This is a genomic window from Leucobacter weissii (genome assembly GCF_017565745.1).
Lineage (GTDB): Bacteria > Actinomycetota > Actinomycetes > Actinomycetales > Microbacteriaceae > Leucobacter > Leucobacter weissii.
Genome location: NZ_JAGDYM010000005.1, coordinates 112,405 through 168,497, shown reverse-complemented (window position 1 = coordinate 168,497; position 56,093 = coordinate 112,405). Strand labels below are relative to the sequence as shown.

Annotated in this window: 52 protein-coding genes (2 of these 52 only partly in view); 19 read left to right on the top strand and 33 right to left on the bottom strand. The window is 69.2% G+C overall.

Features of this window, described 5'->3' with window-relative positions; all coding sequences use genetic code 11:
- A protein-coding gene (gene panC / locus J4H92_RS05300; protein ID WP_208096877.1) for a pantoate--beta-alanine ligase crosses the window boundary here: on the bottom strand, positions 1–768 show its 5' portion. 90 nt of this gene lie to the left of the window's left edge; 768 of the gene's 858 nt are visible here — the first part of the coding sequence; it begins with the start codon at positions 766–768; the stop codon falls past the left edge of the window.
- Positions 765–1,589 carry a DUF2520 domain-containing protein gene (locus tag J4H92_RS05295; protein ID WP_208096875.1) on the bottom strand — a complete coding sequence of 275 codons (825 nt, stop codon included), beginning with the start codon at positions 1,587–1,589 and terminating at the stop codon, positions 765–767. Before J4H92_RS05295 ends, panC begins: the two co-directional genes overlap by 4 nt.
- Positions 1,590–1,851: 262 nt before the next feature.
- On the opposite strand from J4H92_RS05295, the gene J4H92_RS05290 reads away from it, so the two are divergent.
- Entirely contained in the window at positions 1,852–2,766 is a 915-nt protein-coding gene (locus J4H92_RS05290) for an endo alpha-1,4 polygalactosaminidase (RefSeq protein ID WP_341783004.1), read from the top strand.
- A gap of 18 nt (positions 2,767–2,784) precedes the next feature.
- Here J4H92_RS05290 and J4H92_RS05285 read toward each other — a convergent pair whose 3' ends face one another.
- From J4H92_RS05285 to J4H92_RS05260, 6 genes are all read right to left on the bottom strand, one after another.
- The gene (locus J4H92_RS05285; RefSeq protein ID WP_208096873.1) at positions 2,785–3,408 is read right to left on the bottom strand and encodes a CGNR zinc finger domain-containing protein; all 624 of its coding nucleotides are present in this window, start codon (positions 3,406–3,408) and stop codon (positions 2,785–2,787) included.
- Between the two features lie 120 nt (positions 3,409–3,528).
- A complete protein-coding gene (locus tag J4H92_RS05280; protein WP_208096871.1) occupies positions 3,529–4,392 on the bottom strand; it encodes an alpha/beta hydrolase in 864 nt (287 codons plus the stop codon).
- Between the two features lie 3 nt (positions 4,393–4,395).
- Positions 4,396–5,631, bottom strand: coding sequence for an LLM class flavin-dependent oxidoreductase (locus J4H92_RS05275; protein WP_208096870.1), 1,236 nt, complete (start codon positions 5,629–5,631; stop codon positions 4,396–4,398).
- A gap of 49 nt (positions 5,632–5,680) precedes the next feature.
- Positions 5,681–6,439 carry an ABC transporter ATP-binding protein gene (locus J4H92_RS05270; RefSeq protein WP_208096868.1) on the bottom strand — a complete coding sequence of 253 codons (759 nt, stop codon included), beginning with the start codon at positions 6,437–6,439 and terminating at the stop codon, positions 5,681–5,683.
- Positions 6,439–7,209 carry an ABC transporter permease gene (locus J4H92_RS05265; RefSeq protein ID WP_243752051.1) on the bottom strand — a complete coding sequence of 257 codons (771 nt, stop codon included), beginning with the start codon at positions 7,207–7,209 and terminating at the stop codon, positions 6,439–6,441. Before J4H92_RS05265 ends, J4H92_RS05270 begins: the two co-directional genes overlap by 1 nt.
- Positions 7,209–8,261 carry an ABC transporter substrate-binding protein gene (locus J4H92_RS05260; RefSeq protein ID WP_208096864.1) on the bottom strand — a complete coding sequence of 351 codons (1,053 nt, stop codon included), beginning with the start codon at positions 8,259–8,261 and terminating at the stop codon, positions 7,209–7,211. Before J4H92_RS05260 ends, J4H92_RS05265 begins: the two co-directional genes overlap by 1 nt.
- Positions 8,262–8,628: 367 nt before the next feature.
- On the opposite strand from J4H92_RS05260, the gene J4H92_RS05255 reads away from it, so the two are divergent.
- The 4 genes from J4H92_RS05255 (at position 8,629) to J4H92_RS05240 (ending at position 11,594) form a co-directional block, all read left to right on the top strand.
- A complete protein-coding gene (locus tag J4H92_RS05255) occupies positions 8,629–9,093 on the top strand; it encodes a hypothetical protein (protein WP_243752018.1) in 465 nt (154 codons plus the stop codon).
- 108 nt (positions 9,094–9,201) lie between these two features.
- A complete protein-coding gene (locus tag J4H92_RS05250) occupies positions 9,202–10,179 on the top strand; it encodes a VOC family protein (protein ID WP_208096862.1) in 978 nt (325 codons plus the stop codon).
- Between the two features lie 47 nt (positions 10,180–10,226).
- A complete protein-coding gene (locus J4H92_RS05245; RefSeq protein ID WP_208096860.1) occupies positions 10,227–10,748 on the top strand; it encodes a hypothetical protein in 522 nt (173 codons plus the stop codon).
- Between the two features lie 93 nt (positions 10,749–10,841).
- Positions 10,842–11,594 carry an alpha/beta fold hydrolase gene (locus tag J4H92_RS05240; RefSeq protein ID WP_208096858.1) on the top strand — a complete coding sequence of 251 codons (753 nt, stop codon included), beginning with the start codon at positions 10,842–10,844 and terminating at the stop codon, positions 11,592–11,594.
- A gap of 122 nt (positions 11,595–11,716) precedes the next feature.
- On the opposite strand, the gene J4H92_RS05235 is transcribed toward J4H92_RS05240, so the two are convergent.
- From J4H92_RS05235 to J4H92_RS05225, 3 genes are read right to left on the bottom strand one after another with little or no spacing between them, the layout of a single operon-like run.
- Entirely contained in the window at positions 11,717–13,678 is a 1,962-nt protein-coding gene (locus J4H92_RS05235; RefSeq protein ID WP_208096856.1) for a hypothetical protein, read from the bottom strand.
- A 47-nt stretch (positions 13,679–13,725) separates the two neighbouring features.
- Positions 13,726–14,796: a hypothetical protein gene (locus tag J4H92_RS05230; protein ID WP_208096854.1), complete on the bottom strand. Its 1,071-nt coding sequence runs from the start codon at positions 14,794–14,796 to the stop codon at positions 13,726–13,728.
- A gap of 10 nt (positions 14,797–14,806) precedes the next feature.
- Positions 14,807–16,387, bottom strand: coding sequence for a dicarboxylate/amino acid:cation symporter (locus J4H92_RS05225; protein ID WP_208096852.1), 1,581 nt, complete (start codon positions 16,385–16,387; stop codon positions 14,807–14,809).
- 326 nt (positions 16,388–16,713) lie between these two features.
- Here J4H92_RS05225 and J4H92_RS05220 point away from each other — a divergent pair, with 326 nt between their 5' ends.
- Positions 16,714–20,166: a M1 family aminopeptidase gene (locus J4H92_RS05220; RefSeq protein WP_208096850.1), complete on the top strand. Its 3,453-nt coding sequence runs from the start codon at positions 16,714–16,716 to the stop codon at positions 20,164–20,166.
- A gap of 144 nt (positions 20,167–20,310) precedes the next feature.
- Here J4H92_RS05220 and J4H92_RS05215 read toward each other — a convergent pair whose 3' ends face one another.
- From J4H92_RS05215 to J4H92_RS05155, 13 genes are all read right to left on the bottom strand, one after another.
- The gene (locus J4H92_RS05215; RefSeq protein ID WP_208096848.1) at positions 20,311–20,805 is read right to left on the bottom strand and encodes an NADPH-dependent FMN reductase; all 495 of its coding nucleotides are present in this window, start codon (positions 20,803–20,805) and stop codon (positions 20,311–20,313) included.
- Between the two features lie 164 nt (positions 20,806–20,969).
- The gene (locus J4H92_RS05210; RefSeq protein ID WP_208096846.1) at positions 20,970–21,749 is read right to left on the bottom strand and encodes an FCD domain-containing protein; all 780 of its coding nucleotides are present in this window, start codon (positions 21,747–21,749) and stop codon (positions 20,970–20,972) included.
- 4 nt (positions 21,750–21,753) lie between these two features.
- Complete coding sequence (locus J4H92_RS05205; protein ID WP_208096844.1) at positions 21,754–23,223, bottom strand: APC family permease; 1,470 nt, start codon at positions 23,221–23,223, stop codon at positions 21,754–21,756.
- 42 nt (positions 23,224–23,265) lie between these two features.
- Positions 23,266–24,084, bottom strand: a complete 819-nt coding sequence (locus tag J4H92_RS05200) for a carbon-nitrogen hydrolase family protein (protein ID WP_243752016.1) — start codon at positions 24,082–24,084, stop codon at positions 23,266–23,268.
- A gap of 96 nt (positions 24,085–24,180) precedes the next feature.
- Entirely contained in the window at positions 24,181–25,428 is a 1,248-nt protein-coding gene (locus J4H92_RS05195) for a CaiB/BaiF CoA transferase family protein (protein ID WP_208096840.1), read from the bottom strand.
- A complete protein-coding gene (locus J4H92_RS05190) occupies positions 25,425–26,573 on the bottom strand; it encodes a thiolase family protein (RefSeq protein ID WP_208096838.1) in 1,149 nt (382 codons plus the stop codon). Before J4H92_RS05190 ends, J4H92_RS05195 begins: the two co-directional genes overlap by 4 nt.
- Before the next feature lie 20 nt (positions 26,574–26,593).
- Positions 26,594–26,989: a Zn-ribbon domain-containing OB-fold protein gene (locus J4H92_RS05185; RefSeq protein ID WP_208096836.1), complete on the bottom strand. Its 396-nt coding sequence runs from the start codon at positions 26,987–26,989 to the stop codon at positions 26,594–26,596.
- Positions 26,990–27,080: 91 nt separating this feature from the next.
- Positions 27,081–28,064, bottom strand: coding sequence for a cyclase family protein (locus tag J4H92_RS05180; protein ID WP_208096834.1), 984 nt, complete (start codon positions 28,062–28,064; stop codon positions 27,081–27,083).
- Between the two features lie 47 nt (positions 28,065–28,111).
- Positions 28,112–29,041: an oligopeptide/dipeptide ABC transporter ATP-binding protein gene (locus J4H92_RS05175; protein ID WP_208096832.1), complete on the bottom strand. Its 930-nt coding sequence runs from the start codon at positions 29,039–29,041 to the stop codon at positions 28,112–28,114.
- Positions 29,042–29,081: 40 nt separating this feature from the next.
- Complete coding sequence (locus J4H92_RS05170; protein WP_208096830.1) at positions 29,082–30,080, bottom strand: ABC transporter ATP-binding protein; 999 nt, start codon at positions 30,078–30,080, stop codon at positions 29,082–29,084.
- Positions 30,081–30,165: 85 nt separating this feature from the next.
- Positions 30,166–31,731: an ABC transporter substrate-binding protein gene (locus J4H92_RS05165; RefSeq protein ID WP_208096828.1), complete on the bottom strand. Its 1,566-nt coding sequence runs from the start codon at positions 31,729–31,731 to the stop codon at positions 30,166–30,168.
- A 96-nt stretch (positions 31,732–31,827) separates the two neighbouring features.
- Positions 31,828–32,739: an ABC transporter permease gene (locus tag J4H92_RS05160; RefSeq protein ID WP_208096826.1), complete on the bottom strand. Its 912-nt coding sequence runs from the start codon at positions 32,737–32,739 to the stop codon at positions 31,828–31,830.
- Complete coding sequence (locus J4H92_RS05155) at positions 32,736–33,755, bottom strand: ABC transporter permease subunit (protein ID WP_208096824.1); 1,020 nt, start codon at positions 33,753–33,755, stop codon at positions 32,736–32,738. Before J4H92_RS05155 ends, J4H92_RS05160 begins: the two co-directional genes overlap by 4 nt.
- A gap of 457 nt (positions 33,756–34,212) precedes the next feature.
- Between J4H92_RS05155 and J4H92_RS05150 the strand changes: the two genes are divergently transcribed.
- The 4 genes from J4H92_RS05150 to J4H92_RS05135 are packed head-to-tail and all read left to right on the top strand — an operon-like array spanning position 34,213 to position 38,126.
- Positions 34,213–35,061, top strand: coding sequence for an SDR family oxidoreductase (locus tag J4H92_RS05150; protein WP_208096821.1), 849 nt, complete (start codon positions 34,213–34,215; stop codon positions 35,059–35,061).
- A 43-nt stretch (positions 35,062–35,104) separates the two neighbouring features.
- Positions 35,105–36,604, top strand: a complete 1,500-nt coding sequence (locus J4H92_RS05145; protein WP_208096819.1) for an aldehyde dehydrogenase — start codon at positions 35,105–35,107, stop codon at positions 36,602–36,604.
- 29 nt (positions 36,605–36,633) lie between these two features.
- Positions 36,634–37,926, top strand: a complete 1,293-nt coding sequence (locus J4H92_RS05140) for a cytochrome P450 (protein WP_208096817.1) — start codon at positions 36,634–36,636, stop codon at positions 37,924–37,926.
- Positions 37,926–38,126, top strand: a complete 201-nt coding sequence (locus tag J4H92_RS05135; protein WP_208096815.1) for a ferredoxin — start codon at positions 37,926–37,928, stop codon at positions 38,124–38,126. The genes J4H92_RS05140 and J4H92_RS05135 overlap by 1 nt, the downstream gene beginning before the upstream one ends.
- A gap of 177 nt (positions 38,127–38,303) precedes the next feature.
- Here the strand turns inward: J4H92_RS05135 and J4H92_RS05130 are convergent, their stop codons facing one another.
- Complete coding sequence (locus J4H92_RS05130) at positions 38,304–39,473, bottom strand: cytochrome P450 (protein WP_208096813.1); 1,170 nt, start codon at positions 39,471–39,473, stop codon at positions 38,304–38,306.
- 375 nt (positions 39,474–39,848) lie between these two features.
- Positions 39,849–40,661 (bottom strand): IclR family transcriptional regulator domain-containing protein, encoded by an 813-nt coding sequence (locus J4H92_RS05125; RefSeq protein WP_208096812.1) that lies wholly within the window; start codon positions 40,659–40,661, stop codon positions 39,849–39,851.
- A 286-nt stretch (positions 40,662–40,947) separates the two neighbouring features.
- On the opposite strand from J4H92_RS05125, the gene J4H92_RS05120 reads away from it, so the two are divergent.
- Positions 40,948–41,556, top strand: a complete 609-nt coding sequence (locus J4H92_RS05120; RefSeq protein ID WP_208096810.1) for a carboxymuconolactone decarboxylase family protein — start codon at positions 40,948–40,950, stop codon at positions 41,554–41,556.
- A gap of 6 nt (positions 41,557–41,562) precedes the next feature.
- Positions 41,563–42,399, top strand: a complete 837-nt coding sequence (locus J4H92_RS05115; protein WP_208096808.1) for an aldo/keto reductase — start codon at positions 41,563–41,565, stop codon at positions 42,397–42,399.
- A gap of 71 nt (positions 42,400–42,470) precedes the next feature.
- Here the strand turns inward: J4H92_RS05115 and J4H92_RS05110 are convergent, their stop codons facing one another.
- A complete protein-coding gene (locus tag J4H92_RS05110) occupies positions 42,471–43,415 on the bottom strand; it encodes an SDR family NAD(P)-dependent oxidoreductase (protein WP_208096806.1) in 945 nt (314 codons plus the stop codon).
- A 176-nt stretch (positions 43,416–43,591) separates the two neighbouring features.
- On the opposite strand from J4H92_RS05110, the gene J4H92_RS05105 reads away from it, so the two are divergent.
- The 3 genes from J4H92_RS05105 (at position 43,592) to J4H92_RS05095 (ending at position 45,851) form a co-directional block, all read left to right on the top strand.
- Positions 43,592–45,235 (top strand): flavin-containing monooxygenase, encoded by a 1,644-nt coding sequence (locus J4H92_RS05105; protein ID WP_208096805.1) that lies wholly within the window; start codon positions 43,592–43,594, stop codon positions 45,233–45,235.
- On the top strand, positions 45,232–45,570 hold the full coding sequence (locus J4H92_RS05100) for a DUF4286 family protein (RefSeq protein ID WP_208096803.1): 339 nt from the start codon (positions 45,232–45,234) through the stop codon (positions 45,568–45,570). Before J4H92_RS05105 ends, J4H92_RS05100 begins: the two co-directional genes overlap by 4 nt.
- 83 nt (positions 45,571–45,653) lie before the next feature.
- Entirely contained in the window at positions 45,654–45,851 is a 198-nt protein-coding gene (locus J4H92_RS05095; RefSeq protein WP_208096802.1) for a ferredoxin, read from the top strand.
- Here the strand turns inward: J4H92_RS05095 and J4H92_RS05090 are convergent.
- From J4H92_RS05090 to J4H92_RS05080, 3 genes are read right to left on the bottom strand one after another with little or no spacing between them, the layout of a single operon-like run.
- Positions 45,848–46,582 (bottom strand): TetR/AcrR family transcriptional regulator, encoded by a 735-nt coding sequence (locus J4H92_RS05090; protein WP_208096800.1) that lies wholly within the window; start codon positions 46,580–46,582, stop codon positions 45,848–45,850. The two genes, J4H92_RS05095 and J4H92_RS05090, sit on opposite strands and share 4 nt — an antisense overlap.
- Before the next feature lie 5 nt (positions 46,583–46,587).
- Positions 46,588–47,073: an HtaA domain-containing protein gene (locus tag J4H92_RS05085; RefSeq protein WP_208096798.1), complete on the bottom strand. Its 486-nt coding sequence runs from the start codon at positions 47,071–47,073 to the stop codon at positions 46,588–46,590.
- A gap of 19 nt (positions 47,074–47,092) precedes the next feature.
- The gene (locus J4H92_RS05080) at positions 47,093–47,848 is read right to left on the bottom strand and encodes an SDR family NAD(P)-dependent oxidoreductase (protein ID WP_208096796.1); all 756 of its coding nucleotides are present in this window, start codon (positions 47,846–47,848) and stop codon (positions 47,093–47,095) included.
- 271 nt (positions 47,849–48,119) lie between these two features.
- Between J4H92_RS05080 and J4H92_RS05075 the strand changes: the two genes are divergently transcribed.
- The 3 genes from J4H92_RS05075 (at position 48,120) to J4H92_RS05065 (ending at position 51,962) form a co-directional block, all read left to right on the top strand.
- Positions 48,120–48,953, top strand: a complete 834-nt coding sequence (locus tag J4H92_RS05075; protein WP_208096794.1) for an IclR family transcriptional regulator — start codon at positions 48,120–48,122, stop codon at positions 48,951–48,953.
- Positions 48,954–49,163: 210 nt separating this feature from the next.
- Positions 49,164–50,411 carry an NAD(P)/FAD-dependent oxidoreductase gene (locus J4H92_RS05070; RefSeq protein ID WP_208096793.1) on the top strand — a complete coding sequence of 416 codons (1,248 nt, stop codon included), beginning with the start codon at positions 49,164–49,166 and terminating at the stop codon, positions 50,409–50,411.
- A 36-nt stretch (positions 50,412–50,447) separates the two neighbouring features.
- On the top strand, positions 50,448–51,962 hold the full coding sequence (locus tag J4H92_RS05065) for an MFS transporter (RefSeq protein ID WP_208096790.1): 1,515 nt from the start codon (positions 50,448–50,450) through the stop codon (positions 51,960–51,962).
- A 55-nt stretch (positions 51,963–52,017) separates the two neighbouring features.
- Here the strand turns inward: J4H92_RS05065 and J4H92_RS05060 are convergent, their stop codons facing one another.
- Both J4H92_RS05060 and J4H92_RS05055 read right to left on the bottom strand, forming a co-directional pair.
- Positions 52,018–53,736, bottom strand: coding sequence for a diflavin oxidoreductase (locus J4H92_RS05060; RefSeq protein ID WP_208096788.1), 1,719 nt, complete (start codon positions 53,734–53,736; stop codon positions 52,018–52,020).
- A 162-nt stretch (positions 53,737–53,898) separates the two neighbouring features.
- On the bottom strand, positions 53,899–54,507 hold the full coding sequence (locus tag J4H92_RS05055; protein ID WP_208096786.1) for a TetR family transcriptional regulator: 609 nt from the start codon (positions 54,505–54,507) through the stop codon (positions 53,899–53,901).
- Between the two features lie 104 nt (positions 54,508–54,611).
- Between J4H92_RS05055 and J4H92_RS05050 the strand changes: the two genes are divergently transcribed.
- Entirely contained in the window at positions 54,612–56,030 is a 1,419-nt protein-coding gene (locus J4H92_RS05050; protein ID WP_208096784.1) for an MFS transporter, read from the top strand.
- A gap of 25 nt (positions 56,031–56,055) precedes the next feature.
- On the opposite strand, the gene J4H92_RS05045 is transcribed toward J4H92_RS05050, so the two are convergent.
- On the bottom strand, positions 56,056–56,093 hold the 3' portion of the coding sequence (locus J4H92_RS05045) for a zinc-dependent alcohol dehydrogenase (protein WP_208096782.1). It continues 970 nt past the right edge of the window; 38 of the gene's 1,008 nt are visible here — the last part of the coding sequence; its start codon lies beyond the right edge, outside the window; it ends in the stop codon at positions 56,056–56,058.

Sequence of the window (56,093 nt, the reverse complement as noted above, 5' to 3'; positions counted from 1 at the left end):
CGTCACGACGGCGACCGGCTCCAGCGTCTCGGGGTGCACGAGGGCGAGGTACTCCACCCCGAGACCGGGGCGATCGAGCGCGCGTCCGGCGCGGATCCGGATCTCCTCGGCGTCCGCGACGCCCTGGCGGACCGCCGCGACGGCGGCCGACAGCGCGGCCGGAACCGCCGCTGCGAGACGACGCTCCTCCGGGCCGAGACCGACGTTGCGGCTCGAACGCGCGAGCCCGTCCGGCTCCCGCACGGTCGGGCAGCCCACGATGCGGGTGGGGAGGCCGAGATCGGCGACGAGACGGCGGACGAGGAGCAGCTGCTGGAAGTCCTTCCGACCGAAGTAGGCCGCATCGGGGCGCACCAGGATCAGCAGCTTGCTCACCACCGTGGCGACGCCGTCGAAATGGGCGCGACCGCGCGCGGCGCCCTCCAGCGATTCGGCGACGGCGCCTCCGACGCTCACGGTGGTGCGGAAGCCGGGCGGGTAGATCTCCCCCGCTTCCGGAGCGAAGAGGAGATCGACGCCCGAGGCCTCCGCGAGTTCGATGTCCCGCGCTTCGTCGCGCGGGTAGGCGGCGAGATCCTCGCCGCGATCGAACTGAGCGGGGTTCACGAAGATCGACAGGACGACCGTGCCGTGAGCGGCGCGCGCGGCGCGCAGCAGCGAGAGATGCCCCTCGTGCAACGCGCCCATCGTGGGGACGAAGCCGATGCCGCCCGAGCGCAGGGGCTCGAGTCGCGCGCGGAGCTCGGCCGCGGTGCGGATGATCCTCATCGGACGCGATCCTGCTCCGCCGAGACGGCCCGGCTCTCGTCCGCGAGATCCCGCGTGGCCGCCAGCAGGGCGTCGAAGAGCGCGAGCCGCTCCGGCGAGCGCGACGCGACGGCCTCCCGCTGCCTCGCCACGGTCTCCTCGTCTCCGCGGGCCACGGGCCCGGTCAGCGCGATCGGCGCGCCGAGCTCCGCCCAGTTGCGCAGGGCGGACTCCACCAGCGGCACGAGCGCGCGCCTCGGCACACCGGCGGTCGCGGCGAGCCGCTCCGCGAAGCCCTCGACGGCGATCAGGAAGTTGGCGGCGATCGAAGCGGCCGCGTGGTAGGCCGCGCGGTCGCGGTCGGCGACCGTGAACGGCGTCATCCCGAGATCCCGAGCGAGCCGCTCCGCCGTCGCGAGCGCCCGCTCGCTGCTGCCGACGACCGCGGCGTGGCTGCCGCGGAGGGCCGAGCCCGCGGCGGTGCGGGCGCCCTCCCCCGACTCGCGCGATTCGCCCGCGAGCGGCTCCCCCGCTGCCGCCACCGAGGTGAGCGGGTGCAGGCCGAAGGCCTCGTGCGGCCGCAGCGCTTCGAGCGTGGTCGCGCCGGAGAGGTGCCCGACGAGCCGGCCCGGCTCGATCAGCGCGGCCGCCTGGGGGATGGCGGCATCGGGCACGGCGAGCAGCACGATGCCGGCGCCCGCCCCGGTCGCCCCGCGGGGGGCGGGCTCGGGGGTGTCGTAGCCCGCGCCGCGGAGCGCCGCGACGAGCGCAGCGGCCATCCGGCCGGCACCGGAGGATCCGGCGCCGACGACCTGAACGCGCGGTAGGGCCTGCCGCGGCATCAGCGACTCCCGCCCGGCTCGGGGACCACGAGCGCCCGCCGCGCACCGGCGGCGTCTCCCGCTCTCCGTCGAATACGCACAGGATCAGTGTATTCGTCGCACGGCCCCCCGCTCGAATGGACCCGAACTGCCCGTGAGCACCCGCCGCAGGGACGGGAAGAGCCCGTTCGAGGCCGGCGAGGCGAGGGAGGCGGGAGGGCTCCGGCCCGCACCGGGTCGGCGCTCCCCGCCGATTCCGCGCCGTAGGCGCTACTCTGACGTGGTGACCTCTCCTCGGCCGGCGCCGCATCACGATGACGGCGCGTCTCCGATCCTGGGGCGTCGGAGTCGCGCGCCCCGCGCCCTGATCGCCGCGGCGCTCGCGATCCTCCTGCCGGGCTGCGTCTCCGCCTCGCCGAACGCCGCACCGCCCACGGCGCCTTCGCCGCCCGTCTCGTCGCCGACCATCGTCTTGCCGCCGGTCGGCGCGATCCCCGACTACCAGCTCGGGGGCGCCTACGAGCCGGCCGACGAGGTCGGCGCGGTGGGTCGCGACCGGCTCGCCGCTCCCGTCGAGGGCGCGTACTCGATCTGCTACGTCAACGGCTTCCAGACGCAGCCCGGTGAGCTCGAGACCTGGCCGGACGAGCTCCTGCTGCACGACGAGGGAGTCCCCGTCATGGATCCCGATTGGCCCGACGAGGCCCTGCTCGACACCTCCACGGCCGCCAAGCGGGCGCGCATCCTCGACACGGTGGGGCCCTGGATCTCGGGCTGCGCAGCGGACGGCTTCGACGCGGTCGAGTTCGACAACCTCGACTCCTACACGCGCTCCGACGGTCGGCTCGACCTCGCGGACAACCTCGCGCTCGCGGCCTCCTTCGCCGAGACGGCCCACGCGGCCGGGCTGGCCGCCGGCCAGAAGAACGCGGCCGAGGACGCCGCGCAGTTGCGCACCAGCGCCGGCTTCGACTTCGCGCTCGTCGAGGAGTGCGCGGCCTGGGAGGAGTGCGCGGCGTACGCGGACGTCTACGGGGATCGCGTCATCGACATCGAGTACACCGACCGGCTGCCCCGCTCCTTCGCGGCGATGTGCCGCGATCCCGGGTCTCCCCGTTCGATGGTGCTGCGGGACCGGGCCCTGAGCGCGCCGGACGACCCCGACCACGTCTTCGAGAGCTGCGATGCGGTCGGATGATCCGCACCGCACCGACCGTCACGGCGCGCCGACGGAGCCGATCCCGGCCCGTCGTCGACGGTAGTTGCGCGTTGCGGTCCGGGCGCCGCACTGCACACTGCACCACAGCTTGCGGCCGGCCTGCGACCGGTCGATGAAGATCGTGGGGCATGCGGGATCCGAGCACTCGCGGAGTCGACGCGCTTCCGGGAGGGACAGGATCGAGATGGCCTCGCGGGCCAGTTCCGCCAGGAGGCTCGCGTGGTCGGCCTCCGTCGTGCGCACTTCCACCAGTCCGTCAGCACCCCGGGCGAGGGCCTTCGCCGCGGGCGTCCCGGTCGCCGAGAGGTTCAGACGCTCGAGAGGAGCATCCGCGACCTGCTTGCCGTCGATCGCGCTCCGCGCGATCAGGTAGATGGCGAGCCGCAGCTCGCGCATCCGGTCGAGGAGTTCCGTGCCGATGGGATTCGCGGGCACCGGGAGTCCGGCGCGCCGCAGCCAGCCGTCCCAGGATTCCGGGCCATCGATGCGGTCGAGGCAGATGCCCTCCCACTCGTGAACCGTCTCGATGAGGTTGAGGGGGAGCGCACCGCCGCGGAAGCGGAACTCGTGGAAGACCTCGGGAATGCGGTCCAAGCCGTACTGGTACCGGTACCCATTCATCGCGTCAATCCGTTCCGGGCCTCTGGCGCCCTCCGGCTTCCACTCGGCGGAGGGCCTCATCGTCGTGCATCATTATAGGCTCAGCGTCTCCCGCCGCCAGGACCCGCAAGACCCCGCCCGTCATGCGTGGAGACCGTGCTGTCGCACGAAACCGATCACGGCGCCCGTCACGAGCGGCTCGGCGAACTCCGGCGCCTCGTGGTCCGCACCGGCGATGCGCAGGAGCGTGCTGGTCGCTCCGCGATCGCCGAGCGCCGCGTGAAGCTCCAGGCTCTGCTTCACCGAAACGCAGGTGTCGGCGTCACCGTGAATGTGCAGATAGGGCGGCGCTCCGACATCCACATGGGTGCTGACGATCGGAGACACCGCGGCGTCCCCACCGCTCAGCAGCGCGGCGCCGAGTCTGCGCGGCGGCCAGACCCCGCTTCTGCTGAGGCTCCAGTGGGCGAAGGTTCCCGGCAGGGGGCGCGGCGCGCGTTCGCGCTCGGAGTCCCAGCCGAGAGGATCGTTCACGCCTGCATAGCCGATGACACCGGTCGGACGGACGGTATGGGCGCTCCCGGTCAGACGCTCCCACGCACCGAGGCCGACGAGGCCGGCGAGGTGCCCGCCGGCGGAGGAGCCGGCGAGGAACAACGGCGCGCCCTCGGGCAGACGCTCGGCCAGCCATTCGAAGGCGTCCCCGGCATCCCGCAGCTGAGCAGGGTAGGCCTCTTCACCGCTCAAGGAGTAGTCGGCGGCAGCCACGGCGAACCCGTGCGCGAGCAGACCGTGGAGCCTGGGACCGACCGTGCCATCGTCGCGACCACCGGCAAACCAGCCTCCGCCGTGGAAGTAGAGCACCGCTCCCCGCACCGGCTGCTCCGCCGGGAGCGTCACCTCGACCTCGAGTGCACGCACGAGATTCCGCCCGTAGACGTGGATCCCGGCGGTGAGCGATCCGGGGCGCGGCTTCCGCGCGCGCTTCTGGTCTGCAGCGCTCATCGCTCACTGCTCCAGATCGTCGATGTAGGGGAAGAGATGGTCGGCGACGTGCTGCGCCTCCTGAACGAGCGGCCATCCCGAGAAGATGAAGCGATCCACGCCCGGAATATCGCGCTTGAAGGCCACGAGCTGCGTGGCGACCTCCTCGCCGCTTCCTACGAGGTAGGTGGAGCCGCCCTCGCCGAACACGTCGATGATCCCGATGAACTCGGTGACTCCGGCATAGACCCCGGGGCGGAGCTCCAACTCCTCTATCGTCGGCAGCCGGCCCGAGAGGAGGGCGTCGATCCAGCTCTGGCGCTTCGCGTCCGGAGCGGTGAAGGTCCTCAGGTCGCTCACGCCCCCGGTGAGCTCCTGCAGCCGCCGATTCGTCACCTCGGCGAAAGCCTCCGCGCCCAGCGATTCGAAGCCCTCGTAGAAGGCGTCGAGCGCCTGCCTGCGAGTGCGCCGGACGATCACGCTGCCATGCAACCCGACGCCCTCGAACGCACGTCCGTTGCGAGCCGCCGCCCGCTGCGCATCGGCGACCTGCTTCGCGATCCTGTCGAAGTGCTGGGTCAGGAAGGCGAGATAGACCTCCACCGTGCGGCCCGCGTACTCGATGCCAGCCGGCGAACCACCGGCTCCCCAGAGCGGCACGTGGGGCGTCTGGAACGGGCCGTAGGGTTCGCCGATGGCGGCGTCCGCGGAGACCGGGGCGCCGACGAAGCCGCCCGGCTCGAGGCCGCTCGCGCCTCCGAGGTGAACGATACCGTCGTCGGGCTCGCCCGGACGCGCGTGCTCGTCGAGGTAGGTGCCCGCATAGTCCACGGACCCTCCCTCGTAGAAGGCGGTGACGATCCTCCAATACTCGCTGCTCAGCCGGTAGCGCTCGTCCTTCGGGGTGCGCACGCCGAAGTTGCGCAGCTGCGCGTCCTGGCCGTTCACCAGGTTGAACAGCAGTCGGCCGCCGGAGAGCTTGTCGAAGGTGAGCGCCTGCTGCGCCAATAGCCGTGGGTTCGTGAGCCCGGGATAGATCGGCACGAGGAACCGCAGTCGCTCCGTCACGCCGATCAAGCTGCTGACCGAGATCAGAGGATCGCCCGAGGACGTGCCGTGCAGTACGCCGTAGAAGCCCAGCCGATCGAAGGTCTGCGCCGCGCTCTGCAACTGGCTGAGGCTGCCGTCATAGCGACCGTTGGGATCCCAGGGGAATCGGCCGTCGATCGCTTTGAGGTACCAGAGAAACTTGGTTGACATGGCGGGCCTTTCGTGGGGGTCGGGAGCTATGGGCGAAGCGACGGGGTGATCAGAATGAGGAGACATCGACGCCGAGCGCGGCGAGGAGGCGGTCTCGCACGGCGACGAAACGGGGGGTCGAGCGTTTGCGGGGATGAGGGGCGTCGATCTGCTCGTCGAGTGCGATGCCGCCGTCCTGCAGCACGATCACACGATCCGCGAGCGCCACGGCCTCATCGACGTCGTGGGTGACGAGGAGCGCGCCAAAGCCGTGCTCCGCCCGCAGAGAGAGGCTGAGCTTCTGGATGTCGAGCCTGGTCAGCGCGTCGAGCGCGGCGAAGGGCTCGTCGAGCAGCAGGAACCTGGGCCGGGTCGCCAGGGCACGCGCCACTCCCACGCGTTGCGCCTCTCCGCCGGAGAGCAGCCCCGGCCAGCTGTCCCGGTGGTGCTCCAGCCCCACCTCGGCCAACAGCCCGGTCGCGATGTCTCGGCGTCCCGCTCCGGAGAGCCCGAGCGCGACGTTCTTCCAGACTCGCTTGTTCGGAATGAGTCTGGGCTCCTGGAACACCACGCTGTGCGGCACGAGGATCTCGGCTCCGCCCGCGCTCGGAGCCTCCAGGCCGCTCAGGATCCGCAGGATCGTCGTCTTGCCGCTGCCGCTCTTGCCGAGCAGGGCGACGAGCTCTCCCGCCCTGATCTCGAGGTCAATGCCGTCGAGCACCGTGCGCGGACCGTACCGCTTCGTGAGGCCGCGGAGCGCAGCGACGACGGGCTCCCGCGCACCGCCCGGGCGAACGGCGCCGACGGTCCCGTTCCGATCTATCGACATCAGCGCACCGCCTTCTTCCCCCGCCACGGCGTGGCCAGCTTCTCGATTCCCCTGACCAGCCCGTCCGCCGAGATACCCAGGATCGCGTAGATGAACACCACGAGGAACAGCACGTCCATTCGCACGAACTGCATCGCCTGCGCCGCCAGATAGCCGAGGCCGCTCGACGCGTTCAGGGTCTCTGCGAAGACGAGCATGATGAATGCGTAGATCGAGGCCTTACGCAGGCCGTTGAAGATGAACGGCAGTGCCGCCGGGATGATCACCCCGAAGATCACCTGTGCTCGCGGCAGGCCGAACACGCGGCCGACCTCCAAGAGTTTCTTATCGACGTTGCGTAGACCGCTGTAGGTATCGATGTAGAGGTTCGGCACGATCACGAGGATGATCAGCAGGAGCCGCGGCAGTTCACCGAAGCCGAACCAGACGATGAACAGCGGCAGCACGATCGTGAGCGGTATCGCCCGGAACAACTGCACACTCGGATCTATCAGCAGTTCGACGGGCCGGAAGAACCCGCTCAGCACGCCGAGAGCGATGCCGAGCACCGAGCCGATGACGAAGCCGGCACCAGCGCGCTGCAGCGACACGAGCAGGTGCTGCTGGAGCAGGCCCTGCTCCCAGAGCGTCGCCGCCGCCGCCCAGATCAGCCTGGGCGACGAATAGACCCGCGTGTTCAACCATCCCTGCTCGGTGCCGAGCCACCAGACGAGCAGCACGGCCAGCGGCAGGATCAGGCCTGCCCCGATCCGCAGCAGACGGAAGCGCATCACTCGCCGTAGTCGTAGTCGACGCTGTCGAGCACGTCGTTGAACCGCCCGTCGAAGGTCGCGTCGATGCTGGTGATTGGATTGCTCAGATCACCGGCTTCGTAGAGCAGTCGCGCCGACTTCTCGGCGCCGGCGAACAGCGCTTCGTCGAACGCGATCGAGCGAGTTCCTTCGTGCTGGCTGATCGTGAAGTCGGCGCTCTCGGGGGTCTGGGCGCCCGTGGTCGTGAGCACCTCCTTGACGACCTCCGGATTGGCGTCGTACCACTCCGAGTTGAAGGTGTTCACGCGAATCAGGAAGTCCTCGATCACCGCTGCCTGCTCGGGATCCTCCAGGGCATCGCTCAACACCGCATAGCCGGGGAACACCGCGATTCCGAGTTCGTCGGCCGAGTAGAAGACCTCCGCCTCGCCGGACTCGAGGAGGTCGAAGAACGCAGAGGAGAACGCCGTCACCACGTCGGCCTGCCCTGCGATGAACGCGGCCACGTTGTCCTCGGTCTCGAGCGGCACGATGTCGTCCTCGGTGAGGCCGGCCTCTTCGAGCGAGGCGAGGTAGGCCGTGGGCGTGTCGCCTCCGATGCCGAAGGCCCAGGTCTTGCCGCGCAGATCCTCGGCCGTCTCGATGCCCGCATCGGCGCGCACCGCGGTCACCACCTTCGGGATGTCGTCGTGCGCCGGCGGCGCGAACCCGGCGATCAGCTTGACCGGCGCCGTCTCGCTGGTCCACTCCGGGATCTCCTCGGCCTGCTGACGCAGCGCGGTGGTCACTCCGTACAGCGCGATATCGAGGGTGCCCGCGTTGAGCGCCGCGGTCTGCTCCGCGAAGCCGACGTCAGTGCCCTGCAGTTCGTAGGGCGCATCCTCGAAGATCCCGGAATGCTCGAAGAGCTCGAAATCGGCCGCGGCGAGACCGCCGACGGTGAGCGTGGGCTTCGCGGCCCCCGCGTCTCCGGATCCGCCGTCGTCCGTGGCCGCACAGCCACCGAGCAGGAGGAGCGCCGCAGCGGTCGATGCGAGCAGCGCGCGACGGCGCGGTACGAGGGTGGTCATGGTCATCTCTCCTAGAACTCGGTGCGATCGTGACCCCGCGTTGCCCGATGGTCCGGAAGATGGCGATCACGCGGATCAATGGGAGTCATTACTTGATCCAATAACAGCATCCATTCGCGCCACGAACAATATCGCGAGTAACGCCTGGAAATATCGCTAAACATTGCTTCATGTCGGTGCACTCGGGATTGATTTCGGTTATGGCTCAATACGTGACAGAACCGCGAACATCCTTTTCGCCCCAAGTATGCTGCGCGGTTGCGCACCGGCCCAGGCTTCGCCTACGCCTTCTAGCGGTGCGACGGGGCCGGGAATCGCTGAGCCGGAGGCGTCGCGCGCCGGCACCCGGACCGGCGAGAATGGAAGCATGTCGCGATCAGCAGTCGTTCCCAGGGCGCTCGGGGTCGCGCTCGCGATCCTGGGCTGGTTCAACCTGCTCTCCGCCGCGGCCGGAATGCTGGGGCTCACGATCGGAGGCGGAATGGGCATCCCGCTCGAGTGGATCGAGGGGAGTCCTTTCTCGTCCTACTTCTGGCCGGGCATCATCCTCGGCGTGGTGGTCGGCGGTGTCCAGGCGCTCGCGCTGATCGCGCAGCGCCGCGGCTTCCGGCTCGCCTGGGGGCTGCACGCCGCGGCCGGGCTCGTCATGATGATCTGGATCTTCGTGGAGATCGCGATCATGCTCGTCTGGTCGCCCCTGCACGGGATCTACTTCGTCGCCGGGCTCCTGCAGACGGTCGCAGCGGTGCTCGCCCTGGGGGCCTGGCCCCGGCCGTTCCTGGCGCGCGAGCCCGCGAAGGGCGCGACGAAGCCCGCATCGGCGGACGCGTAGACGACGGCGGACGCCCGCCCGGCTCGGCTCCCCGCACTCCGCACCCCGCCCGAACCACCGGAGCGATTCCCAGGAATGCGCCGCGAAGCGCGCACGTTCGCTTATGACATGGCCGAAATCGCACGCCCCTCCCGCGCCCGACTCCTCGCCGTCCTGGGCGCCGGCATCGCCGCACTCGCCATCGGCGGCACGATCTGGGGCGTCTCCGTCGCGCGGCCCGACGCCGGCGCGGGTCCGCCGAGCGCAGCGCTGCCGGATGACGCGGCGATGGGAGCCGTCGAGCTCAACGTCCGCGACCTGGATCTCGTCCGCGACTACTACGCCGACGCGGTCGGGCTCGAGGTGCTGAGCGACTCGGCGACCGGCGCCGAACTCGGCCTGAGCACTCCGCTCATCCGCCTGGTGCCCATCGACGAGGGAGAGGCGGGGTCCACGCCGAACGAGGCCGGGCTCTATCACTCCGCGATCCTCTACCCCGACGAGGCCGCGCTGGCGCGGACGCTGATGACCCTCGCGGAGACGGCGCCCGACTCGTTCCAGGGGTCTGCGGACCACGCGGTGAGCCAGGCGTTCTACTTCGCCGATCCCGAGGGGAACGGTCTCGAACTGTACGTCGACCGTCCCGAGGACGAGTGGGTGTGGGACGACGGCGAGGTGCGCATGGGATCGGCCGAGCTGGATCCGAACTCCTTCATCCAGGCGCATCTCGACGGGGACGATCGGAGCCCCGCCGCCGCCGCCTCGATGGGTCACGTGCACCTGAGAGTCGGCGACCTCGCCGCGGCGGAGGCGTTCTACGCCGACGCGCTCGGCTTCGCCGTGACCTCCCGCGCCGACGGCGCGGTCTTCTACTCGGCGGGCGGCTATCATCACCACCTCGCTACCAACGTCTGGCAGAGCCCGGGAGCCGAGGAGCGCAGCAACCCGGTCGGCCTCGGGGCGCTGACCCTCACCCTCGCGGAGGAGGACCAGCTCGACGCCCTCGTCGCGCGGCTGGACGAGGCGGGTCTCGAGCACCGGGCCTTCGGCACGGGCGTCGCCACCGCGGATCCCTGGGGCAACGAGCTGCGCGTCGTCCTACGGTGACCGGCAGCTCGGGCAGTCGCCTCGCCGGACCTCTACAGTAGTGGACTATGGACGGCGCACCGAAACCGCAGGATCCGCTTCCGCTCTCGCGCTCGATGTCGACGGAGGAGGGCGTCTACGGGCTGATCCTCGTCGCGGGACTCGTCGCCGCCTCCGGCGCCGCCCGCGCGTCGGCGCTGCAGACGCTGGTCTTCGTCGGCATCACGGTGCTCGTGTTCTGGGCGGCCCACGTCTACGCCGGCACCGTGGCGGAGCACGGGAGCGCGGGGACGGATCGCGAGCCGGTCGGCCTCAGACGCGCGATCCGACGGGCCATGCGGCGCTCCCGCGGGCTGCTGATCGCCACGCTGTTCCCCGCGGCACCGCTGCTGCTCGGAGCGATCGGAGCCCTCGGCGACCGGCTCTCGATCTGGGTCTCGCTCTGGGTGAGCGTGGGCATGCTCGCGATGCTCGGCTATCTCGCGTACCTGCGGAAGGGCGCGAGCCTCCATCAGCGGCTGCTGGGCGCCGCGGCGACGGCCTCCTTCGGCATCGTCATCATCGTCGCGAAGGCGATCGTCACGCACTGATCGCCCGCCGCGCCTCCGGGCCCCGGACCCCGACGTCTCGGGCTCGCGCTCGCGCGGCCGCGCGAAGTCCCGAGGACGCGCTACCCTGAGCCCATGAGCGGCAGGGAGCGACGGTACGAATCCGGCGAGGTGACGATGGCGTTCACCGAGCATGGCGAGCGCGGCGAGCGGGCCTTCGTCCTGGTCCACGGGATCGGGATGGGCCGGATCGTCTTCTCCGGCGTGTCCGAGGTGCTCGGGAGCGCGGGCAGAGTGCTCGCCGTCGACCTCCCGGGCTTCGGCGACTCGCCCGAACCCGGGACGGCGGCGACGCTGGAGGAGACCGCGGCGGTCGTGGCGCGGTTCATCGACGAGCAGACCTCCGAGCGCGTGGTGCTCGTCGGGCACTCCATGGGCACCCAGATCGTCGCGGAGATCGCGCGGAACCACCCGGACCGCGTGGAGACGCTCGTGCTGATCGCCCCCACGGTCAACCGGTACGAGCGGACCGCCGCGAAACAGGCCCTGCGCATGGTCCAGGATCTCGCGGGCGAGGGGCCGAAGGTGCTGCTGACGGGGCTGGCGGAATACGTCAAGACGAGCCCGCTCTGGTTCGTCAACAAGCTCAGGTTCATGCTGAACCACCGCCTCGAGGATCTCTGCCCGGACATCGCGGTGCCGACGCTGGTGCTGCGCGGGGAGCACGACCGGGTCTGCCCGCGCGGCTGGGTCGAGGAGGTCGCGGAGGCGCTTCCCAGGGGCGTGAAGCAGGAGATCCCCGGGCGCGGCCACGAGGCGGTCATCAAGAGCCCCGAGCCGGTCGCCTCGATGATCCTCGATCACCTGTCGGGCCTCGGACCGGACTGACGCGAACGCCCTCGGGCGTTCCGCTCCAAACGGTGCCGCGCGTGCGTCAGCGTCGGATACCGCTGACGCGAACGGGGCGGAGGGGTGCGCGCGCACCCCTCCGCCCCGCAGGACGAACGCTCCTACTTGACCTTGGCGGTCCGCTTGCTCGTCTTCGTCACCGTGGTGTATCCGGCCTTCTTACCGGTGACCTTGACGGTGATCCGCTTCTTCTTCAGCGACTTGTTGATCTTCAGCGTGGACTTCGTCGCCTTCTTGATCGCCTTGCCGTTCGCGTACCAGCGGTAGGTGAACTTCGTTCCCGAGGTCCAGCTCCCGCGGGTGACGCTGAGCTTCTTGCCGACCCGCGCCGTGCCCTTGACCTTCGGCACGGCCGACTTCAGCGACGCCCTCGCCACCGACTTCGTCGCGGCGCTGGTCTCGGTCGTGGTCCGATGCCCGAGCAGGCTGCCGGTGACGGCGACCGAGATCCGCTTGCCGAGATCCGCGGTCTTCAGGGTGTAGCTCGACTTGGTGGCTCCCGTGATGTCGGCCCCGCCGCGCTTCCACTGGTAGCTCAGCTTCGTGCCCGTCTTCCAGGTGCCCGGCCTCGCGGTCAGCTTCGCGCCGAACCTCGCCGTTCCGCTGATCGTCGGGACCGCGCTCGGCAGCGCCTGCAGCTTGACCTGGTCGAAGAACGTCTTCGAGTCGGCGACCGCCTTCGCGGCGAAGGCGTACTGGAGCGCCAGCTGCGCCTCGTCCGTGACGTAGCCGGGGAGGCCGAGCACGTACCACCACTCGGTCATGTACTCGGTGAAGGTGCCGTCCTCGTTGCGCTGGATCCACTCCTGCACGACGGGGGCGGCGCTTCCGCCCTCCTCGGTGTTCGCCCGGTCGTACTCGAGCAGGTAGGGGGCCTGCAGCTTCGGGGCCTTCTGCAGTTCCTGGGTGGTGTCGCCGCCCGGGTAGTAGGAGACCTGGTGGCCGGCGTTCGCGCTGCTCAGCTGGTACTGGGTCTTCAGGTTGGGGAGGTACTCGCTGACCAGGTCGCCGTACAGGTAGGAGGTCGGACGGGTCCTGGCCTGGCCCTGCGAGGTGTAGTTGTAGTTGTCGCGGATGTGCAGCGCGTTGCTGGAGGCGCCGTCGAGTCGCAGGTCGAAGTTGTAGACCGTCTCGACGCCGGTCCGGACCGCGTCGTCGTTGACCGGCTTGAGCACCGCGCGGGTGTTGTGGCACCAGGTTCCGCCGAAGAGGATCACATGGTTGCCGTCGCTCTCCAGCAGGTTCACGAGCTCGGGGTAGGTGATGCTCTTGATGCGGAAGTCGCTGTCGGCGTCGGTGAGGATGTCGCCGCCGTACTTCTCCGGGTCCCCATAGGCGGAGGCGTGCTTCCGGTTGTTCTCGGTCTTGAAGAAGTGGAACTGGCTGCTCGTGTCGAGATCGGCCTGCGTCGTCCCCGCGGCGGAGACGGCGTCGAAGACCGTCGCGACCTCGGCCCGGTAGGCGGTCTGCTCGGCGGTGGTGTCGAGATCCGCGGCGGTCTTGGCCTGGTCCAGCGCCGCGACGATGCGATCCTCGTCGGCGCCGACCGTGCGATCCTTGTCGTAGATGAAGAAGTAGGGATCCTCGCCGTCGTAGGCGAAGGGCGTGCCGAGGTCCTTGCTCAGATAGTCGTTCTTCAGCCGCTCGCCGAGCGCGGCGATCTCTGCGACGTCCGAGTCGCGCACGTCGAAGGCGTCCCCGTCGAGTCGCGGATCGAAGTTGTAGATCTTCTCGACTCCGTACTGCTTCGCGACCTCGTTGATGTGAGGAATCGTCGCGGTGATCGTCTCGTCCTCGGTGCCGCCGAAGAGGAAGGCGTAGGTGCCCTCCTGCCCCAGGAGGAACTCGAAGCGCTCGAAGGTGACCGTCTCGAAGACGCTGTCCTCGCCGAGCCCCGGGTAGGCGTCGGCGAAGTAGTCCACCGGTGCGGCGGGCTCGGCGGTGTCCGCGAGCGCGGCGGTCGGGAGCGCCGCGACACCGGTCACGGATCCCGTCGCCGCGAGGGCGAAGGCGGTGAGGAGGCCGAGGCCCCTCCTCCGCTGGGTGGGCGGGGTGATGGACATGGTGGGGGTTCCTTTCGGGGTGGGAGTCGTACGGTGTGACGTTCGGTTTACTGCCAGGCGGGCTGGAGCGCGGGTTGGACCTGCGGCCTGTTCCGCTTGCGGATGGCGTGGACGCCGAGGGTGGCGCCCGCGGCCGCCAGCAGGACGATGAGGATGGCCGAGCCGATGAGGGGCTGGGAGAGCCCCGCCGAGGTGGGCGATGCGAGGATCGTGACCGCCTGCTTGGCGATCTCCTCCCCGCCGTTCAGCACCACGACCGTGTGCTGGCCGGGAGGCAGGTCCTCGGGCAGCGTCGCGGTCAGGACGAACGCGCCCTCCCCGTCGGCCTCGATGTTCGCGAGCAGGCGCGGCGTCGAGTGGATCTCGACGGCGAGTTCCTCGGCCTCGTCGAAGCCCTGTCCGTTGATCGTGATGCTGCCGCCGGGGGCGAGCTCGCCAGCGACGGTGAGCTCCGGGTCCGCGGCGACCTCCTTCTTGGAGCTCGACTTCTTGCCGCTCTTCTTCTTGCTCTTCTTTTTCTTCTTCTCGGTCTTCTTCTCCGCGGAGTCGTCGTCGGTCTCGACAGCGGTCTCCGCGGTCTCCCCCGTCTCCGCCGAGGTCGATCCGCCGTCGCCCGAGCCCGAACCCGAGCCGCCGCCCGAGCCCGATCCGCCGCCCGAGCCGGAACCGCCGCCCGAGCCCGAACCCGAGGATTCCTTCTTGCCGCTCGAGGAGCCCGAGCCGCCGGTCTTCTTCGATTCGCCCGAGCCGCCGCCCGAGCCCGAACCCGAGCCGGAACCGGAGCCGCCGCCCGAGCCGGAACCGCCGCCCGTGCCCGGCGTGGTGGCGGGAATCGGGAAGGGACCGCTCGGCTCGAACACGCTGTCATAGGGCTGATAGCCGAGACGGGCGCATTCGCCGGCGTTGAACACGCCCTCGATGTTGCAGATGTCGCAGACCTTCCGCGCCTCCGCGTAGTTCGATTCGTTCGCGGTGGCCGGCTGCTGCTCGCTCGCGAGCACGGCGCCGCTCGCCACGAGCAGTCCGAGCGCCGCGAGCGCAACGCCGCGCCTCAGCGTCGAACGCGACGACGCGATCGACCTCTTGGCGCCCCCGAGAGAAGAGAAGAAACGTGACATCGATGAACTCCTAGATCTCGCACTGCCCGGTCGGCGCAGTGTACTTCTGCTCGGCGCTCGGCCGGTCGAGCACCGCGGTGGGCGCGGTCTCGTCCGACTCGCCGCCGAGGCCGTGGCGCGGCCGGATGTCGGCGCCATCCCCGGCGGCCGCGCCTCCCGTCGCCGCGACGAACGCCGCGCTGCCCGCTGCGGCACCGGCCACGACCCGCTGGTCGAGGGGCCGGGTCGCCTCGGCTCCGCCCTCGGGCGGATCCTCGTCGTAGACCGCTCGTTCCGTGAAGATGTCGTCGTCGAGCTCGTTCTGCCTCCGGCCGACGATCGCTGCGGCCGTCGCCGCAGCCGACACGTTCGCCATCGTGCTGACCGTGCCGACGAGGGCGTTCACCGGCACCAGCAGCACCACGATCTCCACGGGGAGGCCGACCGCGCTCACCACCGCCGTCGCCGTGATGAGCGCCGTGCCGGGCACGCCCGCCGTGCCCAGCGAGACCAGCAGGCCGAGCACCACCAGCACGACATAGTCCTGGAACCCGTAGTCGATGCCGAGCGCGTTGACACCGAAGATCGCGACGAGAATCGGCCAGACGCCGGCGCAGCCGGGCATCCCGATCGTCGTGCCGAGCGGAGCCGTGAAGTTGGCGACGTCCTCCGACACTCCCACCTTGCGCACGAGCGCGCTGGTCGTGAGCGGAAGCGTGCCGATGCTGCTCTGCGTCGTGAAGGCCGTGTACTGGGCGGCGGTGAGCTTCTTGAAGAACGCGGACGGACTGACGTCGGCCCACACCCGCAGCAGCACCCCGTTCACCAGATAGGCGCTCGCGAAGCTCGCGACGAACGCGAGGAGCACGACGGAGAAGTACGCCCACACCGTCTCGATGCTCGCGGTCACCCGGGCGGCGGAGTCGGCGATGATCACCAGGACGGCGTAGGGCGTGAGCTCGATGATGAAGCCGACGGCCTTGAAGAGGACCAGCTTCACCGCGTCGACGAAGTCCTTGAAGGGCCGCACCGTCTCCTCGCCCTTCTTCGAGGCCACGGCCAGGTAGGCGACGGCGAGCACCAGGGAGGTGACGATGATGGGGATGATGCTGTTGCTCGCGATGTCGCCCACGACGTTGCTGGGGAAGAAGCCGACGATCACCTGATCGAGCGGCGTCACGAGCTCCGTGTAGCCGGAGCCGTCGACGCCCTCGAGCTGCGGGTCGAATCCCTTGCCCACCTGGAAGAACAGGGCCAGCCCGAGGGTCAGGAAGATCGCGATGAGGTTGGTGAGCAGCAGCCAGAACACCGAGCTGACGCCGATGCTGCGGAGCTTCGCGATGTTCCCGAGCGAGGTGACGCTGGAGAGGATCGACACGATGATGAGCGGCGCCACCACGGCGGAGATGATGCGGACGTAGATGTCGCCGGCCGGCGTGATCAGGTCGAGATGGTCGCGGAACACGATCCCGATCCCCACGCCGAGGAACAGCGCGACGATGATCAGCACGCTGAGGTTGGCGATGCGCCGTCTGCGGAGCACGAAGATGCCCGCGGAGGCGGCGACGGCGACGGCGAGCGCGATGACGCCGCTCCAGTCGAAGGATTCCATAAGCGGCGCTTACTCCTCGGATCACGAAACAGTACTGAAGAGTCAGGATAAGCAGGCCGCGCGCTTCGGGGCGGCTATATGTCGCTTCGTTACGCCGTTGTCGCCTCTCTGGCGGAAATATTTCTTCCTATGTCTTCAATATTTCTTTACATTGCTCCAGCGTTTCCTTTCTTTACGGACACTCTTCGGTTCCTACTGAAAACTGTCAGGCTTTCGTCGCAAGTCGGGGCCTCCGCGGGAGGGCGCCAGCCCGCGGAGGCGCGCAGCCTCCGGTCATGACCTCTGATCCCCGCACCCACGCATCACGAACCAGAAAGGAAAAGACCGTGATCTTTTCGTCAAGGACCGGGAAGGTGCTCGCCTCCGCGGCGGTGCTCTCCCTGGTGGGCGGATTCCTCTCCACGACGGCCGCGAACGCCGTCGAGGAGGCCCCGCCGGCCGCCATCGAGTCGGACGTCGACTTCTTCGCCGACTCCTACCCCGCGCTCGAGCCCGACAGCGTCTTCGCCTCCACGCAGTACGAGTACCTGACCGACATCCTGGGGAGCAACGGCACCTATGCGATCGTCTTCGGAGGACCGCATCAGGACAGCACGCAGAACACCATCGCGCACATCGACGACGTCGCCCGCGACTACGGCGTGGACACGGTGTACCATTTCGATCCGCTGCTGGGCGGCGACGTGCTCGACATCACCGACCCCACCGGCAGCGTCGCCTTCGGCAGCAACAACTACTACAAGCTGTTCACCGACCTGAAGAGCCGGCTGATCAACATCGACCCGGCCTACGAGGACTCCTCGGACACCTATGTGTTCACCTACGACAAGAACCACACGGATGCGAACGGCGACTCGGCGCCCATCATCTCGGGCGTCGTCGAGGACTCCGCGAACTTCACGAGCGACGCCGAGGTGGCGGAGTACCGCGCCAAGCTGGCGCAGGTGTTCGACGCGGTCAAGGGCGAGGACGGCAGGGCGCAGCTCGACACGCGCGACCAGTTCGACTACTTCCGCACGACCCACACCGCCAAGGGCAACGATCAGACGATCATCCCCGAGGAGTCGCGCGACGGCTGGGTGCTCGAGGCGATCACCTATCCGGAACTGGTCCATCTGCTCGAGAGCGGCGGATCGCATACGATCACGACGGGCAACGCGTGGTGCCCGAACGCCCGCGCGATCTACCGCTGGCTGAACGACAACGCGGTCGAGAACGGCATCAAGAAGGTCTACGTCTTCGACGTGCGCCTCGACGGTGCGAGCAACAACTTCAGCATCACGAACGACAGCAACCGCTTCAACTTCCTGGACGCGAAGCTGATCGAGGACTACTTCACGAACGCGCAGACGGACATCACCAACCCGCAGCTGAAGTACTACCCGGACGGCGACACCTCCCAGGAGCAGCTCACCACCGCGGGGCGCAAGTTCCTGAATCCCTTCGTCTTCCAGTACCAGAAGGACCACGTCGACGCCGAGGGCAACCCGAAGCCGCTGAAGCACCAGTGGACCTACGCGAACGCGGAGGGGGATCCGAAGGAGTACCAGCTGACCTGGGCGAACACCAAGAACTGGGACAAGCGCGAGGTTCCCGACACCCCGACGGGCCAGCTGACCAAGCAGGGCCTCGAGCAGTTGGAGACCTTCTTCGAGGAGGTCGCGGCGGACCGCGCCACCCTGCTGCCGAACGATCCGGGCGATCGGCCCCGCGAGGGTCGTCTCTCGGCGACCGCCGCCGACGGCTGCGGCGACGAGGACGACCTCATCGACATCAGCTACTCGGAGAACCTGCTGCCCAACAGCGGCACCACCGACTACGACGTCCGGCACTACGACATCGATCTCGAGTACGCTCCCGGTGAGACGAGCTCCAAGACCAGTGTGACCGCGAAGACCACCATCAGAGCGGTCTCGAGGAAGAGCCTCACGAGGATCAGCCTCGATGCGCGGCGGTTCAACATCCAGTCGTTGAAGGTGAACGGCGCGGCTGCGGCGAGCTACCAGCAGATCAACATCGATCACGGCGACATCCAGAAGCTCCACGTGACGCCGGCGACGCCGGTCGCCGAGGGGGCGGAGTTCACCGTCGAGGTCGAGTACACGACCGGCACCGTCGATGCGTTCAAGGCCGCGGGAGAGTCCAACCAGGGCTTCTTCCCCTCCCAGAACAGCAAGGGCGCGACCGCTCTCGGCCAGCCCTTCGGATCGACCTACTGGTTCCCCAACAACAACAGCACGATCGACCGGGCGACGTACCGGGTCGCGTTGACGGCTCCTCAGGAGCTGACCGGCGTGGCGATCGGCGAGTTGGAGTCGATCAAGCGCAAGGACGGGAAGGTCACCCGCACCTGGGTGCAGAACACGGGCACGATCCCCTATCAGACGCTGGCGTCCTTCGGCGACTACAAGGAGTTCAAGCAGAGCCATGAGCTCCGCGACGGTCGCGTGATCACGCTCCGCAGCTACGCGGATCGCACGCTCTACAACTCGAGCACGGCCAAGCAGCTGCAGATCGAGAAGCAGCTCCAGTCCCAGTCCGCGGTCATCGACTGGGCGGAGGGCCGCTTCGGCGCCTACCCGGGCGTCGCCGGAGGCGCGGTCTACGAGGAGCTGCTGAACGCGAGCCGCGAACCCATCGCGCTCGGCGGGCTGGAGACCAACGGCCGGATCTTCTACTCGCGCGTTCCCGGGGGCAACACCTTCGTGCACGAGTACATCCACCAGTGGTTCGGCAACGGGGTGACCATCGGCAGCTACAACGATCTGTGGCTCAACGAGGGGTTCGCGACCTACTTCGCGAACGTCTACTACGAGGACACCGCAGACCTCGACGCCGTCGAGCAGTACCGCCAGTGGTTCGCCGCGAACGACGACGACGACTTCTGGGCCGTCGCACCCGGCGCCCTCGGCAGCGAGGCGAATCTCTTCAGCAACGCCGTGTACGGGCGGGGCGGCTACGTGCTCGCGGCGCTCCGCGTCGCCGTCGGCGACGAGCTCTTCACCGAGTTCGTGCGCGAGTGGTTCGCCGCGAAGGTGGGCGGTTCGGGCACCACCGCGGAGTTCGCCGAACTGGCCGAAGAGGTGACGAACCGTGATCTGGGAGAGTTCTTCGGCGCCTGGCTCTACGGAGCGGGCCGCCCCGACGCCTTCCCCAGCGAGCAGCTGCCCGAGCGCGAGCCGGGCGCGGAGAAGGCGACGCCGACGGTGTCGGTCAAGCCGGGCAAGGCGTCGGTGCGCTACGGCGCGGCGAACACGGCCCGGATCACGGTCCGCGCCGACGGCGCAGCCGCCGAGGGGCACGTGAAGGTCAGCTACGCGGGCAAGACCGTCGCCTCGCGGGCGAAGCTCACCGGCGGCACCGCCACGGTGACGCTGCCCAAGACCGTCAAGCCCGGCAGCCGGAACCTCTCGGTCGCCTACCTCGGCACCGAGACCGTCGCGGCCGGCCAGGCCACGACCACCGTCCGGGTCCTCAAGGCCAAGACGACGGTCGGCGCGAAGCTCGCGAAGAAGTCGGTCAAGGCCTCCCAGCGCGGCAGGGTCGTGGTCAACGCGAAGCTGAGCGGCGCCTCGGGCGTGCATCCGACCGGGAAGGTGCAGGTGCTGCGCGGCTCGAAGGTGATCAAGACGGTCACGCTGAAGGCCTCGCAGAAGGGGCGCACGACGGTGACGCTGCCGAAGCTGAAGAAGGGCACGCACCAGCTGCGCGTCAAGCTGCCGAGCAGTTCCACCCGGTCCGCGGTGACGAGTAAGCGCGTCACCCTCAGGGTGCGCTGAGCGCGGAGCGGACACGACGCCTCGGGCCCGGATCCTCGAAGGATCCGGGCCCGATCGCGTCGCGGCTCGGCGCTTCGGCGCCGGTCGGAGAGCGACGACGCCGGTCAGAGCGACGGCGCTGGAGGATCCGACCGCGAGCCGGGCCTATCGGGCCAGGTGGCGCCCCTGGGCCGAGAGCCACTCGTCGATGACGGCCTCGCGCTCCTCGAAGCGCGAGGTGGGGAAGGCCAGCCCGCGAGTGGGCACGCTGGCCCCCAGCTCCACGAGCAGGGGGCGGAGCGTGAACTCGACCGCGAGCGCGTGCGCATCAGATCCGATGGTGAACACCGGGATCGCGGTCACGCCGGCGAGTCCGTCGGACGGATACCGGTCGAGGAACGCCTTCAGCAGACCCGTGTAGCTGGCCTTGTAGGTCGGCGTGGCGAAGATCGCGATCTCGGAGCGGCTCACGGTGCCGGAGATCTCGTCGAGGGCCTCGGCCGGCCAGCGGAACACGTCGGGGGCGTGATCGGCGAGGTCCACGACCGCGCCGATCGGCGCGCCGGTGAGCCGGGACACGGCTCCGGCCAGCTCCTCGGCGACGTCCCGCGTGCGCGAGGCGGGCTTCGGGTTTCCTACGACAACAGAGATACTCGGCATCATCACTCCTCGCGAACGTCGTGCGGCAGGAGCCGGAGCGCCCCGGCGCCCCGGCTCCTGCGCGCCTGTCGCAAGACAGGGTAGCCGTCGCGGCCGCGGAGAGCCACCGGGCGCTCAACTCCGCGTAACACCGCGCGCGCGAGGATCCTTGGCAGCCGGCATCCTCACTCGGCGTCCTCGGTCCGAGCACCCCCGGTGAGCCCGACGTACATGGACTCGTGCAGCTCGCGGATGTGGGCCGCGGTCAGGAGCGCGGCCCGGCCCGCGTCGCCGGCCTCGAGGGCCGCGAGGATCTCGCGGTGCCCCTCGTTGCTCTCGTGCAGCAGCCCCATGCTGTAGGGCAGGAAGTACGGATCGAGCGCATCGTTGATCCGAGCCACCAGGGGCTCGGCGAGGGGAACGCGTGCGGCGTCGACCACCCGCCGGTGGAAGAGCCGGTCGGTGTTGCGGAACTCCGCCCAGTCGTCGGTGCGCGCCATCCGGTCGACGCATCCCCGCAGCTGCTCGAGCTCGGCGCCGCTGCGCCGCTCCGCCGCGAGCGCGGCGAACCCCGCCTCGAGCACCGCGCGCTCCTCGATGAGCGCGCGGACCGTCGAGGTGTCGTCGATGAACGACTGCACCGGCTCGTCGGCGGCGTGATGCTCGCCGCCGCGGATGTAGCTGCCTCCGTAGCGTCCCGCGCGCCGGACGACCACGCCCTCCTGCTGCAGCAGCGTCAGGCCCCGGATCACCGAGGATCGGCTGACGCCGAACGCCCGCGCCATCTCCTCGCTGGAGGGGAGCCGCTCGTCGGCGAGCAGCAGCCCCAGGTTGATCGCCATCGTGATCCGCGCGCGAACCGTGTCGACCGCGCTCAGCCGGGCGATGGCGGCGACGCTCGGATCCAGGAGCGATCTCAGCGCGCGCCCCGACGGGTCTGGTTCGGGTGAGGCGGCATCGGGCACAGCCTCAGCTTAGGGGCTGCTCCTCTTGGACGACGCTCTCCAGCTTCAGCTCGACCGTCCGTCCGGCGTCTCTGCGGTTCACGAGCACCCCCACGACCAGGGCGGCGGGCGGGATCAGGGCCAGCACCGTGCTGACGCCGACGCTGCCGCCCGTGACCATGGTGAAGTTGGCCAGCACCAGCCACGCCGCCGCGGTGAGGGCCAGGATCGCCGCGGAGGGCAGCACCAGCGTCGTCCACGGGTTCCTGCGGAGGTTCGGATGGCGCGAGAAGAACACCACGACGGCGATCGTCGTGAGCAGCATCATGAGCACCATCCCGACCGTGGCCACTCCGGCCATGTAGCCGAACACCTCCACGAGCGGGTCCAGGCCGATGACCACGAAGATCAGCACGAGGACGGCCGCGGTCAGGCTCTGCACGAACGAGGAGCGCGCCGGGCTGCGGTGCTCGGGGTGCACCCGGCCGAGCACGGCCGGCAGCGAGCCGATGCGGGCGAGGGCGAACTGATAGCGCGCGACGATGTTGTGGAAGCTGAGGACGCAGGCGAAGAGACTCGTGATCAGCAGGATCTGCATCAGGTCGCGCATGAAGGAGCCCGCATACTGGCCCGCGGTGTCGAGCAGCATGTTCTTGGAGCCGAACAGCGTCTCCTGGGCGACCGCCACGACGGAGCCCGGCCCGGCCGCGATCACCAGCACCCAGACCGAGAGGGTGTAGAAGACGCCGATGATGCCGACGGCGAGATAGGTCGCGCGGGGGATGGTGCGGCTCGGCGTGCGCGCCTCGTCGCGGTAGATCGCCGTCGACTCGAAACCGATGAAGCCCGTGAGCGCGAAGAGCACCGCGACGCCGATCCCCGCGGTGAGGAACACCTGCGGATCGAACGATTCGAGCGACCGCCCCTCGGGCCCGCCGTTGGCGATGACCGCCACGTTGACGACCATCATCACGAGGAGCTCGAGCACGAGCGCGATGCCGAGCACCTTGGACGACAGCTCGATATGCCGGTAGCCGAGGAGGCCCACGATGAGCAGAGCGCCCACCGCGAAGACGGACCAGTGGATCTCCGGCCCGCCGTAGAAGCGGACGAGGTCCATCACCGCCCAGCCCATGTACCCGTAGATGCCTGCCTGGATGGCGGTGTAGGCGACGAGCGCCACGTACGCGGTGCCCATCCCGAGTCGGCTGCCGATGCCCATCGTGACATAGCTGAAGAAGGCGCCGGCCTCCTTCACGTACGGGGTCATCGCGACGAATCCGACGGAGAAGAGCAGCAGCACGATCGAGGCGATGAGGAACCCGACGGGGGCTCCGGCGCCGTTGCCCTGCCCGATGGCGAGCGGGGCGTTGCCGCCGATCACGGTGAGCGGAGCCGCGGCGGCGATCACCATGAAGGCGATGCTTCCGGTGCCGAGGTTGCCGGTGAGCCGGGTGCCGGGAGTCGCTGCCGGCGAGGCGGGAGTGGTGGGCATGGGAACTTCCTTGTTCGTGTCGGCGGTGGCGGTGACGAATGCTCAGGGGGTGGCTCGCGGTGCGAAGAGTTCTCGCCGGACCTCGGAGAGGTAGGTGTTCTGGCGGCGCGCCTCGGCGATGCGCGCGCGGTCGATGCGCGCGGTCAGCAGCTCCGCGCCGTCCGGTCCGGCCTCGGCGAGATGCGCGCCGAGGGGGTCGGCGATGACGCTGCGGCCCACGTAGTCGAAGTCTCCGTCCGTCCCCACCTGGTTGGCGTAGGCCACGTAGACCGACGACTCCCACGCCCGGGTCCGGATGAGGTGCTCGTTCACGAAGGAGAAGGGCGCCATCTGTGCGGTGGGGACCGCGATCAGGTCCGCTCCGTCGAGCGCGGCCGCGCGCACCGTCTCGGGGTACTCGACGTCGAAGCAGATGAGGAGCGCGATCGTGAAGCCGCGGAACCGGGCGAGGGTGACGGGCGCGTCGCCCGGCACGAAGTGCACCCGGTCGAGATCGCCGAAGAGCTGGATCTTCCGGTGCCGGGCGAGCACCTCGCCCCGGTCGTCGACGAGCCAGGCGGCGTTGGCGATCGCGGACGTCGCTTCCCCCAACGGTTCGGGGCCGCCCGCCACGAGCGCGATGCCGCGGCGGCGGGCGATCTCCCGAGCCCGCTCGAGCGGCCGTTCAGCGGCGAGTCGGGCGATGTCCGCACCGATGTTGTATCCGGTGAGGTACATCTCCGGCGCGACGAGCAGTTCCGCTCCGTCGGCGGCGGCGCGCCGCGCGGCATCGTCCAGCGACGCGAGGTTCGCAGCGACGTCCCTCGGAGTGCTGGCCGCCTGCCAGACGGCTATGCGCAGCGACGGAGCCTCGGGATGCATAGCTGACATTCAACCACAATTAACCCAAAATAGGTTAATTAAATTCGGCCTCCCCGACTCGCGTGAGCAGAGAAGCGACCCCGAGCGGCGGGCGAACTAGAAGGAGGCCGTCTTCCGGTCCGGCTCGAGGAGGTTCTCCGGGACGCCGATGACACCGTCCGCGAGGAGTTCCTCCACGTCTTCCCGGGGAATCCCCAGATCCCGCGTGAGCACGCGCACCGTATCCGCGCCGAGCGCCGGCGGATACCTCGCCGGCACGTCATCGGTGCCGACGAAGCGGATCGGCGTGGCGACGTTCTCGAAGGAACCGGCACCGTCCGACACCGTGAGCAGCGTCCCGTCATCGGAGGCGCGGGCGTCCTCGATGGCCTCCAGCACGTTCTTCACCGGGGCCACCGGCACCGAGGCCTCCGTCAGCAGCCCGACCCACTCCTCCGCGGGCTGCTCCGCGAAGCGCGCTTCCAGGATCTCCCAGAGCTGCTCCTTGTTGCGCAGACGGGCCGCGGCATCGATGAAGCGCGCGTCGGAGACGAGCTCCGGCACTCCGAGGACCCGGCACAGCCCCTCCCACATCCGCGGGGTGTTCGCAGTGACGACGAACTCTCTCCCATCGCCGCCGCGGAAGGAGCGATAGGTGGCGATCGAATCGTGGCCGGCCCCCTGCGGCCCGGGCGCCTCGTCGTTCACGACCGTGTAGAGCGCCTGGTACGACAGCATCGCCAGCTGACCGCGCAGCATCGAGACGTCGATGATGCGGCCCCGGCCCGTCTCGCCCCGCGCGCGCAGCGCGGCGAGGATGCCGATCACCGCATAGAGGCCGGCGACCACATCGCCGGCCGGAATCCCGAGCCTCGCGGCCGGCGCCCCCGGGTGTCCCGTCAGGCTCATGACCCCGCTGAGCGCCTGCACCACCATGTCGTACGCGGGTCGATCGCGCAGCGCGCCCTCCTGGCCGAAACCGCTGATCGACGCCCAGACCACCCCGGGATGCTCCTCGAGCACCGCGGACGGGGCGATACCGAGCCGTTCCGTCACGCCCGGACGGAAGTTCTCGACGACCACGTCCGCTCCCGCGATGAGCTGCTGCATCACCGCGAGACCTCGCGGATCCTTGAGGTCGAGGGCCACGCTGCGCTTGTTGCGGTTGTTCGAGAGGTAGTAGGCGCTGACGCCGTCGATCTCGGGCCCCGCGATGGCTCGACTCGAGTCGCCGGTGAGCGGCTCGACCTTGATGATCTCGGCTCCCAGGTCGCCGAGCAGCTGCGTGGCGGACGGGCCGGAGAGGAAGGTGGTCAGATCGACCACCCGTATGCCGCTCAGGGGCGGCTGCTCCCCGCCGCTCATGCCGCCTCGAAGATGTGGATGGTGCAGGCGCCGTGATCGAGTCCCGCGGTGCCGCCGCCGGTGACATGGGTCATGCCCCAGCGCGCGTCCTCGATCTGCCGGGCGCCGGCCTGCCCCGTGAGCTGCCAGAAGGCCTCCGCGACCTGGGCCACGCCGCTCGCGCCGACCGGATGCCCCTTCGAGAGCAGCCCCCCGCTCGGGTTCACCACCACGTCTCCCCCGAAGGTGGTGCGGTCGTCCCGGATGAGGTCGACGGCGTGTCCGCGCTCCGCGAGCCCGAGGATCTCGTAGTAGACGAGCTCCGCGATCGAGAACGCGTCGTGCAGCTCGATCATGTCGAGATCCTTCGGCTCGATGCCGGCCTGCGCGTAGGCGTCTCTCGCGGAATGGTAGCTGATGTCGGGCCACGTCATGTCGCGGAACCCTTCCTCGACATGGCCCGAGTGCAGCACCGAAGCCGCCACGCGGATCCCCGGCTTGGCATCCATCCGGGCCCGCGCCCGCTCGGAGACGAGCACGACGACGGCCGCCCCGTCACCGGTGGGGCAGCACATCGGAAGGGTCAGCGGATCGGCGATGGGCCGGGCGCTCAGGACCTCCTCGACGGTCGTCTCGGTCCTGAACTGCGCGAAGGGGTTCAACGCCCCGTGTTTGCGCGACTTCACGCTCACCAGCGCGAGATCCTCCGGGGTGGCATCGGTGTCGTGGAGATAGCGCGTGGCGCGCATCGCGTAGACCGCGGGCATGATGATGCCCTGCTTCACCTCGCGATCCTCGGGAGAGAGCGGCAGCGCTCCGCCGCCGAACTGCGTCAGCTTCTCCACGCCGATGACGACGGCGACGTCGATCACGCCCTGCGCAATGGCGTTCCGGGCCTCGTGCACGGCGGTCGCGCCGCTCGAGCAGGCGTTGTCGACGTTGACCGTCGGCACCGTTCCCAGCCCGATCTCCTTGCAGATGCGCTGCCCGGTCATCATCCCGCCGTAGGAATGCCCGACGTAGACGGCGTCGATATCGCTCTTCTCGATGCCGGCGTCGCGGATCGCGTCGACGAGCGGCGACACCGCGAGGCCGACGTACGACGAGCTGCGATGCTTGCCGAAGGGGATCATCGCGGCCGATATGACGTAGACGTTTTCGCTCATGTTGCGTTTCTCCTCGTGTTTCAGGCGTCGGCGCTCGTCGTGAAGTACCAGCGGTCGTCCTCGACGACGAGCCGAACCGGCGCGTCGACGCGGAGGGGGGTCCCGTCCTCGAAGAGATCGGCGAGCGTGCGAACCTCCACGCCGTCCAGATCGACGTAGCCGAGGGGGCGGACCTCGCCGGCTCCGGGATGGAGGCGCGTGTATGAGTAGAGGATGCCGGTGCTGGGCAGGGCCAGCCGCGACACTCGACGGCCGACGCAACCGCTGCACACCACCCGGCTGCCGATCATGGTGCGACCGCACTCGTCGCAGCGGGTGCCGATCAGCCGCTTGCCCTCGTCGAAGTCGCCGATCAGGCTGTCGCTCTCGAGGTCGGCGATCGGCTCCGAAACGCTCGCTTCGGTGGTGGTGTTCATGGTGTGTGCTTCTCCTTGTGAGCTGCGTGACGGGAGCAGGGGGCTTGCGAGCCGGATCCGGCGGGGACCGGTCCGTTCCGCGGGCCGGTGGTCAGTAGATCAGTAGGGGGTTGATGAGCACCCCGGTCGAGCGGTGGATGGCGGTGGGCGCCGCGACGAGCTGCCCGACCGAGGTGCCGGCGGCACGGAGCTCGGCCGCGGCGGGACCGAGCAGGGAGTTGTCGACGAGGCAGAGCCCGATCGCCCAGATCAGATCGTGCACCTCCAGCAGATTGCCGGGGTTGCTGCGCGCGTCGTGGAAGTCCCAGAGCACCAGACCCGGATCCTGCGCGGCGAGCCACTGCGCGCCGGACCCGTCGATGCCGGGCCTCGGCTGGAGCACGGCGCCGGGAGTGTAGGAATGCCCAGCGGCCTCGAAGCGATCCCGCCCCTGGTAGACGATCAGGGCGTCCCCCGGTTCCGTGCTCACTCCGGTCGCGGCGAGGGCGGCGGCGAGATCGGCCTCCGTCACGGGCTCCTCGGCGGTCACCCAGTCCGTCCCCCGCACGGCGGGGATGTCGAGCAGCACGCCGCGGGTGGCGATGCCGTGCCGCGCCCAGGCGACCATCGTGTCCTCGTCCTCCTGTGAGGCCCCGACCGGGATGCCACCGTGCCAGGTGCCATCGGCACCGATGTGCGCGAAGCCGTCCATGTGGGTGTTGTGCACGCCGTGCGCATCGTAGGTGATGACGTCGCCGCCGTGCGCCCGCCGACCGTGCACGCCCGCCTGGACTTCGAGGTCGACACTGCCGTGCCCGTCCGGCAGCTCGACGACGGCGAGTGCCTGCCACTGCGCCTTCTCTCGGGCGAGCGCGTCGGCCATCGCCGCGAGCTGCGCCGGTCTGGTCTCGACCTCGCGCTCGAGCGAGACGGCCCGGCCCCGCGCGACGGCGGCGACCCCGCGGAGCCTGGCGGTCTCATCGATGAGATCCACCGAACCGCGGCACGGCGCCCCGGGAGAGTGACGCTTCGCGGCGTGCGCCTCGGCGAGCTCCCGCGCCCAGGGGAGCAGCGGGTCTGGAAGGTCTGCGGTCATGTCGGTGCCTCTCGCGAGCTAGGAAATCGGAACGGGGTCGTCGGTCGTCAGTCGAGTGGGAAGTGGCAGGCGGCGAACTGGCCGGGACGCACCTCGCGCATCTGCGGCTCCTCCATCGCGCAGCGCTCCTGCGCGATGGGGCAGCGCGCCCGGAAACGGCAACCGGACGGCGGCTTCAACGGCGACGGGATGTCGCCCTGCAGCGCCGGCCCGTCGAAACCGCCCTCGGCCTCCGGATTCGGCACAGAGTCGAGCAGGCCCCTCGTGTACGGATGCGCCGGGCGATCGTACACTTCGACCGCGTCCCCGAACTCGCAGGTCTTGCCGAGGTACATCACCAGGACGTTGTCGCTGAAGCTCCGGACCACGCCCAGATCGTGCGCGATGAAGACGATCGTCAGATCGTACTTCTCCTTCAGCTCCTCGAGCAGATTGAGGATCTGCGCCTGCACCGAGACGTCCAGCGCGGAGATCGGCTCGTCGCAGATGAGCAGCCCCGGCCGCACCGCGAGGGCGCGCCCGATCGCCACCCGCTGCGCCTGGCCGCCCGACAGCTGCCGCGGCAGCATGTCGGCGAAGCGCTCGCTCGGCAGCCCGACCTGGCCGAGGATCTCCGGAGCCTCGTCGAGCCGCTCCTTCTTCGAGACCCCGTCGATGGCCGCCCCCTCCATCACGATCTCCTTGACGGAGCGCCGCGGATTGAGCGAGCTGACGGGGTCCTGGAAGATCATCTGCATCTCCCGCCGCAGCTCCTGCATGCGCCGGGGCCCGGCCTCGTCGATCGCCTCGTCCTTGAACCGGACCCTGCCGCCGGCGATCGGGTCGAGACGCAGCACCGCTCGGCCGGTGGTCGACTTGCCGCATCCGGATTCGCCGACGATGCCGAGCGTTTCGCCCTGCAGGAGATCGAAGCTCACCCCCGCAACGGCTTTGAACGCTCCGGCTGAGGTGTGGTACTCGACTTCGAGGTCGTCCACGGACAGGACTGCCGCGTCCCCGCGGAGGTGCGCGTTTCCGCTACCGGCCAACGAGCTCACCTGCTCTCTCTGCTACGGGATGGAAGCACGCGACCGCATGATCCGACACCGTCGCGATCATCGGCGGTTGCCCGCTCTGGCATGTGTCGGTCGCCGCCGGGCACCGTGCCGCGAAGCGGCAACCGGGCGGCGGCTCGGTCGGAGAGGGCAGCGAGCCCCTGATCACGTTGAGCGGCGCATGCCGCTCGTGCTCGATCGTCGGAGTGGCGGCGAGCAGCGCGCTCGTGTACTGGTGCCGGGGTTGCTCGAAGACCGCCCGACTCGCCCCCAGCTCGGCGAGGCGACCGGCGTACATGACCGCCACGCGATCGGTCTGCCCGGCGACGACGTGGAGGTCGTGCGAGATGAGCATCAGCGACATCCGCCGCTCGAGCTGAATCCTGCGCAGCAGGTCGAGCACCTGCCGCTGAATGGTCACGTCCAGCGCCGTCGTCGGCTCGTCGGCGATCAGCAGATCCGGTTCGCAGGCGAGTGCGACGGCGATCATGACCCGCTGGCGCATCCCCCCGGAGAGTTCGTGGGGGTAGGCGCGGAGACGGCGCTCGGGATCGGGCACGCCGACCTCGACGAGCAGGTTGAGGGCGCGGGACTGCGCCTCCGAGCGGCTCACCCCGAGGTGCCGGCGCATCCCCTCCGTGAGCTGACGCTCGACGCGCACCACGGGGTTGAGCGATCGCCCGGGATCCTGGAACACCATGGCGATCTGCTTGCCCCAGATCTCCTCGAGCTCCTTACGCTTCAGATCCAGCAACTCTCGACCGTTGAACCGCACGGATCCGGTGCATGCCGAGTTCGAGGGCATGAGCCCCATGACGGCGCGAGCCATGACCGACTTGCCCGATCCCGATTCGCCGACCACCCCCAGCGCGGCGCCGTGGTCGATGCTCAACGAGACGCCGTCCACCGCCTTCACCACTCCGCGCGGAGAGCCGATGTAGGCATGGAGGTCGTCTACCTCCAGGAGCTTGCCTTCGCTCATTGCGTCTTTTCCTTACGTTTGATCCGACGTGGTAGGGGCGGGCGCCTCGTGTCAGCCGATGCCAGGCGCCCGCTCCGCTTCGGGCCTACTGCTGGAGCCAGACTCCGGCGATCCGGGGCGTGGTGTATCCGTACATGAGGATGCCCTGCACCTGGTCGGTGGTGAGGAGCTCATTGTGGTAGGAGTTGAAGATGATGTAGGGCGCCAACTCCACGAGCCGCTCCTGCACGATCGCGTACTGCTCACGACGCACCTCGTCGTCGTCCGAGGCGCCGGCGGCATCGAGCGCGGCGTCCGTCTCCGGATCGTCGAATCGCGAGTAGTTCGATGCGCCCGCCTTGCTGTGCAGCATGCCCCACAGGCGCCCATTGGGCTCGGAGAACGCCGCCGAAGAGACGGTGAGCTGGTAGTCGCCGGCGGTCGTGAAGACGCCCGCCTCGTTGGCCGGACGCTGATCGGCCGTCACCGACACGTTGTCGTAGCCCTGCAACTGCGACTGGATCGAGTCGAAGGAGCTCTGCGACGGCCCAGGAGTCATCGTGAAGGAGAACGACAGCGGTGCGCCCTCTGCGGCCAGCTCGTCGAACAGTTCCTGCGCCTTCTCGGGGTCGTGCTGGTCGAGCGGGATATCCGAGTAGTACGGCGAGTCTTCGGGGAAGAGCGTGCGCGGCACCGAGGGGTAGCCGCCGCTCGACGCGTCGGCGAGCGCCTCGAGGTCGAGCGCGTGGGCGACCGCCTGGCGGGCGCGCGCATCGTCGAAAGGCGCCTTCTCGGTGTTGAACATCAGCGCGGTGCCGCCGTTGAACTGGTAGTCGTGCGACACGAAGCCGGCCTGCACCGCGCTCTCAGACGTCGAGGCCTCCGAATTCATGACGGCATCCACATCGCCCGTCAGCAGCGCGTTCAGACGCTGGGTCGTGTCGGAGACGCCCTGGATCTCGAGCCCGTCGAGATAGGGCAGCCCGTCCTCCCAGTAGTCGTCGTTGCGAACCACCTTGGTCACGCCGTTCGGCGTCCAGCTCTCGAGCGTGAAGGGTCCGGCGCCGATCGGATTCTTGTTGAACTCCTCGGTGCCCTTCTCGAGCGCGGTCGGCGACGCGATCCACTGCATCGCGTAGACGATGAAGTTCGAGACGAAGCCCGGGTTCGGCGCCGTCATCGTGAGCTTCAGCGTGAGGTCGTCCACGACCTCGATCTCTTCGACCTGGCTCGCGAAGCCGACGCTCGCCGAGCCCAGCTCGGGATCCTGGATCCGTTCCCAGTTGAATTTCACGGCCTCCGCATCGAACGGCGTGCCGTCGGTGAAGGCGATGCCCTCGCGAAGGGTCACGGTGAAGGTCGCTCCGCCGTCGTCGCTCTCGAAGGTCTCGCACATGTGGCACTCCGCCACGCCGGTGTCGGGGTTGGGCACCAGGAAGTCGCCGTAGAGCGCGCTGTAGGTAACCGGGGTGGTCGTCGAGCTGAAGGCCTGCACCGGATCGAAGCCGGCGATGGGAGCGCCCTCGATCAACCGGAGCGTGCCCCCGCTGACCGGGTCGCCGGCCGGCTCCTGGTTACCGTTCGTGGTGGCGCCCCCTCCGGAGCAGCCGGCGAGAACCAGGCACGCCACGGCGGTGAGTGCGGCATATGCAGATTTCCTCTTTGAAATCACGGTGTCCATCTTTCTCTTGTGTGGTGGGTGGGAAGCGGGAAGGACGGTGCCGCTGACGAGCGGGCACGGGCGAGCACTGGACGCATGCGGCACGGCTCAGTTCTGCAGCGTGCGGTCGAAGCGGAGCCGGAGGTGCTCGCCGGCCTGATTGAGGGCGAACACCGTGAGGAACAGCGCGCCCGCCGGCACGAACGTCATGTACGGTTCCGTTCGCAGCACCGCCGCCCCCGAGTTGATCATGCCGCCCCAGCTGGGCGTCGGCGGCGGGATGCCGAGCCCGAGGAAGCTGAGCGACCCCTCGGCGACGATCAGGGCCGCGATGACGAGCGGAAGGTACGCGGCGATGGAGGGGACGACGTTCGGCAGCACCTCTCGGATCAGGATCCGGGAGTTGCTCGCCCCCATGTTCCTCGCGGCCCGCACGAAGTCCCGGCTCGCCCACGCCATCGTGTTCGCCCGCGTCAGGCGGATGAAGGTCGGGGTGCTGCTGACGGCCAGGCCGATGAGGATCACCCAGATGCTCGGCGAGAAGATCGCGGTCATCGCGAGCAGGAGCACGAGCACGGGGAAGGAGAGCACGACGTCGGCGATCAGGGTGATCACCCAGTCGATCGCGCCGCGGAAGTAGCCTGCGATGAGGCCGAGGGTGATCCCGAGGATCACGCCCACCCCGGCCGCGCACGTGCCGACCACGAGCGAGACCTGCGCGCCGTAGACGAGCCTGGAGAGCAGCGACCGACCGACCGCGTCGGTGCCGAGCCAGAGCTCGATCGGCCCGTCGAACGAGGGCGCTTGGCGCCCGGGCCCCGCAACGGCATCGTAGGAGGGAATGGGCAGGATCGGGGCGAAGAGCGCGAGGAAGACGATCAGGGCGATCCAGAAGTAGGAGAACCAGACCAGCGCCGAGAACTGCCTGCGCGGCGGCGCGATGCTGGGAGCGCCCGTACGGGCGACTCCTTCCCGCACCTTCTTACCGGGCCGCACCGTGACACTCGTGGTGGGGATCATGCGGTCACCGCCGGCTTCTGCTCACGCGCCGGTCTCTTCTCACCGGTCTTGCGCCTCCTCGCCTTCGGCGCGCGGCGGACGCGCGGATCGACCAGACCGTAGCCGATATCGACGAGCATGTTCATGACGACGAAGACCAGGGCGATGAAGGAGACCACCCCCTGCACGGCGACCACGTCGCTCGTGCTGACCGCGGTCGCGATGAACTGCCCGAGACCGGGGAGCACGAAGAGCATCTCGACGATGATGGTGCCGCCGATCAATCGCGCCAGGCTGAGGCCCGAGATCGTCAGCAGCGAGAACGACGACGGCCGGAACGCGTGGCGGAACATGACGTAGTTGCCGGAGAGGCCCTTCGCGCGCGCGGCGGCGACGTAGTCCTCGCGGAGCGTGCCGATCAGGTCGGCGCGCAGCACGCGGTGAAAGGCCGCGATCTCGGTGATCCCCGCGGCGAGCGCCGGGAGGAACGCCGCCCGCAGATTGGCTCCCAGACCCTCGTCCAGGGGAGTCCAGCCGAGCGCGGGGAAGGCGTTCAGGCTGACCGCGAAGAAGTAGATGAGGATCGGGCCGGCCACGAAGGCGGGCACCGAGAGGAACACCGAGGTGATGGCGCTGATCCCCCGGTCGAGCGCGCTCCCCGGTCGCGCGGCGGAGAGGATGGCGAGCGGGATCGAGATGAGCAGGGAGATGATCAGGGCGAGGAACGCGATCTCCAGCGTCACCGGCAGGCGCTGCAGGATCGACTGCATGACCGGGATGTGGGTGATCGGAGACGTGCCGAGATCACCCTGCACCGCATGCCACAGCCAGTCGACGTACTGCACGATGAACGGGCGATCGAAGCCCAGCGACGCGTTCAACGCCGCGACGTTCTCCGGCGTCGCCTCCTCGCCCAGGATCGTCTGCGCGACCGAGCCGGGAGCGAGGTGCAGCAGCAGGCTGACGCTGAAGGTGACGAGCAGAAGGACGACGATTCCGTAACCGACCCGGCGGAGGGCGTTAGACCACACGGTCACCTCCCGTGTCCCTCGCCGGCGAGAAGGCCAGCCCGAGCAGCGTGCGACCGCTGCCATGATCCGATGTCACATCGACTCCTTCGTCGTTTGCGTGTGCCGCAGATGCGCAGCCTCGGCACGTCGACCGTGACCGTGCGGGGCCGCCGGCGTCAGTAACCGTACCGTCAATAACGTTCTGTTTAAAAGAACATCAGTTCTGTATTGCGAACTACGGCAAGTTTGCACGAGCGGATCGGCCTTGTCAACACGAGGCCGCCGCAGAGAATCAAGTCGTTACCGCACGGAGATGCACCCCGCCCCACTCGCATTGACTTCACGCCGCACATATGCGAAGATTCAAGATGTTCTGTTGTAGAGACTAATTGTTCCTGAATACAGAACACACACTCGTCCCTCACCCACGACAAGGATGTCTTCTGAAATGACGGATTATCTTGGCTACCAAGGAAAAGTATGTGTGATCACCGGGGCCGCGTCCGGCATGGCGCGGGCGCTGACCGAGGTGCTCGTGGACCTCGGCGCCGAGGTGTACGCCATCGATCGCGTGGATTCCCCGGTCCCCGGGGTCAAGGCCTCCTTCGTCGCTGATCTCAGTGACCAGAACTCGATCGACGAGCTCTTCACCACCCGCCTCCCGCAGGAATTCGGTGCCTTCTTCGGCGTCGCCGGCCTGGCGGGCGTGCACAACACCTTCGCCGAGACCATGACGGTGAACTACACCGCCAACAAGTACCTCACCGACGCCTACCTCGCCGATCGGATCACCACGGGCGGTTCGATCGCCTACGTCACCTCCGCGGGCGGCCTGCGCTGGGAGTACCCCGAGATTCGTGCGGAGCTCGCCCCCTTCACCGATCCGGCCGCGGACTGGGCCGCGCTCACCGAGCGCATCGAGGCGTTCAACGCCGAGCACGGCGGCGAGCTCCCCGGCTTCGTGGGCTACCTGCTGTCGAAGCGCGCACTCAATCTCTTCGTCGCCGAGCGGGTCGAGACCTTCGCCGCCTCCGGCGTCCGCATCAACGCCGTCCTTCCCTCCATGACCTCGACCGGCATGCTCGGCGACTTCGCCGAGCAGCGCGGGGGCATGGACAACCTGAAGGCCGGGAGCACCGGCCCCGCCGGCCGCCTCGCAGAGCCGCTCGACATGGCGCGCGCGCTCGCGTTCCTCGGCAGCGATCTCGGCGGATTCCTCTCGGGGGTCCACCTCGACGTCGACTACGGCATGAACGCCCTCGAACTCGCGGGAATCACCCCCATGCGCACGAACCGCACCCTGGCAGAGATGCTCGCGCAGCGCGCTTCCTGACCCCTCCCGCACTCAGGCACACAGCGAACGAAGGAACCCCGCAATGAGCAACGCATCGAGCATCCGCAGCACCCCCATCGCACTCCGCCACCCCGACAAGTTCTTCATCGACGGCCGGTGGACCGCCCCGAAGCACGACCTCCCGCCCTTCGAGGTGATCGACTCGGCCACCGAAGAGGTCTTCTACACCGTCGCGCAAGCCGGCCCAGACGACATGGACGCCGCGATCGCCGCCGCACGACGGGCGTTCGACCACGGCGAGTGGCCGTTCCTGGAGCACGCCGAGCGCGCCGAGTACCTCCGCAAGCTCGCCGACGGCCTGCGCGCGCGCTCCGAGGAGATGGCGGCGTTCTGGACCCGGCAGACCGGCCCGACCTACGCGATGTCGCAGGCCTCGATGCAGCGGGTGCCGATGGCCTACGAGTTCTACGCGGATCAGGCCGAGAGCTATCCCTGGGTCGCCCCGGGCGAGTCGATGATGTCGAAGTGGGCGGCCGTGGTGGCCGAGCCCGTCGGCGTGGTCGCGGCGATCGTGCCGTGGAACACGCCGCTCTCGCTCGCGACCTGGAAACTCGCCCCCGCGCTGCTCACCGGCTGCACCGTCGTGCTCAAGCTTCCAGCGGAGGCGCCAGGCGAACTGCTGGTGCTCACCGAGGTCGCCGAGGAGATCGGGCTCCCACCGGGCGTGCTCAACGTGGTGACCGGGCGCCGCGGGGTGACCGAGCAGCTCGTGCGCGATCCCCGCGTCGACAAGATCGGATTCACCGGCTCGAGCGAGGTCGGCAAGAAGATCGCCGTCGCGGCGAGCGAACGGCTCGCCCGCTTCACCCTCGAACTCGGTGGCAAGTCCGCCGCCGTCGTGCTCGACGACTACGATCTCGAGAAGGTCGCCGCGGTCATCACCGGCCAGGAGATCTCGCTCACCGGCCAGAACTGCTCGTCGTTGACCCGCGTGATCGTGCCCGAGCATCGGCACGCCGAGTTCGCGGAGATGCTCGGGGCCGCCTTCAGCGCGGTGAAGCTCGGCGATCCCTTCGACGAGGCCACGCAGATGGGCCCCGTGGCGATGCAGCGCCAGCAGAAGAGCATCCTCCAGTACATCGACACGGGCGTGCGGGAGGGCGCGACGCTCGTCGCCGGCGGTCATCGCCCGGAGCATCTCCAACGCGGATGGTTCGTGGAGCCCACCGTCTTCGCGAACGTCGACCCGAACGCGACGATCGCGCAGGAGGAGATCTTCGGTCCGGTGGTGTCGATCATCCCGTCCAAGGACGAGGCCGACGCCATCGCCATCGCCAACGGCACCCCGTTCGGACTGAACTCCGCGGTCTTCACCGACGACCCCGACCGGGCCTGGCACGTCGCCCGCCGTCTCCGCGCCGGCACCGTCGGCCACAACGGCTTCAAGGTGGAATCGCTGCTCCTCGGCTTCGGCGGGGTGAAGGAGTCCGGATACGGTCGCGAGGGCGGCTCCATGGGCATCGGCGCCTACGTCGAGCCGAAGACCGTGCTGCTCGACGACGCCCCCGCGCGCTTCAAGTAAACGATCAGACAAGCAAAGGAAGGTCGCTCATGACCACCGTCGAAATCAACCCTGTCGAGGTCGACTTCTTCACCGACCCGGACGTCGCCTCGCGCGCGGAGCCCTACTTCGACTTCATGCTGAAGAACCATCCGGTCTTCCGCGAGCCGAAGTACGGCGTGGTCATCGTCACCGGGTACGAGGAGTGTCTGCAGGTCTACCATCAGCCCGACGTGTACTCCTCGATCAACCGCACGGGAGGACCGATCCTGGAGCTGCCGTTCGAGGTGACCGGAGACGACATCACCGATCTGCTCGAGCAGCATCGAGACTTCTTCTCGTCGAACGACCAGATCGTCACCTTCGACCCGCCCAAGCACACGGACCATCGCGCCATCCTGATGGGCCTGATCACCCCGAAGCGGCTGAAGGAGAACGAGGAGTTCCTCAAGCGCATGGCGGATCGCTACCTCGACGAGCTGCTTCCGCAGGGCGAGTGCGAGTTCGTCTGGGACTACTCGAAGAAGTACACGATCCTCGCGGTGGGCGACCTGCTCGGCGTGCCCGAGTCGGACTTCCCCATGCTGCTGGAGATCTTCTCGGCGGGACCTCAGGGCCCGGTGCTCGGCAACCTCGAGTTGCAGGTCAACCACCACAACAGCCTCGAGCGCCTCTACGGCTACTTCATCGAGAAGATCGAAGAGCGCCGCAGGGAGCCCCGGGAGGACGTGCTGACGGGCATGGCGCTGGCCACCTTCCCGGACGGCACGCTGCCCGAGCCCATCGAGGTCGCGCGCATCGCGTCGAACATGTTCCAGGCCGGCCAGGAGACGACGGTGCAGATCATGGGCATCTGCCTCCAGCGCATCGCGGACGACCAGGGGCTCCAGGAGCTCCTACGCAACGAACCGAAGCTCATCCCGGCGTTCATCGAGGAGACGCTGCGCGTGGAGGCCCCCATCAAGGGCTCGTTCCGCGTCGTGAAGCGGCCGACGGAGCTCGGCGGCCTCGAACTGGCACCCGGGACCAACGTCATGCTGCTGCACGGCGCCGCCGGGCGGGACGAGAAGATCTTCGAGAATCCTGCGGACTTCGATGTGCGGCGTCCGAACGCGCGTCAGCACCTCGCGTTCGGGCGCGGCATCCACACCTGCCCGGGCGCGCCGCTCGCCCGGGCCGAGGCGGTGTTCTCGCTGCAGCGGTTCCTGGAGCGCACCGAGAGCATCTCGATCGACGAGTCGCATCACGGCCCCGCCGGCGCGCGCGACTGGGATCTGATCCGCAGCTACAAGTTCCGCGGACACCAGCACCTCTACGTGACCTACACCCCGGTGGAGCAGTGATGGCCGACGAACTCGCGGTCGACCGGGACCGCTGCATGGGCTCCGGACAGTGCACCTTCTACGCGCCGCAGACCTTCGACCTCGATGAGGACAGCATCGCCATCGTGATCGATGAGCACGGCGACGACGAGGAGAAGATCAAGATGGCGATCGACGTGTGCCCGACCCGCGCGATCACCCGCGCGGGCGCGGGCGGGTGATCGCGACGGGATAGCCCGTCTCACGAGACGGAACGGGGTGGGGGGGGGGGGGGGGGCGCCCCCCCCCCCCCCGGCCCCCCGGGGGGGGGGCCCGCCGGGGGTCCCCCCCCCCACCGCCGCGGGGGGGGGGGGGGGGGGCGCCCCCCCCCCCCCCCCCACCCCGTTCCCCGTTGCGGGCTACCAGGCGACGGGCAGCTCGTGGATGCCGAAGTTGCTGTACTCCTTGAAAGGAAGCTCCGAGACCTCCGCGGTCAGGCGCAGATCGGGGAGGCGCGCGAACAGCTTCTCGAGCACGATCACCAGCTCCAACCGCGCGACGTTCTGGCCGAGGCACTGGTGCGGACCGAATCCGAAAGCCACGTGGTTGCGCGCGCCTCGGGTGAAGTCGATGCGATCGGGATCCGGGAATACGTCGGGATCACGATTGGCGGTGTTCGTGAGCGCGTAGACGACGGAGCCCGCGGGGATCGTGTGACCGCGCACCTCGAGGTCCTCGACCGCCAGGCGCAGGCCGCCCGTCTCGGCGATGGTGAAGTAGCGGAGGAGCTCCTCCACCGCGCCGGGGATCAGCTCCGGCTTCTCGTCGAGCTGCCGACGCAGCTCCGGCCTGTCGAGTAGCACCATGACGCAGAGGGAGATCATGTTGCTCGTGGTCTCATGTCCGGCGATGAGCAGCAGATGCCCGAGACCGATCGCCTCCTCCCGACTCGCCCCGGCGGCCAGCTGACGACTGATGATGTCGTCGCCGGGGCGCTCGATCCGCGCGTCGACGAGCGTGGCGATGTAGTCGATGATCGCCATCGAGGCCTGCTGCCGATCCTCGTTCGGAGCCGTGCCGTCCGCGAAGACCCCTGCCTTGTCCTGGAAGAAGTCGTAGTCCTTCTCGGGCACGTCGAGCAGCTTCGCGATCACCGTAGAAGGCACCGGGAGGGAGAAGAGATCGACGAAGTCCCCCCGATCGCCGCTCGCGATCATCGCGTCGATGGTCTCGTCGACGATCTGCTCGATGCTCGGCCGCAGCGCCGCGATCTTCTTCACCGTGAACTCGCCCATCACGCGGCCGCGCTGCGTCGAATGCGCCGGCGGATCCATCTCGATGATGCGCCCTTGATGGCTCTTCGGGTTGTAGGCCTGGTGCCCCGGATGCAGCGGGTTGGAGCGGTCCGAGCTGAAGCGGGTGTCGCTGAGCATCGCGCGCACATCCTCGTACTTCGCGATGGTCCATACGTCGCCGCCCCGCTCGGTCCAGTCCAGATGCGCAACCGGCTGCTCGGCCTGGAGCCGACGATGCAGCGCGGGCGGGCCGTAGGGCTCGGTCCGTCGTTGGGAAAAGGGGGTCCTCGTCATTGAACACTCTCTCTCGTGCGCGAGGATCGGCGGATCCTCATCGATATTCATCTCTTCAGTTGGGGCACGGCGCTGGCCGGCGACGCCCGCCGCGGCGCCACCCGCGGCTGCCGAGAGCGGGAAGCCCTCGCCCAGATCTCCTCCTCGTCGATGCCTGGCTCGCCGGCGATCCACGCGCGAACATTTCTTGCGAATCTGTTCTACCGAACAGAACGATTGATCTATTCAACGCAACATCCAGTATGCGCCCGCTCGGCCCGCTCTGTCAATCCGGCGACGCACCGACGACGGAGCCCGCCGACACCCTCGCCGGCGCAGCACGGTCCGCGCGGACCGGAGCCCCGGCGATCCGCCGACCGGGCGCTGCGAGTCCCGTCAGTCGAGCTCGGGGGCGACGGCGCCCCCGAGGCTGCGCGTGATGCGCGCGGCCGAGTCCCGTACACGATCGGCCAGGCCGCCGAGCTCCGAGGCGTTGAAGCGGGATTCCGGGAAGGAGACGCCGGCCACGCCGAGCACCCCGCCGGGCCCGAACACCGGCGCCGCGATCGCCACGGCGCCGGAGATGCGTTCGCCGTGCGTGACGGCGAACCCGTTCTCCCTGATCACCGCAAGCCGCTCGGCGAGCTCGGCCGAGTCGACGATCGTCCGCGCGGTCTTCGCCTCCAGCGGCCCCGAGAGCACCTGCTCACGCACCGAGCTCGGCGCGAAGGCCAGGATCGCCAAGCCGCTGGCGCCCGCGTGCAGGGGCAGCCACTCCCGCAGCGGGATGACGTACCGCAGCGGGTGCGGCGACTCGATCGTGTGGGCGAACATCATCTGGGCCCGCTGCGGGCTGTAGACGCCGAAGAACACGGTCTCCTGCGTCCGCGAGCCGAGATCCTCGAGGACGCCCGCGGAGAACTCGTGCAGGGGATGGCGGGCGGAGGCCCGCCAGGCGAGACGCAGGAACTCGAGCCCCAGCTGGTAGGCCCCGTCATCCGCGCGCCCGACCAGCCCGAGCCGCTCGAGATCGGCGAGCAGGCGGTGGGCCGTGCTGGGGCTCACGCCGAGCCGTCCGGCCAGCTCCCGCACCCCGTGCGACTCCTGCTCGCTGTCGACGAGCAGCGTGAGCAGCTCGACGCCCCGGGCCAGCGGTTGCCTGCGACGCGAGGACTCCGCGTCGTCGCCATCCTCGTTCGCTCTGCTCACATCTCGACCGCTTCCGTCTGCCCCGCGAACGACGCTGCGGCCGCTTGACAAGTCCCGCCGCGCTGAGGCATGCTGGATCTGCGCGTTACGCAACACCCGTTCTGCTATACAAAACACTGTTGTCGAGTGCCTCGCACCCGCCGCGCTCCGGCGCATGCCCGGAGCGCACACGAGAGCCCTCAGGCACCCAAGGCGGACCCTATCAGAGTTGAGGGGAGGTCGAGGGGCGGCCTCCGGCGAGCCGCGACGACCATGTCGACACATTCCGGATCAAGGAGTCACGAACATGACCGAGTCCCGAGTACCTCCGCTGCCCATGGAGCAGTGGAGCGACGAGATGTGGGAGGCCATCTCCGTCATCGGCGCCAAGCGCCCGGAAGCCGGGGCCAAGACGGGTCCCGCCTCGAACATTCTCGGCATCTACGCGAACCATCCCGATCTCGTCCGGGGCTGGATGCCCTTCTCCTCGCATCTCAAGCACTCCGCGCTGCCCGACCGCGTGCGGGAGATGATCATCGTCCGCACGACCTGGCTGGGCGGGGGCGAGTACGAGTGGGCGCAGCACCGCCGCCTCGCGCAGAACGCCGGTCTCAGCGAAGCCGAGGTCGACGCGCTGTCCGACGGCGATCCGGTGGAGTGGTCGGATGCGGACCGCGCCGTGATCTCGGCCGTCGACGAGATGCACACCGCGCGGAACATCGACGATGACACCTGGGGACGTCTGGCCGAGCAGTTCGATCGGCGCCAGCTCATCGACTTCGTCTTCACCGCCGCCACCTACGACATGCACTGCCTCGCGTTCAACACCCTCGGCCTGCAGCTCGATCCCGGCCTCACGGGTTTTCCCGAGCGGCGCGCCGCCGCTCCGGTCCCCGAGCCGCCGTCGCAGCGCTAGCCGCTCATGACCGCCGCGCAGATCCCCGAGGTCGAGTTGAACGACGGCGGCCGGATCCCCCAGCTCGGCCTCGGCGTGCTCGGGATCGCCTCCCGAGAGTCCGAGCAGATCGTTCGAGCAGCCCTCGACCTCGGCTATCGGCATATCGACACCGCGAGCGTCTACGGCAATGAGACGGAGGTCGGGCGGGCGATCGCCGCAAGCGGGCTCGCTCGCGAGGAGCTGTTCGTCACCGCCAAGCTCTGGAACTCGGACCACTCCGACCCCGGCGGCGCACTCGAGCGGAGCCTCGATCGGCTCGGTTTGGAGCGGATCGATCTCTACCTCATCCACTGGCCCCTTCCCGCGCGGGGCACGGCGCCCGGGGCCTGGCGCGGACTCATCGCGCTCGCCGATGCCGGAAGGGTCGGTTCGATCGGGGTGTCGAACTTCGAGATCGAGCATCTGCGCGAGCTGATCGAGCGCACGGGCGTCGTCCCGGCCGTGAACCAGATCGAGCTCCACCCCCTGCATCAGCGGCGGGCGCTCCGCGACTACTGCGCCGCGCAGGGCATCGCCGTCCAGGCCTGGAGTCCGCTGTCGCGCGGACGCGACGAGCTCATGGCGCGAGACGCGGTGCGTGCCGCCGCCTCGTCCCACCGGAAGTCCCCGGTGCAGGTGCTGCTGCGCTGGCATCTCCAGCAGGGGACGATCCTGTTCCCGAAGACATCGCGTCGGGAACGGCTCGCCGAGAACCTCGACGTCTTCGACTTCTCGCTCTCGGACGCCGAGATGGCGGCCATCGACGCGCTCGACGAGGGGCGCGGCTTCGGTCCCGACCCCCGGACCTTCGACGCGGGGTGACCGTGCGGCACGAGCGCCACCGCGATCCCGCGACCCCGAACCCCGGCTCCGCCCGGCACCGCCGGCGTCTCTCAGCCGAGATGCGCCATGAAGCGGCCGGCCCAATCGTGCAGGTTCTCGGGAACGTAGAAGCCCTCCGTGTCGTTGATCTCGTCCCAGTGGGCGGCGACCGCCTCGACCGAGGCGGCCTCGTCCTCTGCGGCGAGCCAGCCCGGCGTCACGCCCAGGAACCACCGCGCGTACCTGCGCGCGCCGGCGATCAGGATCTCGCCGTTGACCGCGCAGGACTCGTGCGCGAGATAGGCCACCATGGGCGACACGAAGGCGGAGTCCATCGCGGCGAGGCGCGCCGCGTCGGGCTGCGGCGTCTCCGCTCCCATATCGGAGGGCTTCAGCGATTCGCTCGGGCGGGTGACCGCGTTCGGCGCGATGCTGTTCACGCGGATGCCCAGCGGATCCGCCGCCACCGCGAGACTGCGCGTGAATCCCATGAGCGCGCCCTTCGCGGTCGCGTAGGCCAGGTTGGCCGGCAGGCCGAACATGCCGGTGGAGGCGGTGGTGATCACGCGACCGTACTGCTGTTCGGCCATGTAGGGCCAAGCCGCCCGCGTCGCGTGCCACGTGCCGCGCAGATGCACGTCGAGCGTGCGCTCCAGATTCTCGCCGTCCGCCTCCGGGAAGGTCGCCCATCTGGAGATCCCCGCGTTGTTGACCAGGATGTCGACGCGACCGAATGCCCGCACGGCGGTATCGATCAGCGCGTGGCAGCCGTCCTCGCTCCCCACGTCGTTGGTGTCCGCCACGGCGCTTCCGCCCGCGGCGACGATCTCGCCGACAACCTCGTTCGCCGGCCCGGCGCTCGACCCGTCGCCCTCGTGGGACCCGCCGAGGTCGTTGACGACGACCTTCGCGCCGCGCGAGGCGAGCAGCAGCGCGTGCGCTCGCCCGAGGCCGCGCCCGGCCCCGGTGATCACCGCGACACGCCCGTCGAAGCGAAGTTCCTCGTTCTCGGTCATTGCTCTCCCCTGTTCGCGAAACGCTCTGGAAATGATAGTAGCGGCTCAGTTAGCTGAGCGGTGAAGATCGGCTGTATTGCAAAGGATATATCGGACTATCTTGTATCTTTTAACATAATAAGCTTAACTAATAATCGGCCTGTACGACGGAACGCTTTCCAAGGGAGAAGACGACAATGACTGAACCGACCGCAGACCGGGATGTCGATGTGGAGGTGCTGGTGATCGGTGCGGGAGTCGTCGGCATCTACGCCCTGTACCGCGCGCGCGCCGAGGGATTCTCCGCTCTGGCGCTTGAAGCCGGCCAGGGCATCGGCGGCGTCTGGTACTGGAACCGCTACCCTGCGGCCCGCTTCGACTCCGAGAGCTACGCCTACGGCTACATCCACGACAAGGAGCTCTTCGAGGAGTGGCGCTGGGAGGAGGAGTTCGCGACGCAGCCCGAGATCGAGCGGTACCTGAACTTCGTGGTCGACCACTACGACCTCCGCCCGTCGATCTCGACCGGGCAGCGGGTGGTCTCCGCCGTGTACGACGAGGCCGACAACGTCTGGAAGGTCCGCACCGAACAGGGCCGCGAGATCCGCGCACGCTGGGTGATCTCGGCGACCGGCGGGCTCTCCGTACCCCACTACCCCGAGATCGAGGGACTGGACGAGTTCCGGGGGGAGGCCCACCACACCGGCGCCTGGCCCCACGAGCCCGTCGACTTCACCGGCAAGCGCGTGGCGATCATCGGAAACGGACCGAGCGGCGCCCAGATCCTGCCCGCCATCGTCGGCACCGTCGCCCGGGTGGATCTCTACCAGCGCACCCCGACGTGGACCACCCCGCTGAACAATGCCCCGCTCGGCGACGACAAGCTGCAATGGCTCAGCGACAACTGGGACGATGTCGTGACCACGCTGAGCACCTCTCCCTCCGGCTTCCTGCACGAGCTCTCCGGCAAGTTCTCGAGCGATCACACCCCCGAAGAGCGCCAGGAGTTCTTCGAGCGGATGTGGAACGCGCCGGGCTTCGGCAAGCTCACCATGAACTACTTCGACATGACCACCAACCGCGAACTCAACCTCGAGTTCTGCGCGTTCCTGGCCGACAAGGTCCGCAGCATTGTTCAGGACCCGGAGACCGCCGAGCGCCTCATCCCCAAGGACCACCTCTTCGGCGCGAAGCGCCCGCCCTTCGTCACCGGTTACTACGAGGCCTTCAACCGGCCGAATGCGTCGCTGATATCGCTGAAGGAGACGCCGATCGTCCGCGTCGACGCGACCGGGATCGAGACCACGGCCGGGCACCGGGACTACGACATCATCGTCTACGCCACCGGCTTCGACTTCGGCACCGGCGCGCTCACCCGCATGGGCGTGCGGGGCAAGAACGGGCTCGATCTCAGCACCGACTGGGAGGAGGGTCCCTCCGACTTCGGCGGCTTCTCGGCCCACGACCTGCCGAACTTCTTCTTCCCGGGCGGCCCGCACGGAGCGGGCGGCGGCAACTATCCGCGCTACAGTCAGCTGCAGACGGACTGGATCCTCGACACCCTCGTCCACGCCCGGGACCACGGCTACACCGTCTTCGAACCGACGGAGGAGCAGGAGCAGACCTGGATGGACATGGTCGCCGACCTCGCGCCGAAGTCGATCTTCTCGGCCGAGCACAGTCACTACTACGGAGCGAACGTGCAGGGGAAGCCGAGGAAGTTCCTGCTCAACCCGGGCGGACGAGCGAAGCTCGTCGAGATCCTCGACGAGCTGACGGCCACCGAGGACTACGGCGGAGCCCTCACCGGGGCACGGGAGCTGGCGGAGGAGCACTCATGAGCCGCACGGAGGCGCCCGCCGAGATCCTCATCGCGCTGCTCAACGCCCGCGAGGGGCGCGAGGACGAGTTCAACGCCTGGTACACGGAAGAGCACCTCCCCGAGGTCGTGCGGCTGCCGGGGATCCTCACCGCGCAGCGCTACGAGATTCCCGAAGCGCTGCTGGGCCGGCTGCCCTACCGCTACGCCACGGTGTACCGGGTCGAGGGGTCCGCTGCTGCTGCGCTGCAGGAGATCCTGAGTGCGGAGTTCTCCTCCAACAGCGAAGCCATCGACGCGGAGCAGATGGTGTTCAGCCCCTTCGCGCCCCTCGGCGCACCGATCGCGGCCGAGTAGGCGGCCGGGGCCTCGACTCCGGCACGGCGACCGACTCAACCACCCATCGACCCAGTGGCATCTACAACGAGGTGAGAGCTATCATGCGCATCGAAGCCAGGCAACACACCTGCATCGGATCGGGGCAGTGCGTCTTCACGGACCCCGACGCGTTCGATCAGGACGACAACGGCATCGTGCAGGTGCTGCGGCCGAACCCGGAGGGACCGGAGCAGGAGGCGCTCGCGAGGCAGGCGATGCAGGTGTGCCCCAGCCGTTCGATCTCGGTCGTCGAGGACTAGGAAGCCGACGCGGAGTCCCGCGGCGGTCGGGGAGCGGATCCACCCCGGCCGTCGTGGGGCGCGGCCAGCCCGGCCGCGAGGAAGGCGACGAGATCCTCGATGCGCCGCTCGAGGTCCGCAGAGGCGAGTTCGCGCTTGCGCTGCGTCGTCTGGTACCTGGCGAGCGTGTGCACCGCGCTCGTGAGAGCCACCCACCAGCGCTCGAACAGCACCTCCTCGGGCAGGGTCGGCAGCAGCTTCACGAGCAGGGCGCGCAGCGTCATCACCTGCCCGCCGGTGTGCACGCCCACGAGTCCCTCGTATCCGCCCTCCTCCGTGATCAGCAGCGAGAGGAAGCGCAGGTAGTGGTTGTCGGCCTCGATGTGCAGCGCGAGCGGCCGCACGAACGCCGACACCACGTCGGCGACGGAGGGGACCGCCTCACCGAGCACCAGCGCCGCGACGATCTCCGCTCGGGTGCGCTCGCTCTCGGCTCCGCGATACTCCATGATCGCGCGGACCACCTCATCCCGATCGCCGAAATGGTACTGGACGGCGGCGTGGTTGCGCTGCCCCGCGGCTTTTCCGATCTCCCGCAGGGGCACTCCCGAGACGCCGCGCTCCGCGAAGAGCCGCTCCGCGGCGGAGAGGATCAGCAGTCGCGTGGTCTGGCCGCGGACGTTGCCGCGCTCCCCGTCGGCTCGGCTCACCCCGGATCCGAGGGTTCCGGGATCGGCCTGAGCGGAAGACATGCTGATCAGTCTACGGGCCTCCTGCGCTCCATCCTCATCGCGATCGGCGCCAGATCCGCACCGGCCTGATAGGCGCCGCCGAACTGCTCAGCGCCCGCCTCCAGCAGTCTGGTGGCGATCGACGGCCAGACCGCGGAGTCGCCGTCGAACTCCGGCTCGCCGGGGTCGAGCTCGACGAGGGGGGTGAGCGACGCCTCGTCCTCGCGACGGTGCGTCGCCAGCACTCCTCCCCCGGGGCCGATCAGCACCTCCGGCGCGGCCACCAGCACGTCGAGGAAGCCGTTGTGGGCGGTGAAGCGCACCGAACCGCCGAAGGAGAGATGCCAGTCGTCCCCCTCTCGGCCTACCGCGCGCAGGGGGAAGACGAACCGCCCCTCCCCGTCGCGCTCCACGCCGTCGACCTGCACACGGCCCGCGGCGATCACGGTGACATAGCGCAGGAACGAATCCCGAATCGCCCAGCGCAGGGACCCGCGGCTCGGGCGGTCCATCGGCGCAGTCGCCGACCGCTCAGCCGATGAAGGATCCACCGTTGACGCTGAGGGTCTGTCCCGTGACGTACGACGCATCTTCGGAAGCCAGATACGAGACCGCGCCCGCGATATCCGCCCCCGTTCCCATGCGTCCGACCGGGATGAACTTGCTCATCTCCTCGGCGGAGGGCAGCTGGCCCTCGGCCCGTTTCTTCGCCACGCTCGGCGTGTCGATCGACGACGGCACCACCGTGTTCACCGTGATGCCCTGCTTCGAGAACTCCATCGCGAGCGCTTTGGTCATCGCCAGCTGTCCACCCTTCGACGACGCGTACGCGGCCATCTGGGGAGCGCCGCGCTGGGCGCTCGACGACGAGATGAGGATCACCCGTCCCGCTCCGGCGGCGAGCAGGTCGGGCAGGCCGGCCTGCACCAGGTTGAAGGTGCCCGTCAGGTTGATCCGCAGCGTGTTCTCCCACTCCTCCTGCGTGGTCTCGAGGAACGGTCTCTTGGGCGCCACCGCCGCGTTCGCCACGACGACCGAGAGCGGGCCGAGATCGTCGCGGATCCGGGCGAGCACCGCATCGACCTGGGCCCGGTCGCCGACATCGGCGCGGTACCCGCGGGCGTTCCCGCCACCGCGCCCGATCTCCTCGGCCGCCTGCTCCGCGGCTCCTTCGGTGCGCGTGAGGATCGCCACGATGAATCCGTCGGCCGCAAGCCGCTCGGCGATCGAATAGCCGATGCCGGCGGCGCCTCCGGAGACGACCGCCACCCGTCCCTCGCCGCTCATCGCATGCCCCGCCCGTCGCCGGAAATCCGCCGTGATATCGTCATCGAAATCGCTTCCTTTTGCTTATGATCGCCTGCGTGTGATGGCCTGGAGAGAACTTCGGCTGCCGGTCGCAGCGCCGCCGAACATTGCGACCCAGAGCGTGCGACACGTAGACTAGTGTTGTTTACAACAGAACACTCGTTCGGCTCTAGTGCGAACTAGGATGCCACGTGTGAAAGCGGAAAGTCAAGCGGACCGATTGCCGGCGAGCGGAGTGGGGCGAGGACAGATGAGTGACGGGCCCGCGACGCTCGCAGGCGAACCGGAGCAGGGGAAACGGCGCCGCCATCCGCTGGCGCGCGGTATCGAACTGCTCACCATGATGGTCGACAGCGATCAGGACGTCCACGGCGTGCGCGAACTGGCCGGCCGTCTCGGCGTGAGCCCCAGTACCGTGCATCGCCTGATCACCGACCTCGAGAGCCTGGGACTCGTCTCGCGCACCGCTCACGGCTCCTATCGCCTCGGGCTCGAGTTCCTGCGCCTCGCCTGGACGACGGTGGACCGCTATCCACTGCAGGAGGTCTCGACCGACACCCTGCAGGAGCTCACCGAGCAGAGCGGCGAGTCATCCTTCTTCGCCGTCTACGGCGAATCCCGGCACCACATGATGTTCTCGCTGACCGTCGAGTCCCCGCACCCGCTGAGGTACACGCTTCCGCTCAAGCAGTGGATCCCCCTCTACGCGGGCGCGAGCGGGCTCGCGATCCTCGCCTATCTCCCCGACGACATCGTCGACGAGGTGGTGAACGGACGGATCGAGGCGCTCACCGATCGCACCCTCGTCGATCCCGCGGAGCTCCGAGCCCGGCTGGCCACCATCTCGAAGGAGGGGTACGCCATCACCCACGGAGAACGGATCGAGGGGGCGATCGCGATCGCGTCGCCGCTCTTCGGCCCGTCGGGGAACGTCGTGGGATCGATCGGCATCTCGATGCCCGAGGCGCGCTTCAACGCGGCCTACTCGGCCTCGCTCGCCAGCCTCGTCACGCAGGCCGCAGGCAGGATCACGCAGTACCTCACCGGAGATCGCGACCCGCGCACCGGCATCGTGCGCCGCTGAGCGCCGCCCCCGGCACCCCGGCCCGACCGGGGCGGGTGCGCACGCGTTGACATCGGCTTCGCGAAGGGTACATACTGATGATGTTGCGTTATAGCGACCAACTGTTCCGTTCAAAGAAGAAGAGTCGGGTCGCGCGAAGTGCGACGCCGCCGATTCGGCGCGCCCGCCCGCCGGCCCACGAGCAGTCACCAGAGGTAAAGGATCAACACGATGAGTTCACCAGCCGCCGGCCGTCATGTCGTGATCATCGGCGCCTCCCTCGCCGGCACCCGAGCCGCCGAGGGTCTGCGGGCCGCCGGCCATGTCGGCCCGATCACGCTGATCGGCGCCGAAGCGGAGCTCCCCTACGATCGCCCGCCGCTGTCGAAGGACCTCCTGGCCTCGGACTGGTCGGACGAGACCGTCGCCGGGTTCCGGCTCACGACCGCGGCCGAACTCGAAGCCGCCGAGGTGACGCTGCGTCTCGGCGTCGCGGCGGAGCGACTCGACCTCGACCGCCGCGTCGTCGAGCTCGCGGACGGAGCCTCCGCGCCCTTCGACGTGCTCGTCATCGCCACCGGCGCGGCAGCCCGGCCCTCTCCGTGGCAGCCGGAATCGGGTGTCTACCAGTTGCGGACCCTCGACGACTCGCGCGCCATCGCCGCGCGCCTGCAGACGGGGAAGCCGCTCGTCGTGGTGGGCGGCGGCTTCATCGGCACCGAGATCGCCGCGGCCGCCATCGGCTTCGGCTGCGACGTGACCGTGGTCGACCCCGTTCCCGAGCCGATGGCTCGCCTCGTGGGCCCCGAGATCGCCGGCAGCCTCGTGGATCTGCACGAGCGCAACGGCGCCAAGACCCGTTTCGGGGTCGGAGTCGCGGACATCCGGGGGCGGGAGGACGATCTGACGGTGCTCCTCGCCGACGGCAGCCGCCTCGAGACCGGAGCCGCCGTGGTCGGCATCGGCTCGATCCCCGGCACCGCCTGGCTCGAGGGAAGCGGACTGACGCTCGACAACGGAGTGGTCACCGACGGCAACCTTCGCGCGATCGGAGCCGAGGACGTCTACGCCATCGGCGATGTCGCGCGCTGGCCGCATCCCCGACGGGGCACCGCGATTCGCGCCGAGCACTGGACCAACGCCAGCGACCAGGCCCGCTACGCGGCCACCGCGATCGCCCAGGGCGACGGCGCGCCGTACGACTCCACCGACTACGTCTGGTCCGATCAATACGACTGGAAGGTCCACTCGATCGGTTGGCGGGATCCGGAGGGCTCCTCGATCGTCGTCGGCGACCTCGGCGCTCAGGGTCGGACCGCCGTGGTGCACACCGCCGCCTCGGGTGACGTCACCGGCGTCGTCACCGTGAACTGGGTGCGCGGGCTCAACCTGGCTCGTCGCCTGCTCACGGCCGGCGAATCCGCCGCACAGCTCACCGCCGAACTCGAGAGGCTGGCCGGCGGCGTGCCGGCGCGCTGAACCCGCCGTCGGTTCGACCGCGACAAGAGTTCGCCGATGGCCGGAACGCCCATCGATCGCCGCGGAGCCCGGGGCGCGAGCCTGGCCCTGCTCTTCGTATCGCTCGGCCTCGTCACGCTGCTCTCCCAGCTGAACACGACGGTCTTCACCCCCGCGCTCCCCGTCCTCGTCGCGGATCTGGACGGTCTGGGCGAGATGCCCTGGGTGATCGCGGCCTACATGCTCGCGTCGATCCCGACGATGCCGATCTACGGCAGGCTCAGCGACGCCCTCGGACGTCGCCCGCTGCTGCTCTTCGCCATCGCAGCCTTCGTCATCGGCTCCGTCATCGGCGCCGTCGCCCCCGACATGAGCTGGCTCATCGCCGGCCGCGTCGTCCAGGGCATCGGCAGCGGCGGCCTCACCGTGCTGCCCGCCGCGGCGCTGGCGGACATCCTGCCCGCGCGTCGGCGCGGCTTCTACGCCGGCATCCTCGCGGCCGTCTCGACGCTCGCCTCCCTGCTCGGGCCGTTCATCGGCGGCGTGCTCGCGCAGGGTCCGGGGTGGCGCTCGACGTTCTGGCTCAACGTCGCACTCGGAGTCGTCGCGAGCATCGGCGTGCTCACCCTGCTCCGCATCCCCAGGAGGCCCTCACCGGCGTCCCTGCGGATCGACGTCTGGGGGATGGCGCTCATCTCGATCGCGACCACTTCGCTCGCGCTCACCGTCGTCTGGGGCGGCAGCGCGTACGCCTGGGACTCCGCGATGATGCTCGGTCTCATCGCCGTCTGCCTCGCCGCCATCATCATCTTCGTCGTCGTGGAGCGCCGCGCTCGGCACCCCATCCTCCCCGTGGAGCTGTTCCGCGATCGCAACTTCGTCCTCACGAGCGCCGCCTCGATCGGCATCGGCATGCAGATGTTCGCCACCATCGCCTACCTCCCGAGCTACCTGCAGATGGTCTTCGGCGCCTCCCCCGCCGAGGCGGGACTGCTCATGATCCCGATGTCCGGGGGCACGCTGCTCGCCAGCACGCTGACGGGCCAGCTCATCTCGCACACGGGACGGTACAAGATCTATCCGATCCTCGGGACCCTGCTCATCGCGGTCGGGATGATCGGCCTCAGCTCGATGACCCCCGACAGCTCGCTCGTCTGGATCTGCGGTTCGGTCGGACTGATCGGGCTCGGTCTCGGCGGCTGCTTCCAGAACCTCATCCTCATCGTGCAGAACTCGTTCCCCCACGGGATCGTCGGCGTCGCGACCGCGGGATCCAGCCTGTTCCGCCAGATCGGCGGAATGGTCGGCACCTCGCTCGCGGGCACCGTCTTCGTCGGCGGACTGACTCGGAACCTCGACGACCGTCTCCCCGCGGTCGCGCGCGCGGCGATCGGCGATTCGCCGAGCCCCGACGCGGTCGCCGCGCTTCCGGCGGACCTCGGCGAACTGGTGATCGCGAGCTACAACGACGCGCTGACCCCCGTCTACGCCCTGATGGTGCCGATCGCGCTGGCCGCGGCCCTCGCCCTCTGCCTCGTGCGCGCGGAGCCGCTCGCCGAGACGATCGACTGATCGCGGGCGACGACGGCGCAGCGCTCGGCGGGGAGCCGGCGAAGCGGGCAGCGCCTCAGTAGACGTCTCGGAGGTAGCGCTTCTCCCGGTGCAGCGTCTCGATGAACTCCGCCGCCTGCTCGACGCCGAGTTCGGCCGCGACGATCTCGTTCAGGGCGGCGTCGACGTCGGCGGCCATCCGCTTCCCATCGCCGCACACGTAGAAGGTGGCGCCGTCGCGGAGCCAGGCGAAGAGTTCCGCGCCCCGCTCGCGCATGCGATCCTGCACGTAGATCCGGTGCTCCTGATCGCGGGAGAAGGCCGTGTCGAGGCGGGTGAGCGCGCCGTTCGCGAGGAACGCCTGCCACTCCTCGCGATAGCTGAAGTCGGTGGCCTCGTGCTGGTCGCCGTAGAAGAGCCAGGCCGGTCCGCGCCCGGGCGTCTGCTCGCGATCCATGAGGAACGCGCGGAACGGCGCGACGCCGACACCGGGCCCCACCATGACGATCGGCGACTCGGGAGACATGGGGAGGCGGAACGCGCGGTTCGGAAGCGGGAAGACGCGGATCTCGTCGCCGATCCGCACGCGATCGGCGAGATAGCCGCTGCCGACGCCCGAGGGGAGCGGCGCGTCCGCCGGATTCCTCTGCGTCGCGACCGTGAGATGCACCACGTCACCGCAACGGCGCGGGCTCGAGGCGATGGAATAGGCCCGATAGCGGATCGGGCTCATCACCGCGGCGAGCTCGTCGGCGGTCAGTGGCGCGGGCAGCAGCCGAAGCGTCTCGCACACCCCGTGATCCCTGATCCATTCCTCTCCCGCGGCGTGGCCCTCGGCGGCGAGCGCGCGCGCCAGCTCGCTCTCCGGGGCCCGTTCGGCGACCGCCTCGAGCAGGGCCCCCGAGGGGAAGCGCAGCTCCCAGCGCTGCTCCGCGAGGTCGTGGATCGTCTCGCCCTCGGCACGCGCGGACCCCGGCACCCCTGCGGCTTCGAGGAAGCGCTGCACGGCGACCGGGTCGTTCGTCGGGACGATCGCCAGCGAGTCCCCCGGGTGATGCTCGATGCCGCTGCCGGCGAGGTCGAGCTCGTAGTGACGGATCTCCTTCGCGCTGCCGGGGCCGGAGAGCAGGCGGGCGGCGAGCAGCTTCGCCGAGAAGGGATGATCCCGAGTCCACTGCGCCGCGGCGAGCTGGTGAGCACTGCTCGCGGGCGGCGCCTCGCCCGCCTCGTCCCCGGAAGCGTCGCCCGGGACGCGCACGAGCTGTTCGACGCGGGCGGCGATCCACTCGTTCGCGGGCGCCTCGTAGTTCACATCGCAGTCCACGCGCTCGGCGATCCGCGTCGCCCCGAGCTCCGCCAGGCGCGCATCCATGCTGACCCCGGCTCCGCAGAAGTAGGTGTATCCGCTGTCGCCCAGCGCCAGCACCGCGTAGTGCAGGCCCTCGAGCGAGAGCGAATCGTCGGCGTTCAGCTCCTGCCAGAACTTCTCCGCGAGGTACGGCATATCGCCCTCGCCTGCGGTGGCGAGGACGATCAGCACGACCCCCAGATCCGCGAGCTCGTTCACGGGCTGGTCGTTCAACGCCACGCACTCGGCCTCCTGGCCGTGGTCGGCCAGGACCTCGCCGGCCGTGTCGGCGACGATCTCGGCGTTTCCCATCTCACCGCCGAACAGGATTCGCAGGGTCGCGGGCAGGGCGATCGCAGCGGGGGATGCCGCGGCTCCCGCGGCATCCCGGGCGTCGTCGCGATCGGCGCGCAGCGATCGTGTCCGATCAACATCGATGACAGACATGAATCGTCTGACTCCTTTCACATCTTCGTGGTTTCGGGGTGCCCAACGGCGATGCACCGTCCGGACGTTCAAGCAGTCGGATCAGAACCGGGAATGTTCCTTTATAAGAAACGCTTGAACGCTATAACGCAACATTAAGTATGACCGCTCCCGGTCGCCCTGTCAACGCGAGCGGGTCTCGCGACCCGCGGAGCGGTCGCGCGGCACGGCGCCGTCGAGCGCGGCGAACGCGTCGTGAACGATGGCGGCGAGCGGGCGTTCATCGCCCTCGGCCCACTCGCGCCAGGCGAGATCGAACACCGCGAGCGCCGCCACCGTGATCGCGCGCGCCTGAGCCGGGTCGGCGATCCGGTCGCGCAGCGCCTCGGAGAGCGACGCCTCTCGCCTGATCCTCCGCTCCGCCAAGCGCACGCGCAGCGACATCGTGCCGTAGATCATGCGCAGACGCGCGCGCACCTCCGGCGTGTCCGACCCCTCGAGCGTGCGCGAGAAGACGCGTCCGAGCAGCGCCCAGTGCGATTCCCCCGGGTGCTGCGGCACGGCCGCCATCGCGGCACCGTAGTCGAGAGCGGCGGCGTCGACGGCGACGAGGACCGCGTCCTCCTTGGAGCCGAAGTAGCGGAAGAAGGTCGCCCGGGAGATGCCCGCGGCCGCTGCGGCCTCCTCGACCGTGACCTCGGCGAAGCCGCGCTCGGCGAAGAGCCGGCACATCGCCTCCGCGAGCTCGAAGCGCAGCGTGTCGCGCGCACGTTCACGGATGTCGGCGGGCATAGCCGAAGTATAACGCGGTGAGACGGCGTTGTTTATCTGATATGGTGCTTCCTGCTTGAGACTACGTCTCACTCGTGATCGTCGACCGCCAGGAGCCCACCCGCATGACCACGCCAGCCGGACCTTCGTCCACGCGCGCGCCGCATCCGAGGGCGGTCGTCGGCGCCCTCGCCTTCGCCGGCATGTGCGCCTCCTTCATGCAGACGATCCTCATCCCGCTGCAGGCCGAGCTGCCCGAGCTCCTCTCGGCCTCGCGCGACGACACCGCCTGGGTGATCACCATCACCATGCTCGCCTCGGCGATCTGCACGCCGATCTCCGGCAGGCTCGGGGACATGTTCGGCAAGCGGCGCGTCGCCCTCGTGCTCATGGCGCTGCTGGTGCTCGGCTCCCTCGTCGCCGCACTCTCACCGACGGTGACGCCCCTGATCATCGGACGCGGACTGCAGGGGCTCGGAATGGGGGTGATCCCCCTCGGCATCTCCATCCTGCACGATCTCCTCGACTCGGATCGACTCGGATCCGCGGTCGCCCTGGTCAGCGCCACCCTGGGCGTCGGCGGCGCACTCGGCCTCCCCATCAGCGCCTACGTGAGCGAGCACTACGACTGGCACGCGCTGTTCTGGATGGCGTCCGCGCTCGGCGCGCTCGCGCTCCTGCTGATGTGGCGGCTCGTGCCGCCCAGCACGCTGCGCACCGGGGGCCGCATCGACACCGTCGGCGTGATCGGACTCTCGGTCGGGCTCACCGGGATCCTCCTGGCGATCTCGCGCGGCAACGAGTGGGGATGGGGCGCCCCGCCGACCCTCGTCTTCCTCATCGGGGGCGCGGTCGTGCTGGTGCTGTGGGGCTGGTACGAGCTGCGCGTCGCGGACCCGCTCGTCGACCTGCGCGTCAGCGCACGGGCGCCGGTGCTCATGACCAACCTCGCCTCGATCGCGATGGGGTTCGCCCTCTTCGCGGCGCAGATCGCCTTCCCCCAGCTCCTCGAGCTCCCGGTTCGGGCGGGCGGACTGGGGCTCCCCCTGCTGCAGGCCAGCTTCATCCTCATGCCGTCCGGGCTCGCGATGCTCCTGATGTCGCCGGTCGCCGGGCGGGTCGAGCGTCGCTGGGGCCCCAAGCCGCTGCTCGTCCTCGGCGCGGCCATCATCGCCGTCGGCTATGCGATCGCGGTGCTCACCGACCTCGCCACCTGGCACATCCTCACGATCAACCTGATGATCGGGATCGGGATCGGGTTGGGGTACGCGGCGATGCCGACGCTGATCATGCGCGCCGTGCCCGCCTCGGAGACCGGCGCCGCCAACGGCCTGAACACGCTCATGCGCGGGCTGGGAACGGCGACGGCGTCAGCGGTCATCGCGACGGTGCTCGCGCAATCCGTCATCGAGGTCGGCGGCGAATCCCAGCCCGACGCCAGCGGATTCCAGACGGCCTTCATCCTCGGGCTCGTCGCGGCGGCGGTGTGCACCGCCCTCGCCGCGCTCATCCCCCGCTCCCGGAGCTCCGCCGCGGAGCACTAGCGCACGCGGCGCCGACCCGACCGGATCAGTCGAAGGTCACCACCACCTTGTCGGCCGCGCCGG

Bases quoted from the DNA above. Each gene is read 5' to 3' on its own strand.
- J4H92_RS05255 (WP_243752018.1), top strand. From the start codon at position 8,629: ATGTCGCGATCAGCAGTCGTTCCCAGGGCGCTCGGGGTCGCGCTCGCG.
- J4H92_RS05170 (WP_208096830.1), bottom strand. From the start codon at position 30,080: ATGAGCGAAGGCAAGCTCCTGGAGGTAGACGACCTCCATGCCTACATC.
- J4H92_RS05100 (WP_208096803.1), top strand. From the start codon at position 45,232: ATGAGCCGCACGGAGGCGCCCGCCGAGATCCTCATCGCGCTGCTCAAC.
- J4H92_RS05110 (WP_208096806.1), bottom strand. From the start codon at position 43,415: ATGACCGAGAACGAGGAACTTCGCTTCGACGGGCGTGTCGCGGTGATC.
- J4H92_RS05205 (WP_208096844.1), bottom strand. From the start codon at position 23,223: ATGCCCACCACTCCCGCCTCGCCGGCAGCGACTCCCGGCACCCGGCTC.
- J4H92_RS05280 (WP_208096871.1), bottom strand. From the start codon at position 4,392: ATGAGCGCTGCAGACCAGAAGCGCGCGCGGAAGCCGCGCCCCGGATCG.
- J4H92_RS05200 (WP_243752016.1), bottom strand. From the start codon at position 24,084: ATGCATCCCGAGGCTCCGTCGCTGCGCATAGCCGTCTGGCAGGCGGCC.
- J4H92_RS05090 (WP_208096800.1), bottom strand. From the start codon at position 46,582: ATGTCTTCCGCTCAGGCCGATCCCGGAACCCTCGGATCCGGGGTGAGC.
- J4H92_RS05275 (WP_208096870.1), bottom strand. From the start codon at position 5,631: ATGTCAACCAAGTTTCTCTGGTACCTCAAAGCGATCGACGGCCGATTC.
- J4H92_RS05105 (WP_208096805.1), top strand. From the start codon at position 43,592: ATGACTGAACCGACCGCAGACCGGGATGTCGATGTGGAGGTGCTGGTG.
- J4H92_RS05120 (WP_208096810.1), top strand. From the start codon at position 40,948: ATGACCGAGTCCCGAGTACCTCCGCTGCCCATGGAGCAGTGGAGCGAC.
- J4H92_RS05135 (WP_208096815.1), top strand. From the start codon at position 37,926: ATGGCCGACGAACTCGCGGTCGACCGGGACCGCTGCATGGGCTCCGGA.
- J4H92_RS05180 (WP_208096834.1), bottom strand. From the start codon at position 28,064: ATGACCGCAGACCTTCCAGACCCGCTGCTCCCCTGGGCGCGGGAGCTC.
- J4H92_RS05130 (WP_208096813.1), bottom strand. From the start codon at position 39,473: ATGACGAGGACCCCCTTTTCCCAACGACGGACCGAGCCCTACGGCCCG.
- J4H92_RS05285 (WP_208096873.1), bottom strand. From the start codon at position 3,408: ATGAATGGGTACCGGTACCAGTACGGCTTGGACCGCATTCCCGAGGTC.
- J4H92_RS05060 (WP_208096788.1), bottom strand. From the start codon at position 53,736: ATGTCTGTCATCGATGTTGATCGGACACGATCGCTGCGCGCCGATCGC.
- J4H92_RS05050 (WP_208096784.1), top strand. From the start codon at position 54,612: ATGACCACGCCAGCCGGACCTTCGTCCACGCGCGCGCCGCATCCGAGG.
- J4H92_RS05080 (WP_208096796.1), bottom strand. From the start codon at position 47,848: ATGAGCGGCGAGGGACGGGTGGCGGTCGTCTCCGGAGGCGCCGCCGGC.
- J4H92_RS05190 (WP_208096838.1), bottom strand. From the start codon at position 26,573: ATGAGCGAAAACGTCTACGTCATATCGGCCGCGATGATCCCCTTCGGC.
- J4H92_RS05075 (WP_208096794.1), top strand. From the start codon at position 48,120: ATGAGTGACGGGCCCGCGACGCTCGCAGGCGAACCGGAGCAGGGGAAA.
- J4H92_RS05140 (WP_208096817.1), top strand. From the start codon at position 36,634: ATGACCACCGTCGAAATCAACCCTGTCGAGGTCGACTTCTTCACCGAC.
- J4H92_RS05185 (WP_208096836.1), bottom strand. From the start codon at position 26,989: ATGAACACCACCACCGAAGCGAGCGTTTCGGAGCCGATCGCCGACCTC.
- J4H92_RS05230 (WP_208096854.1), bottom strand. From the start codon at position 14,796: ATGTCACGTTTCTTCTCTTCTCTCGGGGGCGCCAAGAGGTCGATCGCG.
- J4H92_RS05270 (WP_208096868.1), bottom strand. From the start codon at position 6,439: ATGTCGATAGATCGGAACGGGACCGTCGGCGCCGTTCGCCCGGGCGGT.
- J4H92_RS05250 (WP_208096862.1), top strand. From the start codon at position 9,202: ATGGCCGAAATCGCACGCCCCTCCCGCGCCCGACTCCTCGCCGTCCTG.
- J4H92_RS05085 (WP_208096798.1), bottom strand. From the start codon at position 47,073: ATGGACCGCCCGAGCCGCGGGTCCCTGCGCTGGGCGATTCGGGATTCG.
- J4H92_RS05095 (WP_208096802.1), top strand. From the start codon at position 45,654: ATGCGCATCGAAGCCAGGCAACACACCTGCATCGGATCGGGGCAGTGC.
- J4H92_RS05245 (WP_208096860.1), top strand. From the start codon at position 10,227: ATGGACGGCGCACCGAAACCGCAGGATCCGCTTCCGCTCTCGCGCTCG.
- J4H92_RS05160 (WP_208096826.1), bottom strand. From the start codon at position 32,739: ATGATCCCCACCACGAGTGTCACGGTGCGGCCCGGTAAGAAGGTGCGG.
- J4H92_RS05115 (WP_208096808.1), top strand. From the start codon at position 41,563: ATGACCGCCGCGCAGATCCCCGAGGTCGAGTTGAACGACGGCGGCCGG.
- J4H92_RS05055 (WP_208096786.1), bottom strand. From the start codon at position 54,507: ATGCCCGCCGACATCCGTGAACGTGCGCGCGACACGCTGCGCTTCGAG.
- J4H92_RS05070 (WP_208096793.1), top strand. From the start codon at position 49,164: ATGAGTTCACCAGCCGCCGGCCGTCATGTCGTGATCATCGGCGCCTCC.
- J4H92_RS05195 (WP_208096840.1), bottom strand. From the start codon at position 25,428: ATGAGCGGCGGGGAGCAGCCGCCCCTGAGCGGCATACGGGTGGTCGAT.
- J4H92_RS05260 (WP_208096864.1), bottom strand. From the start codon at position 8,261: ATGACCACCCTCGTACCGCGCCGTCGCGCGCTGCTCGCATCGACCGCT.
- J4H92_RS05235 (WP_208096856.1), bottom strand. From the start codon at position 13,678: ATGTCCATCACCCCGCCCACCCAGCGGAGGAGGGGCCTCGGCCTCCTC.
- J4H92_RS05265 (WP_243752051.1), bottom strand. From the start codon at position 7,209: ATGCGCTTCCGTCTGCTGCGGATCGGGGCAGGCCTGATCCTGCCGCTG.
- J4H92_RS05240 (WP_208096858.1), top strand. From the start codon at position 10,842: ATGAGCGGCAGGGAGCGACGGTACGAATCCGGCGAGGTGACGATGGCG.
- J4H92_RS05295 (WP_208096875.1), bottom strand. From the start codon at position 1,589: ATGCCGCGGCAGGCCCTACCGCGCGTTCAGGTCGTCGGCGCCGGATCC.
- J4H92_RS05225 (WP_208096852.1), bottom strand. From the start codon at position 16,387: ATGGAATCCTTCGACTGGAGCGGCGTCATCGCGCTCGCCGTCGCCGTC.
- J4H92_RS05065 (WP_208096790.1), top strand. From the start codon at position 50,448: ATGGCCGGAACGCCCATCGATCGCCGCGGAGCCCGGGGCGCGAGCCTG.
- J4H92_RS05215 (WP_208096848.1), bottom strand. From the start codon at position 20,805: ATGCCGAGTATCTCTGTTGTCGTAGGAAACCCGAAGCCCGCCTCGCGC.
- J4H92_RS05145 (WP_208096819.1), top strand. From the start codon at position 35,105: ATGAGCAACGCATCGAGCATCCGCAGCACCCCCATCGCACTCCGCCAC.